The 57539-nt window shown below is 46.5% G+C and carries 59 protein-coding genes (1 of these 59 running past the window's edge); 25 read left to right on the forward strand and 34 right to left on the reverse strand.

From position 1 onward, the window contains the following. The first annotated feature begins 309 nt into the window (after positions 1 to 309). A complete protein-coding gene (locus tag L1N97_RS14905; protein WP_236130358.1) occupies positions 310 to 801 on the forward strand; it encodes an RNA recognition motif domain-containing protein in 492 nt (163 codons plus the stop codon). Positions 802 to 927: 126 nt separating this feature from the next. After that, entirely contained in the window at positions 928 to 2022 is a 1095-nt protein-coding gene (trmA, locus tag L1N97_RS14910) for a tRNA (uridine(54)-C5)-methyltransferase TrmA (protein ID WP_236130359.1), read from the forward strand. Here trmA and fabR read toward each other — a convergent pair. After that, positions 2019 to 2627, reverse strand: a complete 609-nt coding sequence (fabR, locus tag L1N97_RS14915; RefSeq protein WP_226751284.1) for an HTH-type transcriptional repressor FabR — start codon at positions 2625 to 2627, stop codon at positions 2019 to 2021. The two genes, trmA and fabR, sit on opposite strands and share 4 nt — an antisense overlap. A gap of 99 nt (positions 2628 to 2726) precedes the next feature. Between fabR and L1N97_RS14920 the strand changes: the two genes are divergently transcribed. Further along, on the forward strand, positions 2727 to 3845 hold the full coding sequence (locus tag L1N97_RS14920; RefSeq protein ID WP_229588543.1) for a fatty acid desaturase: 1119 nt from the start codon (positions 2727 to 2729) through the stop codon (positions 3843 to 3845). A 103-nt stretch (positions 3846 to 3948) separates the two neighbouring features. Further along, on the forward strand, positions 3949 to 5370 hold the full coding sequence (sthA, locus tag L1N97_RS14925; protein WP_236130360.1) for a Si-specific NAD(P)(+) transhydrogenase: 1422 nt from the start codon (positions 3949 to 3951) through the stop codon (positions 5368 to 5370). Between the two features lie 47 nt (positions 5371 to 5417). Here the strand turns inward: sthA and hemE are convergent, their stop codons facing one another. Then, on the reverse strand, positions 5418 to 6488 hold the full coding sequence (gene hemE, locus L1N97_RS14930) for a uroporphyrinogen decarboxylase (protein ID WP_229588539.1): 1071 nt from the start codon (positions 6486 to 6488) through the stop codon (positions 5418 to 5420). Positions 6489 to 6746: 258 nt separating this feature from the next. Next, on the reverse strand, positions 6747 to 7544 hold the full coding sequence (gene nudC, locus L1N97_RS14935) for an NAD(+) diphosphatase (protein ID WP_229588537.1): 798 nt from the start codon (positions 7542 to 7544) through the stop codon (positions 6747 to 6749). 151 nt (positions 7545 to 7695) lie between these two features. On the opposite strand from nudC, the gene rsd reads away from it, so the two are divergent. Next, positions 7696 to 8181 (forward strand): sigma D regulator, encoded by a 486-nt coding sequence (gene rsd, locus L1N97_RS14940; protein ID WP_229588535.1) that lies wholly within the window; start codon positions 7696 to 7698, stop codon positions 8179 to 8181. 50 nt (positions 8182 to 8231) lie between these two features. On the opposite strand, the gene L1N97_RS14945 is transcribed toward rsd, so the two are convergent. Then, complete coding sequence (locus tag L1N97_RS14945) at positions 8232 to 8963, reverse strand: FKBP-type peptidyl-prolyl cis-trans isomerase (RefSeq protein WP_329605562.1); 732 nt, start codon at positions 8961 to 8963, stop codon at positions 8232 to 8234. A gap of 104 nt (positions 8964 to 9067) precedes the next feature. Here L1N97_RS14945 and L1N97_RS14950 point away from each other — a divergent pair, with 104 nt between their 5' ends. Continuing rightward, entirely contained in the window at positions 9068 to 10039 is a 972-nt protein-coding gene (locus L1N97_RS14950) for a WD40 repeat domain-containing protein (protein WP_236130361.1), read from the forward strand. Further along, complete coding sequence (locus L1N97_RS14955) at positions 10032 to 10259, forward strand: SlyX family protein (protein ID WP_236130362.1); 228 nt, start codon at positions 10032 to 10034, stop codon at positions 10257 to 10259. The genes L1N97_RS14950 and L1N97_RS14955 overlap by 8 nt, the downstream gene beginning before the upstream one ends. A gap of 16 nt (positions 10260 to 10275) precedes the next feature. Here L1N97_RS14955 and L1N97_RS14960 read toward each other — a convergent pair whose 3' ends face one another. Next, entirely contained in the window at positions 10276 to 10482 is a 207-nt protein-coding gene (locus tag L1N97_RS14960) for a YheV family putative zinc ribbon protein (protein WP_229585990.1), read from the reverse strand. Between the two features lie 113 nt (positions 10483 to 10595). Here L1N97_RS14960 and L1N97_RS14965 point away from each other — a divergent pair, with 113 nt between their 5' ends. The 3 genes from L1N97_RS14965 to L1N97_RS14975 all read left to right on the forward strand — a co-directional run bounded on the left by L1N97_RS14965 (position 10596) and on the right by L1N97_RS14975 (position 13224). Next, a complete protein-coding gene (locus L1N97_RS14965) occupies positions 10596 to 12512 on the forward strand; it encodes an ATP-binding cassette domain-containing protein (protein ID WP_236130363.1) in 1917 nt (638 codons plus the stop codon). Continuing rightward, a complete protein-coding gene (locus L1N97_RS14970) occupies positions 12502 to 13017 on the forward strand; it encodes a DUF2390 domain-containing protein (protein WP_236130364.1) in 516 nt (171 codons plus the stop codon). Before L1N97_RS14965 ends, L1N97_RS14970 begins: the two co-directional genes overlap by 11 nt. Before the next feature lie 75 nt (positions 13018 to 13092). After that, positions 13093 to 13224 (forward strand): DUF3149 domain-containing protein, encoded by a 132-nt coding sequence (locus L1N97_RS14975; protein WP_229585993.1) that lies wholly within the window; start codon positions 13093 to 13095, stop codon positions 13222 to 13224. A 12-nt stretch (positions 13225 to 13236) separates the two neighbouring features. Here L1N97_RS14975 and fdxA read toward each other — a convergent pair whose 3' ends face one another. Continuing rightward, positions 13237 to 13560, reverse strand: a complete 324-nt coding sequence (gene fdxA, locus L1N97_RS14980) for a ferredoxin FdxA (protein WP_229585994.1) — start codon at positions 13558 to 13560, stop codon at positions 13237 to 13239. 179 nt (positions 13561 to 13739) lie between these two features. Between fdxA and L1N97_RS14985 the strand changes: the two genes are divergently transcribed. From L1N97_RS14985 to L1N97_RS15000, 4 genes are all read left to right on the forward strand, one after another. Then, complete coding sequence (locus tag L1N97_RS14985; RefSeq protein ID WP_236130365.1) at positions 13740 to 15359, forward strand: NAD(P)/FAD-dependent oxidoreductase; 1620 nt, start codon at positions 13740 to 13742, stop codon at positions 15357 to 15359. Positions 15360 to 15538: 179 nt separating this feature from the next. Continuing rightward, positions 15539 to 15814 carry a hypothetical protein gene (locus tag L1N97_RS14990; protein WP_236130366.1) on the forward strand — a complete coding sequence of 92 codons (276 nt, stop codon included), beginning with the start codon at positions 15539 to 15541 and terminating at the stop codon, positions 15812 to 15814. Positions 15815 to 15882: 68 nt separating this feature from the next. Continuing rightward, on the forward strand, positions 15883 to 16443 hold the full coding sequence (locus L1N97_RS14995; protein WP_229585997.1) for a CBS domain-containing protein: 561 nt from the start codon (positions 15883 to 15885) through the stop codon (positions 16441 to 16443). Positions 16444 to 16534: 91 nt separating this feature from the next. Further along, positions 16535 to 17332: a CLCA_X family protein gene (locus L1N97_RS15000; protein ID WP_236130367.1), complete on the forward strand. Its 798-nt coding sequence runs from the start codon at positions 16535 to 16537 to the stop codon at positions 17330 to 17332. Here the strand turns inward: L1N97_RS15000 and L1N97_RS15005 are convergent. The 3 genes from L1N97_RS15005 to L1N97_RS15015 form a co-directional block, all read right to left on the reverse strand. Beyond that, positions 17329 to 18639: a diguanylate cyclase domain-containing protein gene (locus L1N97_RS15005; RefSeq protein ID WP_229585999.1), complete on the reverse strand. Its 1311-nt coding sequence runs from the start codon at positions 18637 to 18639 to the stop codon at positions 17329 to 17331. The two genes, L1N97_RS15000 and L1N97_RS15005, sit on opposite strands and share 4 nt — an antisense overlap. A gap of 119 nt (positions 18640 to 18758) precedes the next feature. Then, complete coding sequence (locus L1N97_RS15010; protein WP_236130368.1) at positions 18759 to 20309, reverse strand: GMC family oxidoreductase; 1551 nt, start codon at positions 20307 to 20309, stop codon at positions 18759 to 18761. Beyond that, complete coding sequence (locus L1N97_RS15015; protein ID WP_229586001.1) at positions 20309 to 20806, reverse strand: hypothetical protein; 498 nt, start codon at positions 20804 to 20806, stop codon at positions 20309 to 20311. The genes L1N97_RS15010 and L1N97_RS15015 overlap by 1 nt, the downstream gene beginning before the upstream one ends. Positions 20807 to 20859: 53 nt before the next feature. Here L1N97_RS15015 and L1N97_RS15020 point away from each other — a divergent pair, with 53 nt between their 5' ends. From L1N97_RS15020 to L1N97_RS15030, 3 genes are read left to right on the forward strand one after another with little or no spacing between them, the layout of a single operon-like run. Beyond that, positions 20860 to 21864, forward strand: coding sequence for a hydrolase (locus L1N97_RS15020; protein WP_229586002.1), 1005 nt, complete (start codon positions 20860 to 20862; stop codon positions 21862 to 21864). Next, entirely contained in the window at positions 21861 to 22103 is a 243-nt protein-coding gene (locus tag L1N97_RS15025; protein ID WP_229586003.1) for a YheU family protein, read from the forward strand. The genes L1N97_RS15020 and L1N97_RS15025 overlap by 4 nt, the downstream gene beginning before the upstream one ends. 39 nt (positions 22104 to 22142) lie before the next feature. After that, entirely contained in the window at positions 22143 to 22346 is a 204-nt protein-coding gene (locus L1N97_RS15030) for a DUF4177 domain-containing protein (RefSeq protein ID WP_229586004.1), read from the forward strand. 173 nt (positions 22347 to 22519) lie between these two features. Here L1N97_RS15030 and pckA read toward each other — a convergent pair whose 3' ends face one another. The 3 genes from pckA to nudE all read right to left on the reverse strand — a co-directional run bounded on the left by pckA (position 22520) and on the right by nudE (position 25730). Continuing rightward, on the reverse strand, positions 22520 to 24118 hold the full coding sequence (gene pckA, locus L1N97_RS15035; RefSeq protein WP_229586005.1) for a phosphoenolpyruvate carboxykinase (ATP): 1599 nt from the start codon (positions 24116 to 24118) through the stop codon (positions 22520 to 22522). A 222-nt stretch (positions 24119 to 24340) separates the two neighbouring features. Further along, complete coding sequence (gene cysQ, locus L1N97_RS15040) at positions 24341 to 25165, reverse strand: 3'(2'),5'-bisphosphate nucleotidase CysQ (RefSeq protein ID WP_229586006.1); 825 nt, start codon at positions 25163 to 25165, stop codon at positions 24341 to 24343. After that, positions 25119 to 25730 carry an ADP compounds hydrolase NudE gene (gene nudE, locus L1N97_RS15045; protein WP_229586007.1) on the reverse strand — a complete coding sequence of 204 codons (612 nt, stop codon included), beginning with the start codon at positions 25728 to 25730 and terminating at the stop codon, positions 25119 to 25121. The genes cysQ and nudE overlap by 47 nt, the downstream gene beginning before the upstream one ends. A 62-nt stretch (positions 25731 to 25792) precedes the next feature. Here nudE and yrfG point away from each other — a divergent pair, with 62 nt between their 5' ends. Continuing rightward, entirely contained in the window at positions 25793 to 26479 is a 687-nt protein-coding gene (gene yrfG / locus L1N97_RS15050; RefSeq protein WP_229586008.1) for a GMP/IMP nucleotidase, read from the forward strand. Here the strand turns inward: yrfG and L1N97_RS15055 are convergent. The 12 genes from L1N97_RS15055 to gspC form a co-directional block, all read right to left on the reverse strand. Next, complete coding sequence (locus L1N97_RS15055) at positions 26461 to 27210, reverse strand: type II secretion system protein N (protein WP_236130369.1); 750 nt, start codon at positions 27208 to 27210, stop codon at positions 26461 to 26463. The two genes, yrfG and L1N97_RS15055, sit on opposite strands and share 19 nt — an antisense overlap. Before the next feature lies 1 nt (position 27211). Beyond that, positions 27212 to 27682, reverse strand: coding sequence for a type II secretion system protein GspM (gspM, locus tag L1N97_RS15060; protein ID WP_229586010.1), 471 nt, complete (start codon positions 27680 to 27682; stop codon positions 27212 to 27214). Next, entirely contained in the window at positions 27679 to 28872 is a 1194-nt protein-coding gene (gene gspL, locus L1N97_RS15065; RefSeq protein ID WP_236130370.1) for a type II secretion system protein GspL, read from the reverse strand. The genes gspM and gspL overlap by 4 nt, the downstream gene beginning before the upstream one ends. Then, entirely contained in the window at positions 28869 to 29861 is a 993-nt protein-coding gene (gene gspK, locus L1N97_RS15070) for a type II secretion system minor pseudopilin GspK (RefSeq protein WP_229586012.1), read from the reverse strand. Before gspK ends, gspL begins: the two co-directional genes overlap by 4 nt. Then, positions 29858 to 30472 carry a type II secretion system minor pseudopilin GspJ gene (gene gspJ, locus L1N97_RS15075; protein WP_229586013.1) on the reverse strand — a complete coding sequence of 205 codons (615 nt, stop codon included), beginning with the start codon at positions 30470 to 30472 and terminating at the stop codon, positions 29858 to 29860. Before gspJ ends, gspK begins: the two co-directional genes overlap by 4 nt. Further along, positions 30465 to 30833, reverse strand: coding sequence for a type II secretion system minor pseudopilin GspI (gspI, locus tag L1N97_RS15080; RefSeq protein ID WP_229586014.1), 369 nt, complete (start codon positions 30831 to 30833; stop codon positions 30465 to 30467). The genes gspJ and gspI overlap by 8 nt, the downstream gene beginning before the upstream one ends. Continuing rightward, positions 30833 to 31396 (reverse strand): type II secretion system minor pseudopilin GspH, encoded by a 564-nt coding sequence (gene gspH, locus L1N97_RS15085; protein ID WP_229586015.1) that lies wholly within the window; start codon positions 31394 to 31396, stop codon positions 30833 to 30835. Before gspH ends, gspI begins: the two co-directional genes overlap by 1 nt. Further along, on the reverse strand, positions 31396 to 31833 hold the full coding sequence (gene gspG, locus L1N97_RS15090) for a type II secretion system major pseudopilin GspG (RefSeq protein ID WP_229586016.1): 438 nt from the start codon (positions 31831 to 31833) through the stop codon (positions 31396 to 31398). The genes gspH and gspG overlap by 1 nt, the downstream gene beginning before the upstream one ends. Next, entirely contained in the window at positions 31834 to 33057 is a 1224-nt protein-coding gene (gene gspF / locus L1N97_RS15095) for a type II secretion system inner membrane protein GspF (RefSeq protein ID WP_229586017.1), read from the reverse strand. Further along, positions 33057 to 34568: a type II secretion system ATPase GspE gene (gene gspE / locus L1N97_RS15100; RefSeq protein WP_329605563.1), complete on the reverse strand. Its 1512-nt coding sequence runs from the start codon at positions 34566 to 34568 to the stop codon at positions 33057 to 33059. Before gspE ends, gspF begins: the two co-directional genes overlap by 1 nt. Then, positions 34565 to 36610, reverse strand: a complete 2046-nt coding sequence (gspD, locus tag L1N97_RS15105) for a type II secretion system secretin GspD (RefSeq protein WP_329605564.1) — start codon at positions 36608 to 36610, stop codon at positions 34565 to 34567. Before gspD ends, gspE begins: the two co-directional genes overlap by 4 nt. A 76-nt stretch (positions 36611 to 36686) precedes the next feature. Further along, a complete protein-coding gene (gene gspC, locus L1N97_RS15110) occupies positions 36687 to 37616 on the reverse strand; it encodes a type II secretion system protein GspC (protein ID WP_268964799.1) in 930 nt (309 codons plus the stop codon). 264 nt (positions 37617 to 37880) lie between these two features. Here gspC and hslR point away from each other — a divergent pair, with 264 nt between their 5' ends. Then, positions 37881 to 38294 carry a ribosome-associated heat shock protein Hsp15 gene (gene hslR / locus L1N97_RS15115; protein WP_226751321.1) on the forward strand — a complete coding sequence of 138 codons (414 nt, stop codon included), beginning with the start codon at positions 37881 to 37883 and terminating at the stop codon, positions 38292 to 38294. A gap of 11 nt (positions 38295 to 38305) precedes the next feature. Further along, complete coding sequence (gene hslO, locus L1N97_RS15120; protein WP_236130373.1) at positions 38306 to 39151, forward strand: Hsp33 family molecular chaperone HslO; 846 nt, start codon at positions 38306 to 38308, stop codon at positions 39149 to 39151. A 70-nt stretch (positions 39152 to 39221) separates the two neighbouring features. Here the strand turns inward: hslO and L1N97_RS15125 are convergent, their stop codons facing one another. The 3 genes from L1N97_RS15125 to ompR all read right to left on the reverse strand — a co-directional run bounded on the left by L1N97_RS15125 (position 39222) and on the right by ompR (position 45306). Then, positions 39222 to 42977, reverse strand: coding sequence for a S8 family serine peptidase (locus L1N97_RS15125; protein WP_236130424.1), 3756 nt, complete (start codon positions 42975 to 42977; stop codon positions 39222 to 39224). 296 nt (positions 42978 to 43273) lie between these two features. Continuing rightward, on the reverse strand, positions 43274 to 44584 hold the full coding sequence (gene envZ, locus L1N97_RS15130) for a two-component system sensor histidine kinase EnvZ (protein WP_236130374.1): 1311 nt from the start codon (positions 44582 to 44584) through the stop codon (positions 43274 to 43276). Continuing rightward, entirely contained in the window at positions 44584 to 45306 is a 723-nt protein-coding gene (ompR, locus tag L1N97_RS15135) for an osmolarity response regulator transcription factor OmpR (protein ID WP_226751324.1), read from the reverse strand. Before ompR ends, envZ begins: the two co-directional genes overlap by 1 nt. A 272-nt stretch (positions 45307 to 45578) precedes the next feature. On the opposite strand from ompR, the gene greB reads away from it, so the two are divergent. Then, positions 45579 to 46076 (forward strand): transcription elongation factor GreB, encoded by a 498-nt coding sequence (greB, locus tag L1N97_RS15140; protein WP_229586022.1) that lies wholly within the window; start codon positions 45579 to 45581, stop codon positions 46074 to 46076. A 101-nt stretch (positions 46077 to 46177) separates the two neighbouring features. Next, on the forward strand, positions 46178 to 48481 hold the full coding sequence (locus tag L1N97_RS15145; protein ID WP_236130375.1) for a Tex family protein: 2304 nt from the start codon (positions 46178 to 46180) through the stop codon (positions 48479 to 48481). A gap of 14 nt (positions 48482 to 48495) precedes the next feature. On the opposite strand, the gene L1N97_RS15150 is transcribed toward L1N97_RS15145, so the two are convergent. The 3 genes from L1N97_RS15150 to bioH form a co-directional block, all read right to left on the reverse strand. Further along, positions 48496 to 49413 (reverse strand): putative metalloprotease CJM1_0395 family protein, encoded by a 918-nt coding sequence (locus L1N97_RS15150; protein ID WP_229586024.1) that lies wholly within the window; start codon positions 49411 to 49413, stop codon positions 48496 to 48498. Between the two features lie 5 nt (positions 49414 to 49418). Continuing rightward, positions 49419 to 49715 carry an excinuclease ATPase subunit gene (locus L1N97_RS15155; protein WP_229586025.1) on the reverse strand — a complete coding sequence of 99 codons (297 nt, stop codon included), beginning with the start codon at positions 49713 to 49715 and terminating at the stop codon, positions 49419 to 49421. Between the two features lie 64 nt (positions 49716 to 49779). Continuing rightward, the gene (gene bioH, locus L1N97_RS15160) at positions 49780 to 50535 is read right to left on the reverse strand and encodes a pimeloyl-ACP methyl ester esterase BioH (RefSeq protein WP_236130376.1); all 756 of its coding nucleotides are present in this window, start codon (positions 50533 to 50535) and stop codon (positions 49780 to 49782) included. A gap of 116 nt (positions 50536 to 50651) precedes the next feature. Here bioH and L1N97_RS15165 point away from each other — a divergent pair, with 116 nt between their 5' ends. After that, entirely contained in the window at positions 50652 to 51329 is a 678-nt protein-coding gene (locus L1N97_RS15165; RefSeq protein WP_236130377.1) for a ComF family protein, read from the forward strand. Here L1N97_RS15165 and L1N97_RS15170 read toward each other — a convergent pair. Next, positions 51284 to 53839, reverse strand: coding sequence for a M14 family zinc carboxypeptidase (locus tag L1N97_RS15170; RefSeq protein WP_236130378.1), 2556 nt, complete (start codon positions 53837 to 53839; stop codon positions 51284 to 51286). The genes L1N97_RS15165 and L1N97_RS15170 overlap by 46 nt on opposite strands. A 358-nt stretch (positions 53840 to 54197) precedes the next feature. On the opposite strand from L1N97_RS15170, the gene nfuA reads away from it, so the two are divergent. Both nfuA and L1N97_RS15180 read left to right on the forward strand, forming a co-directional pair. Continuing rightward, positions 54198 to 54776 (forward strand): Fe-S biogenesis protein NfuA, encoded by a 579-nt coding sequence (nfuA, locus tag L1N97_RS15175; RefSeq protein ID WP_236130379.1) that lies wholly within the window; start codon positions 54198 to 54200, stop codon positions 54774 to 54776. Positions 54777 to 54903: 127 nt separating this feature from the next. Further along, complete coding sequence (locus L1N97_RS15180) at positions 54904 to 55857, forward strand: polysaccharide deacetylase family protein (RefSeq protein WP_236130380.1); 954 nt, start codon at positions 54904 to 54906, stop codon at positions 55855 to 55857. Positions 55858 to 55868: 11 nt separating this feature from the next. Here L1N97_RS15180 and L1N97_RS15185 read toward each other — a convergent pair whose 3' ends face one another. The 3 genes in view from L1N97_RS15185 to L1N97_RS15195 are tightly spaced (at most 1 nt apart) and all read right to left on the reverse strand, a layout consistent with a single transcriptional unit that may run on beyond the window. Further along, positions 55869 to 56504, reverse strand: coding sequence for an SCO family protein (locus L1N97_RS15185; protein ID WP_229586031.1), 636 nt, complete (start codon positions 56502 to 56504; stop codon positions 55869 to 55871). Beyond that, positions 56494 to 57405: a heme o synthase gene (gene cyoE / locus L1N97_RS15190; protein ID WP_236130381.1), complete on the reverse strand. Its 912-nt coding sequence runs from the start codon at positions 57403 to 57405 to the stop codon at positions 56494 to 56496. The genes L1N97_RS15185 and cyoE overlap by 11 nt, the downstream gene beginning before the upstream one ends. A gap of 1 nt (position 57406) precedes the next feature. Continuing rightward, positions 57407 to 57539, reverse strand: the 3' end of a protein-coding gene (locus tag L1N97_RS15195; RefSeq protein WP_236130382.1) for a COX15/CtaA family protein. It continues 860 nt past the right edge of the window; 133 of the gene's 993 nt are visible here — the last part of the coding sequence; the start codon falls outside the window, past its right edge — the gene reads right to left on this strand; the stop codon is at positions 57407 to 57409.

Genomic DNA, 57539 nt, shown 5'->3' on the forward strand with positions numbered 1-57539 from the left:
TCAAGCGTCTTTTTTAAAGATTTTTGCAACTTCGCTTTATCTCCTCAGGTTTCGCTGAACTCTCGTTCGCCGCATCCCCCGTGGCATGGCGCGCATTATAGGACCTTTTAAATATCCTGCAAGTGCTTTTTTGTAAAAAAATAACTCGTTTAATGCTAAGAGCTCAATAAAAGCTCATTTTGATTATTTTTGTACCAAATAGTAAGGCATTAGATGCATTATTTCTGTTGGCTGTTCATAAAATAATCGTTAAGATGTCTATGCTTTTATTACAAGAATCCTTTTTTCATTTATCTGCAGGAATTTACTATGTCACCCACTTTAAGAAACACCTTACCTTATACTCTGGCCCTCGCTGTTATCGCCTTTGTCCTTTTCTATTTAGCTTCATCTATGTCTACTGCTTTGACTTTTGTTGCTGGCGTACTCGCATGCGGTATCTTAGTACCTATCTTAGTTGATGTTAAAAAACCCACTGCACAATCTCAGGCAGTTAACCATCCCGTTTCGGCCGAAGGCTTTCAAGGCGATACCGCCACTTTATATGTAGGTAACTTACCGTACCGTGCTAATGAAGATGCAGTTAAGGAACTGTTTGGCCGTTTTGGTACCGTTATCAATGTGCGTTTGATGAAAGATCGTCAAACTGGTCGCCGTCGTGGTTTTGGCTTTGTTGAAGTTGCGGCTACCGATGCGAACAACATGATTGGCAAATTAAACGACTTCGAATTTCAAGAACGCACATTAAAAGTTCGTGAAGCTCGTGATCGTCAGGATGATGAAAACCAAGCTGCTGAATAATCTTTTAAAAGTTGACCTGGCTCTGTACTAATAATGTGGTGCCGTGCCAGGTTTGCTTGTTGCGCATTGGCTCTGCTAGCAAAAACACGTAAAATGCCTGTTTAAATGCTAGTAATAGAGAGTCTCATGTCGATAGGTCAAGTATTCCCCGCTTTATATGAAACACAATTAACTGAAAAGGCAGAACGCCTTACTCAGTTATTGCAACTCGATGACACTGCCCCTTTACAGTTATTTCGATCTGCTGCCAGTCATTTTCGGCAACGCGCAGAGTTTCGTATTTGGCACAATGGCGATGACATCTATCATGCGATGTTTGATCCAGAAACGCGCCAGCCCGTCAGAATTGATTACTTCCCTGTTGCCTGCACGCTAATAGCTGACTTTATGCCAGTACTATTAAAGCAGATCCAATTTAACCATGAATTACGATATAAACTTTATCAGGCCGATTATTTAGCGACGTCTACGGGTGAATTACTCGTGAGCCTGATTTATAAAAGAAAGCTAGATGAAACATGGCAATTAGCTGCGGAACAATTAGTCGCTAGCTTGTCGACTGATTATAAGATCAAAGTCATTGGCCGTTCGCGTAAACAAAAAGTGGTACTCAGCGAAGATTACGTTACCGAGACTTTTAATGTCGACCAGCAACCTTTGCATTATCAACAAATCGAGGGGAGCTTTACGCAACCTAATGCCGGTGTTAACCAACAGATGTTGCAATGGGCTGCGAGTGTTGCTGCAGAACTGAACGGTGATTTACTCGAACTGTATTGTGGTAATGGCAATTTTTCTCTAGCTCTTGCTCGACATTTTAATCAAGTGGTTGCTACCGAGTTGGCTCGAAGTTCTATTAAGTCAGCCGAATTTAATATTGCGCTGAATAAGATCGACAATCTACAAGTGCTGCAAATGTCGGCCGAAGATGTTGCAGCTGCCTTAGCTGAAGGGACAACCCTAAAACAGTTAGATTTGAAAAATTTAGCGTTGAATACGGTATTAGTTGATCCACCACGCGCGGGCTTAGATCCTGCCACCTTAGCGTTAGTCAGTCGTTTTGACGATATCCTATATATCTCATGTAACCCTGAGACACTGGCCGATAATCTCGCCTTTTTACAAAAGACCCATCAATTACAAAAAGTAGCGATGTTTGATCAGTTCCCTTATACCCATCATATTGAAACCGGAGTGTGGTTAAAACGGTTGCCACGCTAGTCCGTTGGTTTTCGACCATAACTGGCTGCGCCATGCGCCAGCCAGCGTAATTGCAAAATGGTGCGTCGTGTTAACTGCCGACATTGTTCGGTTGGTGCATCTAAGGCATCTGCGCCAGTATGGAACACTAATGTCACCATGGCATCGGCCTGTAACTGTGCTTGCTCAACCGTACATTCGGTTTGCTTACGAAGATAATGCGCTAACTCAGCGGAAAAGTGTTGGATCTCTCGTGCTACCGCTGCCCGAAATGCCGCCGAGGTACCAGAACGCTCACGCAGTAATAAACGAAATACGTTACTGTTTTCAGTCACAAACTCCATAAAGGTTTCAACTGAAGTACTAATAACACTGCCATTATTCTCAATGCGAAGTCGTGCTTGGCGCATGAGTTGCCTGAGCATTAAACCCGCTTCATCAACCAGAGTTAGCCCTAATTCATCCATATCTGAGAAATGCCGATAAAAAGATGTGGGTGCAATTCCGGCTTCACGCGCCACCTCACGTAAGCTTAAACTCGCGAAACTTTTTTCCGCACTTAACTGTGAAAACGCCGCATTAATGATAGCTTGGCGGGTTCGTTCTTTTTGTTCTGCTCTGCTCACGATACATCCCAATCTTGGTGTAATCGAACCGATTTACCTTGACCTGCCCGCAGCTGCTCGGTAAATTAGCGAACAGTTGTAAGCTCAAAGTGTGGTCCCATGAAAAAAAATCCAATTATCTGGACTAATGTACTGTTATTTAGTTCTAGTTTCTTAGTTGCCGCTATCGCGGCCCCCTATTATGCCTTGACTGTTGGCTTTACGGCAGTAGAAATTATCGCCATGATCTTATGTATGGGTTATTGTGGTATCGCTATCACCGCCGGCTATCACCGTTTATGGTCGCATAAAACCTATGATGCGCATCCTGTTTTGCAATGGATTTTTGCTATCGGTGGCGCATTTGCTCTGCAAAACAGTGTGATCCATTGGGCGTCAGATCATCGAGATCATCACCGGCATGTTGATGATAATGACAAAGATCCCTATTCGGCAGGCAAAGGCTTTTGGTACAGCCATATTGGTTGGATGCTACGCGATTATCAAGGCGACACTTATAACAACTATAATAATGTCCGTGATCTGCAGAAAAACCCGATCTTAGCTTTTCAACATAAGCACTATTTAGCATTGGCCTTACTCACCAATATTGGGGTGCCTGTATTACTTGGCCTTATTTTTGGCAATATGTGGGGCATGTTATTAAGTGTGGGTGTGTTACGTTTAGTATTAAGCCATCATTTTACTTTCTTTATTAACTCGCTAGCGCACATCTGGGGCAAGCAAACTTATACCGATCAAAACAGCGCGCGTGATAATGGCATTCTTGCTTTTTTAACTTACGGTGAGGGTTATCATAACTATCACCACATTTTTGAATACGATTATCGCAACGGTATTCGTTGGTGGCAGTTTGACCCAACTAAATGGTTGATCAAAAGCTGTTCCTGGTTAAAGTTAACTTGGAATTTACGCACCGTGCCCGAAGATCGTATCGCTCAAGCTGTTGCGAAAATGCAATTAAAACGTGCACAACAAAAAGCCATGTTACTGCCCAACTCAGAACAGCTATTGCAATTACTCGAACAGGAATACCAACTGTTAATGGTTAAGTTGCAAGCTTACTATCAGCTGAAAAAAGACTTACTGCAACAACGTCGTGCTGCTTTGGTTAACCAATACAATGCTTCAGAGTTTGCCCAGCGTTATCAAGAATTAAAAGAGCACTTGCAGCAGCAGCAAAATCATTGGCAACGCTTAACGGCGGCATTTCAATAAGGGATCCACCCGCTCACATTTAAAAAAGAGGCTTTGCCTCTTTTTTTGTCTCTGATACCTGTTATGCTAATTTATACAGTAGAACGGTGTGAGAATTTAGCTAGTGACAGCAAAAGCGGCAAATAAAAAACCTAAATATGACTATGATGCCATTGTAATTGGCACAGGGCCTGGCGGCGAAGGTGCTGCCATGTATTTAGCCAAAAGTGGTAAATCGGTGGCTGCCATCGAGCGTTACTCTTCAGTAGGGGGCGGTTGTACCCACTGGGGCACTATCCCCTCTAAAGCATTGCGCCATTCGGTTAGCCGACTGATTGAGTTTAATGAAAACCCACTGTTCCAAATGGAAGAGCAGGTAAAAAACCTGACATTTTCGCAAATTCTGAAACATGCCGCTGGCGTGATCCGGAAACAAGTAAGACTGCGTGCGGGCTTTTATGATCGCAACATGGTCAAAATGCATCAAGGCGAAGCGCACTTTATTGATAACCACCATATTCAAGTCACTCAAACTGACGGTAGTCACTATGTGATTAGCGCAGAAACGATTGTTATTGCTTGTGGTTCACGCCCTTATCGACCACCGCATGTTGATTTTAGTCATCCGCGTATTTATGACAGCGACACTATCTTATCGTTACAGCATGATCCACGGCATATCATTATCTTTGGTGCTGGTGTGATCGGTTGTGAATATGCCTCCATTTTCCGCGGCCTTGGCGTGCGTGTCGATTTGGTGAATACCCGTGACCGTTTGTTATCTTTTATGGATGCCGAAATATCTGATTCTCTCAGTTACCATTTCTGGAATTCAGGCATGACCATCCGCCACGGTGAAGAGTTTTCTCATATCGAAGGCACTGATGATGGCGTTATCTTGCATTTACAGTCGGGCAAAAAGATGAAAGCCGACTGTTTCCTATTTGCTAACGGCCGTACTGGGAATACCGATACGCTGTCACTAAAAAATGTGGGGTTAGAAGCAGATAGCCGTGGCTTACTAAAAGTCACTAAACAATATCAAACCAGTATCGACAATATTTATGCCGTCGGCGATGTAATTGGTTACCCAAGTTTAGCCAGTGCTGCCTACGATCAAGGTCGTTTAGCCGGTGAAGCTATTGTAAAAGGTAACTTAGATGGGCATTTGATTGCGGATATCCCTGCAGGTATTTACACCATCCCTGAGATGTCTTCAGTTGGTAAAACCGAGCAAGAGTTAACGGCGGCGAAAATTCCGTACGAGGTGGGCAGAGCTCAATTCAAACACTTGGCACGGGCGCAAATTGCTAATACCAATGTCGGTAGCCTGAAACTGTTATTTCATCGTGATACGTTGGAAATCTTAGGGATCCATTGTTTTGGCGAGCGGGCAGCAGAAATTGTGCACATCGGCCAGGCTATTATGATGCAAAAAAATGGCGGTAATAACCTCAATTACTTTGTGCATACGACCTTTAACTATCCGACCATGGCAGAAGCCTATCGGGTAGCCGCACTCAACGGTTTAAACCGGTTGTTCTAAACGAAAAAAAGCAGCACCAGTGCTGCTTTTTTTACTTACGCTAATAGCTACTCTGTTTGCAGATGGTAAGTACGGCTTAAATCTTGTACGGCTTCGATAAAAATACCGGCATGTTCAGGATTCACATCTGGGGTAATTCCATGACCTAGATTAAATACATGTCCGGTGCCTTGGCCATAACTATCTAGAATGGTTTGCACTTCTTGCCGGATCCGCTCTGGGCTACCTAACAGCACGGAAGGATCCATATTACCCTGTAGCGCAACCTTATCACCGACTCGCGCACGAGCCTGACCAATATCGGTGGTCCAATCTAAACCTAAACCATCACAACCGGTCGCTGCCATGGTCTCAAGCCATTGACCACCGTTTTTGGTGAACAAGGTGACCGGCACTTTACGACCGTCAGCTTCTCTTGTTAGGCCATTGACGATCGTTTGCATATAGCTTAATGAAAACTCTTTGTAATCGCGTGGTGTTAATATTCCACCCCAGGTATCAAAAATCATCAGTGCTTGCGCACCTGCAGCAATTTGCGCATTCAGGTATAAAATGACACTTTGCGCCAGCTTATCCAATAACATGTGCAGGATCTCTGGCTCGCTGTACATCATCTTTTTAATGATGCTAAACGTCTTGCTACCACTACCCTCAACCATGTAGGTTGCCAAAGTCCATGGGCTACCTGAAAAACCAATCAAGGGCACACTGCCGTTCAGTTCGCGACGAATAGTACGAACGGCATCCATCACATAACGCAGCTCTTGCTCAGGATCAGGAATAGGTAAATGCACCACGTCCATAAAGTCACGGATCGGTTTACTAAAACGAGGGCCTTCACCCACACCAAACGTTAATCCTAAACCCATCGCATCTGGGATCGTTAAAATATCACTGAACAAAATAGCCGCATCTAAGGGATAACGGCGTAATGGCTGCATTGTCACTTCACAAGCCAATTCTGGGTTTTTGCACAGCGACATAAAGTCACCTGCTACGCTACGCGTGGCGCGATATTCAGGTAAATAACGGCCGGCTTGGCGCATCATCCAAATAGGCGTTTGGTCGACAGGTTGACGCATTAGCGCTCTGAGGTAACGATCATTTTTTAATTGCATAACTTTTCCGCTGTGCTAATAGTTGCGATATTTTAACAGCTAAGCGCCCGAAGCTCTATGCTCTGGTCGGAATTGCTGCGTTAAGGCCGTACTAAAATTCACGATATATTCAGCTAAGGTTCATTATTTTGTCATATAGGCTTGTATCGCTGCTCGCTATCTGCTATAAAATCTCTGCGCTAGTCAAGAAACAACAAATACGAAGCTCGATTATACGAGACCATGCTTTCCCCATTAAAGCCACATTTTGTGGCTTTTTTATTTTCTGCCATAGCGCTGCTGTGCTAAAGCAATGAGTTGCCCTGATAAGGTTTCAATACCTGGCGTTTGTGGCAACTTATCCAACTCACACCAATACGCCTCTTCAATTTCATGCGGTTGACAAACAATCTCCCCGCCAGCGTACTGGGCTAAAAAACCTGTCATCAAAGAATGCGGAAATGGCCAGGGCTGACTCCCCACATACTGCAAATCCGTAATATCAACGCCCACTTCTTCTTTTACTTCACGTATAGCGGCTTGCTCTAAGGTTTCGGCTGACTCAACAAAACCAGCTAGCACCGAAAAGAAACCCGCTTTATGCCGACTGGAGCGCGCCAGCAAGATTTTGCCTTCATTGACGATCGCCACTAATACACAAGGTGCAATCCGAGGATAACAACGATGACCGCACTTATGGCATAAGCTGGCTAATTCCCAATTGACCAAATGCATGGCGCTACCACATTGCCCGCAAAAGCGATGTGTTTGTAAAAACAGTGCGACTTGCGTGGCTCTGGCCGCTAATTGAAATAACGCCTCACCTTGCGTTAAAAAAACGCGGGCTGAATGCCACTGCGTTTCATCGGTTGCCTGATCATCAAACACCATTAAATAACAAGGATGTTGCTGATATTCGCCGATCCAACAAATCTGTGTGCCTTGGCTTGCTATCGGTAAGTCACTTTGACCACCAAAAGGCAATGTGCCCTCAGCTGATAAAAATACCCGGCCTTGGTTCACAATAAACCAATACGCTTGCTCTTTTGCTGATAATACAACACTGTGTTTGATCATTAGTGGGTTATTCCGCGCGCTACTATGCTATGTTGCAGCTATCATACTGGTAGTTACTGAGCAGACCAATAAAAAAACGGTTGATCTTTGCTATGGAATTCTTTTAATTTGGCAGTAATGCAGAAACGTAACTGCATCTAAGGAGAAGCTAATGTACACCCGCGTACAGCAAGCACAACAAAAGTGGGGCGGTAGCCTAACAGCCATCGATAATTGGCTAGAAGAAAGACAGCAAATTATTGTTTGCTATTGCCGCTTGGCTGGTTTGCCACCTTTTGAAAAAGATCGTCATACCATGCCTTCACAAGAAAAAATTAGAGAGTTTTGTCAACTATTGATGGACTACTTATCGGCGGGTCACTTTGAGGTTTACGAACGAATTGTTACACAATGTGCCGTTAATGGTACCGACAGCCGTAGACTAGCAGATAGCTTATATCCAAAGATTGCTGTTTCTACTGACTTATCGTTAGAGTTTAACGATAAATATGCCGAGCATTTAAGCACACGTAACAGTGGCAGTTTTGATATCGAATTGTCGGCTTTAGGCCAAGCTTTAGAAGAGCGCTTTGAGCTAGAAGATAAACTGATTGAAACGCTTTATATTAGACACGCGGATAATACCACCGCAGTTTGAATACCATAAAAAAAGCGGCTTAAAGCCGCTTTTTTCTGCTATTGGGCTACTTACTTTGCTTTAACGATATCCAATAATTCTACTTCGAATACCAAGACGCTATGTGGTGCAATAGTGCCCATATCACGTTCGCCGTAAGCTAATTCTGACGGAATAGTGAAACGGAACTTAGAGCCTACATTCATTAACTGCACGCCTTCAGTCCAACCTGGAATAACGCGATTCAATGGGAACTCAATTGGCTCGCCACGCTCTACTGAACTGTCAAAAACTGTACCGTCGGTTAAAGTACCGGTGTAGTGTACTTTGACGGTGTCAGTTGCAACAGGCTTAGCGCCATCAGCAGCTTGTATCACTTCATACTGTAAACCTGATTCAGTTACCATCACGCCTTCTTTCTTGGCATTTTCAGCTAAAAAGGCGTCACCTGCAGCTTTCGCTGATGCGGCTGAAGCTTCAGCAATTTTCGCCTGCTCTGCACGGTACGTTTCATCTAACGCGGTTAATAGCGCTTGGATATCTTCTTCCGATACTTCAGATTTACCGGCCATACCATCTTGCACACCACGTAAAATTAACGCAGAGTCTAATGGAATAGCAATTTTGCTGTATTCATCTACGGTGCTTTGTAAATAACGGCCCGCAGATACGCCTAAGCTATAAGCTTGTTTCGCTTGTTCTGTTTCCATTACTGGAGCCACTTCAGCTTTTTCTTCTTTGTTACAAGCGCTCAGCGTTAACAACGCTACAGCAACCAGAGTCAGTTTAGTTTTAACGCGCATTCTTTTCTCCAAAGTTTAGCAGTGCAATTGCTAAAATATGATTTAATAAGGGACTATTCGCCCCGCTATACTAACGCTTTGTTTGGATGAGGTTAACACCTAAGATGAAATATCCTGTGCTTTTCCTTAGTTTATTACTCAGTGCCTGCAGCAAGGTAGAAACGACCCCTGTGGAGCAATGGCCTCATGTTGCCAACGTAAGCTATGCCGCAGCCCTGTCTTCAGATGGCAAATATGCGGTGGTCTCATCCGTACAAGACGGCATTGCGTTTTGGGATCTGCAGCAAAACGCTTTAAAGTATCAATGGCGACATGAAGAAGCCAGTGACAATTTAGTGCTTAATTTGGCACTAAGTGAAGATAACAGCCACGTATTAACGGCAGATCAACACACTTTTGCGCTTTGGCGCACGGCAGATGGTCAAAATGTTGGGTATTGGCAAACCGACCAACACAGCATTCGCGATATTGCTATTTCGAACAATGGCGCCCATCTTCTGATTGGCAAAAGCGATAATACCGTGCAACACATTACGTTGAGCAGTGGCCGTCGCTTAGATTTTATCGGTCATACCGAACGCATCAATAGCGTGGCCATGTCACCAAACGGTCGCTATGCCTTAACGGGTAGCAATGATTACAATGCCTACCTGTGGGACACTCAGACCGCGCAAATTCGATATAGTTTCACGCATCCCAGTCGAGTAACTAAAGTCGCCCTAGATCCACAAGGGCGTTTCGCCTTCACTGCCGATAGCCAACATTTAGCGCAAATTTGGGATATACAAACAGGACAACTTGTCAGCCAATTGCAAATGCTCACAAGGCAGCAAGTATTCAGTGCCGTTCGATTTAGCGCTGATGGGCGTTTTTTATTAACCGGCGCGCCAACACGTAACCTCGTGTTATGGGAGGTCAAAACCGGTCGCGAGATCCAACGCTGGCGGGTTTCTCCACGCGTTGGCAGCCGACCTGAAAGTGCCGTAGTGCATGCAGTCGCTTTTCTTGATGCACAGCGTATAATTAGCGAAAGCTCCAGTGGCTTAGCCGAAGTATGGAAAATAACCAATGAGTAATGAACCCATAGATATTCAGTTACATCTGATTGAACTGGAAAGCAAAATTGCTTTTCAAGAAGATACGGTTAACTGCTTACACGAAGAATTATTAGCGCATCAAAAACGTATTGATCAATTGCAACGCCAAATTTTAACTCTGGCAGAAAAACTACAGCAATTACCGCAAGACAGTGAAATCTTACGTCCTGAAGAAGAGCCGCCACCGCCGCATTATTAATCGCCTGGTAAGCGGCTTATTCTGGTTTAAACACACCAATGACCATCTCGTTGCTGCGGGTTGATTTTGCGACCTGCTGCTCGGGTTGGGTCATTTGATGACCACAAGCCACGCATTCCACCTTCTCAACATTATTTTCGATAAATAAACTCATGGTGTCTTGCGCTTTACATTGTGGGCAACTTGCGCCAGCGATGAAGCGTTTCTTTTTGCGCTGCGTCATTTAGATCCTCATGGGTTATAGGCAGAGTAAAAGGCAAATTTCAAGAACTGCCCTTGGCTTATCTGGGATATAGCGTAAAATTGCCCACCTAGTTCACTGTTACAAGGAAAAACATGATCCAGTTACAGCAGGTCGAATTACGCCGCGGTATTAATGCGTTATTCAGTGGGGCCGATCTTACCGTATTTCCAGGACAAAAGGTGGGAATTGTCGGTGCAAATGGCTGCGGTAAATCAAGCCTGTTTGCGTTATTGCTCGGAAAACTGCACGCCGACAGTGGTAACGTTAACCTGCCCGCTGGCTGGGTTATCGCCACCGTAGCGCAAGAAACCCCTGCTCTGGATTGTTCCGCCCTAGACTATGTGCTGCAAGGTGATGAGCAACTTTTCCCGCTATTAATCAAAGCGCGTAGTCAGTGTAGTGAAAGCGATTTAGCGGCAGTACATCAACAAATTGAAGCGCTTGATGGTTATCGAGCAGAAGCGAAAGCCGGTATTCTGTTAGCGGGTTTAGGCTTTAGCGGCGATGCCCAACAACACCCCGTAAAGTCTTTTTCGGGTGGTTGGCGTATGCGGATGAACTTAGCGCGCGCGCTGATGAAACCTGCGGATCTGCTTTTGCTGGATGAACCGACCAACCACCTTGATTTAGATGCCGTGCTTTGGTTAGAAAAGTACCTCACTAATTATCCGGGTACCTTATTACTGATCAGCCACGACCGCGATTTTCTTGATGCTGTCACCGATAACATTGTGCATATTGAGCGACAAACCGTTACCTTGTACAAAGGCAATTACAGCCAGTTTGAGCGCCAGCGAGCCGAACAATTATCGCAGCATCAATCGAATTTTGAAAAGCAGCAACGCCAAGTTGCTCACTTACAACAATTTATTGACCGTTTTAAAGCTCAAGCCACTAAAGCACGCCAAGCACAAAGCCGCATTAAAGCGCTAGAACGCATGACCATATTGGCGCCCGCCCATATTGACTCACCGTTTAACTTTAGTTTTCGCGATCCTAAGGCCTTACCTAATCCGTTACTGAAAATGGAAAACGTGCAAGCCGGCTACAGTGACAAGGTTATTTTAAGTAATATTAATTTTCAGCTATTACCTGGCAGTCGTATTGGTTTACTGGGTCGTAATGGTGCGGGTAAATCTACCCTGATTAAGATGCTTTCTGGCGAGCTAACACCGAAAAGTGGTGAAGTGTGGTATGCCAATGGCGTTAGCTTAGGCTACTTTGCGCAGCATCAACTAGAAACGCTTAGACCACAAGATTCGCCGCTGCAACATCTGGTGCGGTTAGACCCCTTAGTACCCGAACAAAAGCTCCGCGATTTTCTGGGTGGCTTTGGTTTTCATGGCGATAAAGCTTTAGAAGCCTGTGCGCCCTTTTCTGGCGGCGAAAAAGCCCGTTTAGTGTTGGCACTGTTAGTCTATCAACGACCTAACTTATTGTTACTTGATGAACCCACCAACCACTTAGACTTAGAAATGCGCGAAGCCATCGTTATGGCGTTACAAGACTTTGCTGGGGCCATTGTTGTGGTGTCGCATGATCGGCATTTACTGAGCAGCACTACCGATGAGTTTTATTTGGTAGCACATGGCAAAGTGGCGCCATTTGAAGGCGATTTGCAAGACTATTACCAGTGGATGCAACAAGATGCCCGGCAAACCCAAGCCGCCGCACTTGATAATAACGCACCCACCAGCAATAGTGCGGTGCAGCGCAAAGACACAAAACGCTTAGAAGCTGAGCTTCGTAATGTACTGCGGCCATTAAAGCAACAAATCGACAAATTAGAACAACGCCAGCAACAACTTGCCGCCCTACTTGCCGATATAGAACAACAACTGGCCGACCCGGCCATTTATGATGCAGAGCAAAAAGCTCAGCTTACCGCGTTACTTAGCAAACAAAGCAGCGCCAGTGCCGAGCAAGACCAAGTAGAAGAGCAATGGTTTATGGCACAAGAGCAATGGGAGCAACAAACCAGTAGCTTCTGGGCAGCAAATGGCCAATAAGCCCTTAGACGAGCCGTTACTTAGCCTAGACAGTGCCCTGCTCTGGCAATTTAGCCTAGCCGTTTATCCACAGCTAAAAACGCTTTGCTTACGCTGGCAAAATGACTATGACGCCAACATCAATGTGCTGTTGGCGTTAAGTTTAGCCGAGCAGCAACACTGGCAGCTGGCTTCGTTTAGCCTAGCAGCAGCGCTTAAGGCGTTAACCCCATTAAACAGCCAAATTACCCAAGGCTTGCGCCAGCAGCGTAGCCAATTAGCCTGTTTAGGCCTCAGCGCAGCGCAACAGCAACAATTGAAACAAGGCTTGCTGCAAGCTGAATTAGTGGCCGAACAACTGGAGCAGCAACTGTTAGTGACGCAGCTACGCTTTCATACCCAACGTAATGCCGATAACCTCAGTGATTACCTGCAGCAATTGCAGGTACCTTCATCAGCGCAATTAAGTCGTGAATTAATTGATCTACGTCAAGCCAGCGCACAGTTCGTGGCGAGCTTGTCTTAAAGCTTGATCCAGATCACAGCTGGCCTAGATAGCCAAGACTACACTTTGTTTGTCACAAGCAAAGAGGGTTTTCTGATGAACATTTGGCATGAGTTTCTAAACGATCCGGTGGTTTTTATTTCTTTTGCAGGGTTAGCCATTGTTATTGGTTTATGCATTTTTTATGCGGTCTATTTTATTTATAAAATTGAAACTGCTGAAGAATAATTTACCCGTTGCCTAGGTTTCCAAATATTGTAATTTGTCGGCTACACCATTCCAGGCATCCGCATCGGCTGGTGCCGCTTGTACCGTGCGAATATTTGGCCAAACCTCAGCTAACGCTGCATTGAGGGCAATAAAGTCGCGCTGCTCGGTCGGTACTTTATCTTCTTGGAAAATCGCGTTCGCGGGGCATTCTGGCTCACACAAACCACAATCAATACAGATGGTTGGGCTAATAACTAACAAATTCGGCCCTTCAAAAAAAGCATCTACTGGGCACACCGCCACACAGTCTGTAAATTTACATTTGATACAGTTTTCGCCTACCACAAATGCCATGTCACACCCCTCTTACTAAAACAGATGCTGATCATACTGCAGCAGCCACGAAAAACAACTGAGCAACGCAAGACAATCGCAAACGAATACGGACAACCGAGCCGAGATCACGTAAAATAACGCTTTTTAGCCGGCACTTTGCCTTGCTTAGACTTTCAGCGATTATCAGCAGGATTGTTATGTTGCGTTTAACCGAAATTAAAATACCTTTGCACCATCAGGATGAAAACGCCGAGTTACGTACTGCCGTACTCACTAAATTGGGCGTGGCTGATGCTGATGTGCGACACATCACGGTCTTTAAGCGCGGAATTGATGCTCGCAAAAAAATGGCGATCCAACTGACCTATACGCTGGATATTGATGTGGCACAAGAAGCCGCTTTATTGGCGCGCTTTAGCAAAGATCCGCATGTTCGCCCCACACCCGATACTCAATACAAATTTGTGGCAGAGGCTCCGGCTGAACTTAGCACACGCCCTATCGTAGTGGGTTTAGGTCCTTGTGGTTTATTTGCAGGGTTATTATTAGCACAAATGGGCTTTAAACCGATTATTTTGGAACGTGGCAAAGCGGTACGTGAACGCACTAAAGACACCTTTGGTTTTTGGCGCGGTCAAGAGCTTAACCCTGAGTCGAATGTGCAATATGGTGAAGGCGGAGCCGGGACTTTCTCTGATGGTAAACTGTATAGCCAAGTCAAAGATCCGAAACATTACGGGCGTAAAGTGTTAACTGAATTTGTCAGCGCCGGCGCCCCGGAAGAAATTATGTATGTGAGTAAACCGCACATCGGTACCTACAAACTGGTGGGTGTGGTCGAAAAAATGCGTGCGAGCATTATTGCACTAGGTGGCGAGATCCGCTTTAACAGCCGAGTCGAGCAGTTGCATATCACTGATGAGCAACTAGAGGGTGTCACTCTGAATAACGGTGATTACTTAGCGTGTCAGCATTTGATATTGGCTATCGGCCACAGCGCGCGTGACACCTTTCAAATGCTGTATGATGCGGGAGTGTATGTTGAAGCCAAGCCATTTTCGGTTGGCTTTCGCATCGAGCATGAACAATCTATGATCGACTCTTGTCGTTGGGGCCCTAGCGCAGGCCACCCTATCTTAGGCGCGGCTGACTATAAGTTGGTACATCATTGTCAAAACGGACGCACCGTTTACAGTTTCTGTATGTGTCCTGGTGGCACTGTGGTCGCTGCGGCGTCTGAAACAGGCGGAGTTGTGACCAACGGTATGAGCCAATACTCGCGGCATGAACGCAATGCCAACAGTGCTATCGTGGTCGGTATTCATCCCGAGCAAGATTATCCTGGGCATCCATTGGCCGGTATCGATTTGCAGCGTAAGTTAGAACAAGCCGCATTTAAACTGGGCGGTGAGGATTATCGGGCGCCAGCGCAATTAATTGGCGATTTCTTAAAAGGCCAATCGTCTGCCGAACTGGGTGAAGTACAACCGTCTTATACCCCTGGAATAAAACTAACCGATTTAGCGGGCTTACTGCCCGACTATGCCACCGCAGCCATTCGTGAAGCGATCCCCGCTTTTGAGCAGCAAATTCGTGGCTTTGCCAAAGCGGATGGTTTACTCACCGCAGTAGAAACTCGCACCTCCTCGCCCATTTGTATTAAACGCGGCGCCGATTTTCAAAGCGTCAATATCAAAGGTTTGTTTCCAGCAGGTGAAGGCGCAGGCTATGCGGGGGGTATTTTATCCGCAGCGATAGATGGCATCAAAGTAGCAGAAGCTTTAGCACTAGATTTACTCGCTACACATCAGGCATAAGATCGCTGCGCTGAGCACTCGGTTCAGCGCAGCAATATTTCAAACTGACGTAATTTTTTTGCAACAACGCTTGTGCTTTTGCCAGAGAGTAGCCATTATGATATTCAATACGTCATTTAGTCACTGAAGTTTGTATGCCTTTGCTAAATTTGTTCATTGCGCTTTTTTATCTGAGTCTGTTGTTAACAACAGAAGCAGGTCATGCGCATGACCAAAGATTATCGCCATTGGCTGACAGTCAGTTTCAAGCACTAACACAACAAACTCCAACCTATAATTATGCGGTCACCAACGCCGAGCCAGAACCGGATGAGGCGGAAGTTGCCAGCACTATTGCGCAAGTACTCAGCATTATTAATTTGCCAGTTGTCGTTTCTGGTTATGCTGCGCCTTGGTTAGCATTCACGAGCAGCCCAGATACCGCTCGCGCTCCCCCCGCTTTACTCCACATCTGATTTTAATCGTTTATTTCTGTTATTAATTCGGCGCGGCCTCTGCGTGCCTCTATGTGTGAGTATTTATCATGAAAAAATTAGCCTTATTTAATTTAGAAAACGTCGATCATTTAATGCAACCAGCCGACTTCGCCCAAGCGACGCTGCAATCACCTGCCACCAGTGTATTTACGGACTTTAAACACAGCGAGCCGACCATCATTGCCGGTGATACCACTGCTGCTGATGCATTGCTGATGATGCAACAAGAACGCAGCCCGCTAAAACTGGTGGTGGATGATCGTAATGAACTGACTGGCTTGATCCATATTGAGCAGTTATCTGAACAAGCCATTATGCGTCAGGTGATTTTAGGTGCGGATCGGCGTGAGTTAAAAATTCGCGATTTAATGCGGCCACGAGATCGCATCAAGGCCTTGGCGTATCAACAGCTGCAAAACTGCACCATTGCCGACATTATCAATACGCTGCAATCTAGCGGGGAACAATATTGCGTGGTGGTTGACCGTGACCAACATCATATTCGTGGTTTGATCCATGCTCAAGATTTAGCACGCCGCTTAAAAATGCCAGTGGCTATCCGCCAACAACCGACCTTTTTAAGTATTTTCGATAGTTTATACGCTTAACCTTTCAGGTATGCGGGCTGCTGTGTTTCTCCGAGCAAGGTGGCCCGCTTTTTTATTGCAACACGGTGCTGGCAGTCGTTAAACTAACGACATGCCAGTATCTCCCCGAATTCAACGCCAATATTATCGTAACGGCCCACCGCATCGCAGTGGCGCTGATGTTAGCTTTGCCGATCTCGTAGCCATATTTGGTTTTAACAGTATCCATATCGGCCGCTGGGTTACCGCGGCAGAGCAACAACTCGCCGCCAACTTATTCTTTGATGCCTTTTGTGATTTACAGCAAATGCTGCAGGTACCTGCAGAAGTCATTTCATTAAAAGGAAGTTTGGCACTGACGTTTGGCATTGGCGGCCAACCCGGTGTGGCCGCTTTTTATCAACCACAAGGCCGTATCTTGGCACTGGCTAAAAATGCCGGTGGTGGCAGTTTAGCCCATGAGTGGTTTCATGCTTTTGATCATTTCGTCGCGGCAAAAAGCTTTAGCGTGGCCGCGCCAACAGGCCGCTTTGCCAGTCGCATGTGGCTAGATAACCTCCCCTTAAAAGTGCATCCATTAACCCTGTTGCTTGAAGAGGCCTTTCAGCTACTGTACCTCAGCCCAGATAAACAAAACCCTAGCGCGTTTTTTCAACATTGCCATCAATTGGATCAGGCTCGGCAACGTGCTTATTTGGCTTTGCCAGAAGAAATGGCCGCTCGTGCTTTTGAAACAGTGCTGCAAAGCCAGCCACTTAAGAACAGTTTTTTGGTGTCTGGTACACAGAAAAGTGCTGCAGCGAAGCTTGGTATTTATCCAGATGCCACTTTAACCGCAGCATTAAGCCATTACTGGCTCAGTTACTTTAAACAACTTGGCGCCAGCTTAATGCTAGCCAGCCATGCTTAATTGGGCTTAGCTTCTAACCAGCGATTGCCACCCTGCCGCTTTGCTTGATACATCGCTTGGTCTGCTGTGGCCATCAGCTGTTCGGTATTGGCGCCGCCGCTAGGATACAAAGCCACCCCAATACTGCTGGTGACATGAATCGCATGCTGTTTAAACAAGATAGGTTTCGCTAAAGCAAGCCGTATTTGCTCAGCAATAGCGAACACCACGTTGTACTCATCTAACTTTGATAACAAGATAACAAATTCATCGCCACCAAAACGCGCCACCGTATCGCTATGCCGAATACAGCGTTGAATGCGTTTTGCCACTTCCTGCAACACGCTATCACCCGCCGCATGACCTAATTGATCATTGATGGGTTTGAAATTGTCTAAGTCGAGATAAAACAAGGCTAAACAGCCATTATGTCGAGGCAATGCCGCTAAAGCTTGTTGGCAGCGATCTTTAAACAGTTCTCGTTTGGGGAGCTGGGTTAGCTCATCGTATAAAGCACTGTAATGTAAACGCGACAATAATTCTTTTCGCTCGATGGCGATAGCAATATGCTGACCAATAAACTCAATCAGTTCACTATCGGCAAAACCGGTGGCCCCAGGCTCTGTTGGCAGTTGTACCGCTAACACACCCAATGTTTTAGCCGACGCTTTTAACGGCACCCCTAACCAACCCTGCTGATCGGGTACTAATTGCTGATGCGGTGCAGTGGGTTGTTGCAGCACGCCACAACAAAATTGTTCAGCACCTGCCTGCTCTGCTGCGTTTGTTTGCTCTAAATTTATGTAGGGTAGGTACAATTCAGCGGCGTTGGCACCTCGGGCAATAACAATACTGCGTAAAGGCATCAGACTGGCAATAATGTGTTGCAACTGTTGATAGAGGGCAAACAGATCATCGGCCGTAAAAGCGGCTTCTGAAATAGCATACATTGCTGCTTGCCGTGCTTCAGTCTGCTTTAATTGGGTGATATCACGCGCTACAGCCACTCGCTGTTGTTTGTCATTAGACCAACGCGCCGACCATAACAGATAGACCACTTGACCATCTTTACGAATATAACGGTTTTCAAAGTCGATAACGACTTGGCCTTGGTTAATAGCTTGCGCTGCGTCTAGGGTTTTTTGCCGATCATCAGGATGAATAAAGTTGAACATTGACTGCCCAAGCATTTCCTCTGGCTTATAACCAAAAATACGCTCGGCGCCCTGACTTAAAAACTCAAAACATCCATGTTGATCAACAGCGCAAACCGCATCGAGTAATAAATCAATGTAGTGACTTAACGCAGTGTACAGAGGAGAAGTCATAACAGCTCATATAACAATCTATAATCGGTAATTAGCCTAACACAATTCGGTTTAATCTTAAGATTAAAGTCGATGCCAAACCTAAATATAGTTAAGCCCTATCCCCTTAAAAATTCAAGCTAGGTTAACTGCTGAATTAACTGCTGACAATTACGCCAAACCAACGCGTAAATAGTCAGCTGCGGATTAACCCCCAAACTGCTTGGTAAGATAGAGCCATCAAATATCGACAGGTTTTCCAGTTGAAAATGTCGGCCAAAACTATCAACTACCCCATCCTGCTCTTTTGCGCTCATATTACATCCTCCCATCACATGGGCGGACACCACGGTTTGTTTCAGTGGTTTTAACGCTAAATTGTGAATAGCTTGCCGCGCCTCTGACCAGCTACGATAAGCTTGCGCGTCATGGTGGATCGGCAAAACTTGTTTGGCACCGGCGGCGAATTGTAACTCGGCCATCGATAACAACGCCTTGCGCATCCCTTGCCATAGGTAATCACTGATCGGGTAATCCAGCAATGGCTGCTCAAATTGATCTAATTGGACATGCCCCCCTTGGCTATCTGGGTGAAAGCCGTCGCGTAACAACGCAATGGTGACTTGAAGATGGTCAAATTGCTGCATTAATAGCGCATGCTGCTCGGCGAAGCCCGTTAACTTCGTCGCCATTAAAACCGGATGTACGGGGGGCACTTCCAGTTTATAACCGATGTGTTCTTTATCTTGTGGCCAAACAAACTGATCAGAATAAATAGATTGCGGCGCGCCTTGATGACCGGCAATACGCTCGTCAAATATGGCACCCGAAATGACACTCGGATGTAAATAAGTATGCTTACCTAACCGTTTGGAAGGATCGGGTACCTTCGAGCGAAGTAACAACGCCGGAGAACCTATGGCCCCCGCTGCAACAATATAATGCTTGGCACTGATCGTGACGTTAATGCCTTTTTGCGGCTGAAAATAAGCATTAACCGGCAATGCACTGAGACTGTGAATTTTGTTTCCTTGCCAGTTTAATTGCCGTACCGACAAACGAGAGAGTAATGTTGCCCCTTGCGCCAGCGCTGCAGGAATAGTGCTCACCAACATCGATTGTTTGGCGTTTATCGGGCAACCAAAACCACAATAGCCAAGATTCGCGCAACCATTCACATTACGACTAATGACACCAGAGTGCCAACCTAATGACGTGCAACCTCGCTGCAACTGCTGGTTGTTCGCATTTGGTGCCAGCGACCAAGGCTGCATATTTAAACGCTGTTCCGCTAAAGCAAAAAAAGGGATCAGACTTTGCTCCGCTTGAAACGCTAAACCAAATTGCTGTTGCCAGTAATCCAGGGTAGCCGCTGGCGTACGAAATGACGATGTCCAATTGACTGTGGTTGATCCCCCCACCGTACGACCTTGTAAAATACTGATCGCTTGGTCACGCGTTTTACGGGCCGCACCTTCTTGATAAAGCTGCGGATAAGCCCAGCGCTCTTCCATGACAAAATCTTCACGCTGATACCATGCGCCTTCCTCCACTAACAACACCTGAAAACCGGCTGCGGTAAGTTGCTCGGCGGCAATGCCGCCCCCTGCACCGGAGCCGATAATCACTACATCTGCACTATAATGCTGATCGTGCGTTAAAGTACTGGCATCAATATGTTTCACTGTCATTAGCGAAATCTCGGGGCTTGATATGGCAGCGCGACCCAATGCTCGGGTTGACCATAGTAAGCGCCGTACAACAGCTCTCTTAGCCCATGATAAGCTTGCTGTAACAATTGCAAGTAACTATCACGCCAAGCCGCTAACAGGCTCAAACGTTGTGGCAAAGATAAACTCGTTAAACGGCTAAGATGCCCGGTTAAACCCAGTTGAGTTAGGCGCTGGGCAAGCAGATTAAACAACTGATGTAATTCTTGTTGCTGGCGTAACGGCAAGAAAGGGATGAAATCGGCAATGGCCGTTTTAGTGCGTATCAGCTCCGCTTCTGCTAAAGTCGCAGCTGTGGGTAAGGCTCCCAATAATAAAGCCGGTAATAACGCTGATAGCACAAGATCTCGGTTAGCGTGGTTTGGGGTAAAGCTGTGCTGCCAACCCCAAACGCCAATCCCTAGGCTTGATGCAGCAGCAACAGCGATACCGGATAAAATAAATTGTCTTCGTTGCATAGTGCTGCACCTAAATATCATTAATGATTCATTGTTTACTAGGATACCGCCTTTTGCAAGCTCAGATCAGACCAGTTTATACCAGCAGCTTTAAAGCACCGTGGTGGCTAAAGCATGCTCACCTGCAAACCATTTTCGCAAAGTACTTAAGCCCAAAAGCTCGGCTCAGTAGCCAAGCAGAATTATTTACCCTTAGCGATGGCGATGAACTGCAATTAAATTGGACAGAATTACCCAAGGCGACGGATACGCGGCCTTTAGTGGTGCTCTTACACGGTTTAGCGGGCAATATCGATAGCCATTATATTCAAGGCTTACTCACAGAACTAAAACAGCGCAATTGGCCTGCCGTGTTAATGCATTTTCGTGGCTGCCATGGCCAACCAAATAAATTACCACGCGCTTATCATAGTGGTGATACCGGTGACTTTGCCGAAGTCATCACGCAAATACAGCAACGCTTTCCGCTAATGCCGATCAGCGCTGTCGGCTTTTCGCTCGGCGCCAATGTGTTAGTCAAATATTGTGGTGAGCAAGGCGGGGCGAATCTACTTAAAGCTGCGGTGGCCGTTTGCCCGCCCTTAGCGTTATCTGCCAGTGCCAAACGCATCAATAGCGGCAGCAGCAAGGTGTACCAACGCTATTTATTAAGCCGTTTAAAAGCCAGTACCGAACAGAAACTGGCGTCACATGCTAACTTTCCCTTACCGCTAACCCTTGAGCAAATTCGCAGTTTTAGCAGTATTGAACAGTTTGATCAGCATTATACTGCACCAATACATGGTTTTCGTGATGCACAAGATTATTATCAAAAAGCCAGTGGCAAAGCGTTTTTGCGGCATATTCAAATTCCCACCTTGGTGATCCATGCCCATGACGATCCATTTTTAAGTGATGCCGTGATCCCTAAACCAACAGACTTAAGCGCCAGTGTACACTACGAACTGAGCCAACATGGTGGACATGTTGGCTTTGTGACGGGTGGCAGCCCGTTTAAACCGGTATTCTGGCTTAACCAGCGGATCCCCGCCTTCATTAAGCAGCAACTAAACCTATGATTATTTCTTATACCGATATCGACCCCACCACGTTAGATAACTTAATTGAAAGCTTTGTGCTGCGCGAAGGCACCGATTACGGTGAGCAAGAAGTGTCCTTAGCTGCCAAGGTACAAGCTATCCGGCGGCAACTAAAAGCAGGCGAGGTTTTGATTGTCTATTCTGAGTTAGACGAAACAGTCAACCTGATGTCTAAACAGCATTTTATGCAACAACAAGCCGCTGAAGGCTCAATGTAGAACCTAGCCGATACCGCAATAAAGGAGCGATAAACGATTATGTGGGAATATAAAATTATTGATTCTGCCAACGCTGGAAAAACTGGCTTTCTTAGAGGGCGAACGGTAGAGCAAGCTGAAGCTTACTTAAATGCATTAGGGGAAGAAGGTTGGGAGATTATCGATATCGACTTTCAAATGGACCCCACGATGCCTGGCGGCCCAACGCATTTTCACGGTATTGCCAAGCGTGCGAAGTCATAATCGTCTTCTGCCATTCCCACTGGCAACAACGGAGACATAGCGCCAACTTTGCATCAATGTCATTAACGAGACAAAGAAAGCCGCGAGGACTTGCGCAATACAAACCAGAACCTGCGGCTTAAAAAGCAAAAAGCCAACCTTACGAGGTTGGCTTTTTTAATAACGCGCAGTAATTACAGCTGAGGGCCAGCAGCAACTAAGGCTTTACCTTCGGCATTGTCAGTAAACTTTTCAAAGTTCTTAACAAAACGGCTGGCCAGATCTTGAGCTTTCACTTCCCAATCAGCCGCATTGGCATACGTCATACGCGGATCCAAAATACCATCTTCAACATCGTGCAGATGTTTTGGCATGGCTAAATTAAAGTAAGGCAATTGCACAAACTCTGCGTTCTCGATACTGCCATCTAGAATAGCGTCGATAATAGCTCGCGTCGCTTTAATCGAAATGCGCTTGCCAGAACCATTCCAACCGGTATTCACTAAATAAGCTTCAGCGCCTGCTGCTGCCATCCGCTTACCTAATACTTCCGCATATTGCGTTGGGTGCAGGCTTAAAAAAGCCGCACCAAAACAGCTAGAGAAGGTTGGCGTTGGCTCAGTAATGCCACGCTCGGTGCCTGCCAGTTTCGCCGTAAAACCAGACAAGAAGTGGTACTTCGCTTGTTCTTTGGTTAATTTTGATACCGGTGGTAACACGCCAAAGGCATCCGCCGTTAAGAAAATGACTTTTTTCGCATGACCCGCTTTGGATACAGGTGTCACGATATTATCGATATGATAAATCGGATAAGAGACACGCGTGTTTTCGGTTTTAGAACCATCGTTGTAATCAATCTTACCGTCAGCTGCGACCGTGACGTTCTCTAACAAGGCATCACGACGGATTGCATTGAAGATATCAGGTTCATTCTCTTTCGATAGGTTGATCGTTTTGGCGTAACAGCCGCCTTCAAAGTTAAATACACCAGCGTCATCCCAACCGTGTTCATCGTCACCAATTAATTGACGTTTTGGATCAGTTGATAACGTTGTTTTACCCGTGCCTGATAACCCGAAGAAGACAGCAACATCGCCTGCCGCACCTACGTTGGCCGAACAGTGCATCGAAGCGATACCTTGCAGCGGTAAAAAGTAGTTCATCATAGAGAACATACCTTTTTTCATTTCGCCGCCGTACCATGTGCCACCAATTAACTGAATACGCTCAGTTAGGTTAAAAGCCACAAAGTTTTCTGAATTTAAGCCATGCTTCTGCCAATCAGGATTAGTACATTTCGCGCCATTCATCACAATAAAATCAGGCTTGTAGGTCGCTAACTCAGCGTCTGTTGGGCGAATAAACATGTTTTTAACGAAATGCGCTTGCCACGCCACTTCAGTGATAAAACGAACGGCTAAGCGAGTATCGGCATTCGCACCACAGTAGGTATCAACAACAAATAAACGCTTACCTGATAATTGCTTGGTGACCAGCGCTTTTAAGTCGGTCCATACTTCAGTGCTAATAGGCTTGTTGTCATTTTTACCTTGATCAGACCACCAAACCGTATCGCGTGTAGTGTCATCTCGAACGATGTATTTATCTTTAGGAGAACGACCGGTAAAAATACCTGTATCAACCGATACGGCGCCTGACTCTGTGAGTTTACCTTTTTCATACCCAGTTAAATCACTACGTGTTTCTTCCGCGAATAGTAAATCATATGAAGGGTTGTAAATGACTTCCGCGACATCCGTGATGCCGTATTGGCCCAGATCCAGATCGGACATGTTGTTGACTCCTAGGGTACTGTAGGTAAAGGTGCGTCTCTAGCGGACTATTTAAATTTTGTTGCGTTTTGAACAAACGGCTGAAATTTGTTCAAAAAACACCTAATAAGCATAGCGTTTTTCAAACATAAAAGATAGCGATTATTGACAAGCAATCGGGCTGTAAGCCAATAACAGCAAGGGCTGCAGCCTGTTGCTAACTTACAGAATTTGGTAATTTAATTACAGGATCCGCGTAGTGCTCTTTGCGCGAATTAAGTCTGACCAAGGAGCCGCAGCTTGACCTATCACCATAAAATCTGGATTGGCTAGGGTTTCACGCTGATTGTAACTCAGCGGGGCAAATTGACTGTCGAGGATTTTACCACCGGCTTCTTCAACGATGACATGCACCGCGCCCGTATCCCATTCACCGGTTGGGCCTAGCCGTAAATAACAATCGGCTTTACCCTCAGCAACCAAACAGCTTTTTAAAGAGCAGCTACCCAGCGGGATATACTCGACCTGTTGTGTCACACTGAGCAAATCCATGATCGGTTGTCGTGGTTGGCGCCGACTTACCGCAATACGCAGCTGTTCACCGGCTTGATGTTGATGTACAGCGATGCGTTTAATTAAGTTTGCTTGCTGCTTAAAAGCACCATTGCCGCGCGTTGCATAATAAATAACGTCTTCTTTTGGCCAGTAAATCACCCCTAGCGCTGGCCAGCCGTGTTCTACTAAAGCGATGCTCACGGCAAAATCGCCACTACGAGCCACAAATTCTTGCGTACCGTCCATAGGATCAATTAACCAATAACGTGGCCAATCTGAACGCTGCGCTAAAGGAACCAGATGTGTTTCTTCTGAGATGATCGGGATATCGGGCGTTAAGGCCGATAGTTGTGCAATGATATGGGCATTAGCCGCCAAATCAGCGGTGGTGACCGGACTGCTGTCACTTTTTTGTTGTTCGGTAAAATTACCAGTTTGGTACATTTCCCACAAAATAGCGCCCGCTTCACGGGCTGTCGTTTTTACAGGTTCCAGCAGTTTGCTTAAAAACATCCGGATTCGCTTCCAAATACTGTTGTGCCAGCAACAAGGCAGCTACGCTGCGTGCTTCGGTAAAATCGGCCTGTTGCAGCAATAAATCCGTTTGCTGACGTGACCAGCTCACTAGCTCCAGTGGCTCTGGCTCATCGCCAGCCAGACGCTCCACGTATAAATCGAAGGCTAATACTATATGCATTGTAGCATTAAAATAGCCTGGGGCTAAAGCCAGAGATTTTAATTGCACGAAGCGCTTCGCGCCAAAACCAATCTCTTCTTTGAGTTCACGATTAGCCGCTGTCACCACGTCCTCACCAGGATCAATCAAGCCTTTGGGGAAGCCAAGTTGATAATCATGGGTGCCTGCCGAGTATTCACGTACCAGATAAAAGTTATCGGGATCAGGGCAAGCAATAATCATTACTGCACCACGATTACTGCCGCGCATTCTTTCGTAAGTGCGCTCTACCCCATTGCTAAACCGTAACTCTAATTGCTCAATTTTAAACAATCGACTTTGAGCGACAATTTCCTGCGCAAGAATTTCTGGTTTTTGTTTGTCGCTGTTACGCTGCGTCATACTGGGCTCTCTGGTAAACTTAACATCAAACACTACTATAAAACGATTAATAGGAAAAACCTATGCTGCAATGGTCAGAAATCGACACCGTCTTGCTCGATATGGATGGCACCCTGCTCGATTTGCACTTTGATAATTACTTTTGGCAACAGCATTTACCCCTGCGCTGGGCTGAAATTAGCGGTATCAGCCCTCAGCAAGCGGCGGCTGAATTGGCAGAAGAATACCAACGTTTGCAAGGTAAACTAGAATGGTATTGCCTCGATTACTGGGGCAAAAGACTGCAATTACCGATCACCGAATTAAAGCGTGAAATTATCCATAAAATCCAAATGCGCGCAGATGTGCCGGCTTTTCTCACTGCCCTAAAAGCCACCGGGCGACATATTGTGCTGGTGACTAATGCGCATCCTGACAGCTTGTCTTTAAAGCTCGAACGCACTGATCTTGCTAACTATATTGAAGAGTTAATCTCGACGCATGAGTTTAGCGTAACGAAAGAAAGCCAACTGCTCTGGCAAAAACTGCAACATCGGTTAGGTTTTGATGTTAATCGAACCTTATTCGTTGATGACAGCTTAGCCATTTTACAAGCCGCAGAACAGTTTGGTATTAAGCATCTATTGGCGGTGGCTAACCCAGACAGTCAAAAACCGCATAATAGCTTCAGTGACTATGCTGCGGTTACCGATTACCACCAACTGCTACCGGCTATTTATGAGAGCCGCCATCAAAAGTTTAATGAATAACGGCCATTCGCATCCGGCTGCCCGACAAAGCGCATCGCTTGGTGCACCTCTTCGGGTAAGTCGGCCGCCGGTTTTAGGCTGCCCTGTACCGTCAAACGACCATTTGGCTTGATACTCGCGCGAATATCTAAGGACAGCACGTTATTGGCATCGGTTACCAGCACCGGCAGATCCTGCTCACAACTGAGATCTGCATGCAATTGCTGTAAATCTAGCCATTGCCCTGTTGGCGGTTGTAGCTTGGCATCAAGCCATGACGCCTGGCCCTGCAATTGCTGACACGCACCTTGTTTTAAATTAAGTTGGTCTATTTGCAACAGCAAATTCCCCGTAGCTTGCACGGGTAGCGGTAATTGCAACATCGGCACCACGGTTGCCACAGGCATTTTTAATAAGGATTGCTGCAGTTGCATCCCGCTAAAACCTGCAATTAAAGTGCCTTGCATGTAAGGCTGCTGCTCTTGCTGCACACTGCCGGCTTGAAACCTAACTTTGGCTCGCAGCGTCAATAATGACCATGGCGCGAGTTGCCATTCTAATGTCGGTAACACGAGGTTTTGATAAGCGATACCTTGTACTTCGCCGCGCCATAATGTGCCAGTAACCGTGCCTAACTGCACAGTAGCCGGTAATGGCGCTAAGCGTAGCCACCAACTGGCTGGCGTAAGAACGAACATAAAAACACTATAAGCCAGCAAACAAACTAAAACATACTTCCAATATTTTTTCATACTACTCAATAACCATTCTGCGCACGCGAACGATACCCGGTTTATCAGTGGCGCCAATGTCTAAACTGACTAAACGCACCGCATTTTGATACTGTAATTGGTGTAACCACGGTAATAATTGTGCGTAAGCAATATCATCTAGCACCAATTGCAACTGATCATTTTGCGGTTGCATCCGACTGACCCGAATATTAAAGCTACGTGCACTATTACTAATAATCTGCGCTAAACTGCCACCTACGCGTTCTGGGCTGGTATCACCCAGCTGTAATAGCGGCTTAGCTTGTTGTAAAGCGATCAACTGTTGTTGCATTTGTTGTAAAGCAACCACATTTTGCTGCTTAGCCTGATGTAACGGTTGCCAGATTAACCAATAAAAAACCCCAAGTATCACTAAAGGCACTGCAATTAATACTAAGCGTTGTTCACGTGACGCTAAGCCATACCACCATTGAAAAAAGCGTTGCTTCATACTGCACCTCGCATCACAACAGAGCCTTGTACCCGATTACCATCGTTACTCAGTGCGCCTTGTTCGACTTGATAGCCGGCCTGCTCTAGTTGTGATTTTAATTGCTCAAAGCTCTGAAAACCGGCAGCGCTGGCACCAAAACGTAATTCTTGCCGAGAGGCATCGTAGCGAAGCGAATCTAATTTCAGATCAGGAAGCTTTTCTAACCGCTGCTGTAGAACCGCTAATAAATTTAAGAAATGCGGCTCTTGCTTACCAGCACCTACGGTTTGCAGTTTTTGCCGTACTTGCCTAGACAAATTGACAATGCGATCATTCGGGAAAGTATCGAGATACAAGGCACGCAGTTGCTGCTCTGTCGCCGCTAACTGTTGTTTTTGTTGATATACTTCCGTGCCAAGCTGCACAAAATACAGTAAACAACATAGGCCGCCGATCATCGCCGTTAATTTCCATTGTTGCCAATAACGATTCTGTGCACGCTTTGGTGCATATGAACCTTGCAACAGATTAAAATCGGTTTCGTTTAGGCCTTTCGCGAGCAAGGCTAAAGGTAGCTCAGGCGCTGCTGTATCATGCAAATGCTGCACATGTGCTGGCCATGGGCTATAACTGAGCACTTGCGGCAATTGTGCTAAAGCCAAATAATCTGGCCACCAACCGCTTTCAATTGAGGTTGCCTGCCACTCATCTTGCCGCAGTAACCATTGTTGCTGTAACTCAATACAACAAGGTAAGCGGGTAGCGGGCAGCAATAAAGCATCAGGCACCAAGCGCACTACCTTAAAGCCAGCCTGTTGTAACCATCCTAACCATTGCTCTAATCGTTGTCGCTGACAAATGGCCACTTGTTGCCAATATTGTTCGGCTAGCTGTTCTACCTTACCCAGCGCAATATAAAGTTTATCAATATCTTCGGCTTGCTCTTCTTCAAGCATGTAAGGCAAAGCTTGGAGCAATTGCTTGTTCGGTTTTGCTGGCAACGCTACTTTTTTCAGTAACACATCGGCCGCAGGTACCAGAGCCACTACGGCACGATCCGCACCCAGCCTTGCGGCGAGTTGCGGTAATTCACTGACAGCGGCAATTTCGCCACTCGCGATCACTTCTTGCGTTAACGGCGCCCAGACCAACCAACTGATGCTTTGCTCAGGCTGACTACCCAGCCTGATAATTATGTGTTCATTCATCCCTGGCCTCCAAAACGCCGAGCCAATACCTTGATTGCATTATTTTCTTCTCGTTTGAATACCACTGTCAGCCGAAAGCCGGTTTCTAAGTAGGCAGTGGTTGCTAGCAGTGTAAAGTGATCAGACTTAACGGTCAGTACTTTTTTCACGTCATCTGGCACAGTTAAACCGGCCAAGGCGCTGCTTTGCAAAAAGCTGTCCACATCAGTATAACCCTCTTCTGGTCGCGATAAGATGGCTTCTTGGGCTTGTGCTTCGGTTAACTCCGGTAGCAATGCCATTAATAAGGCCGCGCGATCTTCGGTTAAGGTATTCACGTTTAACAACCATTCAGCTTGCTCTGGCACAACACAAACATAAGGCAGCAGTAATTGATAATCTGCCGGTGTTAAATCAAGCATCAATCGCAACTCGGTTACCGATACAAACAAACTATTCGCGGTGTAATAGGGAAAAGCTAAACTGGCATAATCATCTTGCTCAGCACCGCCAGCGGTATTGAGCAAACTATCAGCATCTAACCAATCACTCACCCGAGCCGTTAAATATTCTGCAGGCATACTCAGCTCCGGCACGACTTGTTCTAACAAACGTTGAAAACTACGCTGAGCTAACGTTTGCTGCAATTGGCCTGGCTGAGTTCGGTCCGGCTGCTGTTGCAAAGCATTTAAATTAAAACAACTATGTAAGTCTTGTATTTCACCGGCAATTTGACCATCTTCGACCATAAAACTGGCGCCCTGCGCAGCCCAATCTTGGCCTAAATGCACCGTCTCCGCACCCGCTAAGGAGCGACGTAACAACACGCGAGCAAAGGCTTCTGCCCCCATGCCATACCAAAAAGCTTGTTGTTGTTGTTGTAAATTTTGCTGACGTTGCAATTGCAATTGCAAACGGCTACTCATGCCAACGGCCAGCACAGTGATGATGGCCACAATCATAATAACGGTGACTAAAGCAACGCCCTGTTGCGATTGGCGTATGCTCATAATCCCCCCTTGCGCCAAAGCGCATTGGGTAACACAAAGATCCGTTCTAACTCACCTAAATCGCGTTGCTTAATGCGTACTTTGATCGCTTCTGGCAAATATTGGTGCTGCCAGCGCTCTTCCCACTCGCCAGCGCTGTAATACGTCAGTTGAAATTGCTCAACCTCAGCTAATAAATTTTGTTGTTGTGGCTCGGTATTATTTACGGCATCGACATAGACATTAAACAAGCGTTGTAACTGGCCATCTTGTAAACGATAAGCCACCGCTTGCACTTCACTGCGCGGCAATAACATGCCCGGATTACGCCAACCTTGCTGCGTAAAACTGACCCCATGATCTTCACTTTCAAGCAAATACTGCTCACCCCACAACCGCTCTTGCCGCGGTGCATCACCTTCAATGCGCACATAACGAGGGCTGATTTGCATAAAGTCGCGCTCTAGCAACAGCATCGCGCGTTGTAATTGTTGCAAACGGGCGATAGATAACTTAGAGGCAGCATCGCTTTGCGTCACGGTGCTCAAAACGGCTACGGAAGATAAACCCACGATGGCAAACAGCGCCATCACCAACAGCATTTCTAAAAACGTGAATCCACGGTTATTCATCAAGCCGCCCAACATAGGTTTTAAGCTGATATATCACCACGTCGGGCTGCTGCTCTAAACGTACACTGACCGTCAACTCGCGCAAGTCTTGATCCGGCACTGTGGTGGCACGCATTTGCCAACGCCAGGTGCGGTTTGCCATCTCGACTTCGCCTTGTTCTAAGTCACGCGGAGGCCAAGTTCGCGAAAATTGTGCTTGTTGTAATTGATTGTTCGCGACATAACTGGCAATGGTTAACTCTTCTAATTGCAGTAAGGCGCGCATGTGATTTGTACTGGCTTGCATAATCGCCACACCCGCGGTGGCAAAAATCACTAACGCGACTAAGAGTTCTAATAAGGTAAAACCACGCTGGCGCATTAACGATTACCTAATTCAAAACGTGTTAACGGGATACTAAAATCGGTGCCGACCGTTTGCTCTAAGGTTTCACCATTTTCACGCCATCGAAACTGTAATCGAAACGGGCTGATTTCACCGGACGACAACATAAAGACCTTAGGAAGCGGTGGCTCAGCCGCCGTTTCAGCTAATTCTGTTAACTCGGGCGTGTCAAACTCTAACTGACTCAACAAATTTTGCTCAGCGCCCGGCAACCCCTCTAGCTCTAACTGCAATAACAGGCCGCTAGGTAATTGATAGGCTGCCGCAGCCGTTGGGGTTTCAACCCACTGCCAACCATCATCGCTGTATAACACAAAAGCGTAGCTATTTTCTGTGACCACTAGGCCCCATTCTTGTTGCTGCAATTCAGCCGTTTCAGCAAAGTGCTGAAACACTTGTTGAAAGCGATTTACTTCTTTGTCTAAACGGTCTTGCACTGAGTCATTACCAAAACTCAGTACTACCGTTGACACCAGGATGCCGATTAACAGTATCACCAGCATCACTTCCAATAAAGTAAAGCCCGCAGCACGCCGCATTAATTATTGCCTGAATTGCTACCGTCTAAATTCCAATTACCAATATCGTCATCTGTACCCGCGACCCGATCCGGCCCTTTACTAAACACATCTAAGCGACCCATTTGGCCAGGGCTGATCAAAATGTATTCTTCACCCCAAGGATCTTTGGGTAAACGACGAATAAAGCCATCTTCAGGGTAAGAACGTGGCACCGGTTGCGAAGTCGGTGCTGTGACCAAGGCTTCTAACCCTTGCTCCGTGGTGGGATAGAAGCTATTGCGCAAGCGGTACATATCTAACGCATTTTCTAATTGTTGAATGTCCACCACGACTTTTTGACGAGCGGCTTCTTCTTGATTGCCCATTAAATTTGGCACGACAAAGCTGGCTAGCAATCCTAGGATGACGATAACCACCATCACTTCCAGCAAGGTAAAACCGGCACTCTTTTTCATTTAGTATTTTCCTACCATATTATTAAGCTCTAAAATCGGCAATAGAATTGCCAAGACGATCAGAAACACCACTACCGCTAGGACAATAACCACTAAAGGTTTAAAAATCTCTAACGAAACTGTCATGGTCATTTCAAATTCACGGTCTAAGGTATCGGCGGCACGTCCTAGCATCGAATCAAGTTGACCGCTTTTTTCACCGCTGGCAATCATATGCAGCATCATCGGTGGAAACAGTTTAGTTTGCTCTAAAGCTGCTTTTAACGAGGTCCCCTCCCGCACTCTCGCCGCGGCTTCTGCCACGCTTTGTTTCATATAACTGTTGGCTAACACATCAGCGCTAATGCGCATAGCATCTAATAACGGCACACCACTGGCATTTAAAATACTTAGCGTTCGTGCAAACCGCGCAGTGTTTACACTGTTGACGATGCGGCCAATCACTTTAACTCTGAGAATACGCCGATCATAGCGCAACCGAAATGCAGGCCGCTGTAATAATCGTTGCCAACCCACCAGCAACAATAACAGCCCGACGACAAGAATAACGCCGTAGCTTTGCGTAAACTCACTGGCATTGATCATAAATCGGGTGAGTGCGGGCAATTGTTGCCCCATGTATTCGAATTGCTCAGTAATTTTTGGTACAACTGCCGCCAATAAAATACCGATGACCAGTAACGACACCACGACCATAACGATCGGGTAGACCGAGGCCATAATGATCTGATTACGCATATGCTGCCGCTGCTCGGTATAATCGGCTAAGCGATTAAGTACCTGATCCAAATGCCCAGATTTTTCGCCTGCCGCCACCATTGAGCGATACAGATGGTCAAACACATGTGGAAATTCGGCTAAGCCCTCGGCGAGGCTATAACCCTCGACAACTTTAGAGCGCACCGACATCATCATATTTTTTAAACGCGGTTTGTCACACTGTTCGGCTACAGCCAATAAAGCACTTTCAATCGGTAACGCGGCAGCAATTAGGGTGGCAATTTGCCGGGTGATCAGCGCCAGCTCGGCCGCTGATATTTTGCGTTTTAACCAACTTTTGCCACTGGCCAGCATTTTTTCTTGCTGCGAGGCCACTTCGACCACCAAAGGCGTTAATTTACGCTCACGCAATAACTGTCGCGCTTGGCGGGCATTATCGGCTTCTAATACCCCCTTGGCTTTTTTACCAAAGGCATCTAAGGCTTGATATTCAAAGGCCGCCATTACAGATCCTCACGGGTAACCCGTAATACTTCTTCTAGCGTTGTAATACCGGCTAACACCTTACTAAAACCATCGCTGCGGATACTGGGGCTGAATTGACGTGCGTATTTTTCAATATGTTGCTCGCCCTTACCGTTATGCACCATCTCACGCATTTGATCATCGACCACAATCAGCTCATGGATGCCGGTACGGCCTTTGTAACCACTAAAGTTACAGTGCTCACACCCAGTAGCCCGATAAATCAACAAGTCTGTTGTTTTATTGGCCGAGAGTAAATGACGTTCTTCTTTATCAGGTACATGCGCGGCTTTGCAGTGCGGACACAAGGTTCGCACTAATCGTTGCGCCAACACGCCGAGTAAACTCGAAGACAGTAAAAAGGCTTCAATCCCCATATCTTCTAAGCGGGTAATGGCACCGGCGGCCGTATTCGTGTGCAAAGTAGATAAGACTAAGTGACCGGTTAAGCTGGCTTGTACGGCAATTTGTGCTGTTTCAAGATCGCGAATTTCACCGACCATCACCACATCGGGGTCTTGGCGCAAAATCGCACGCAAGCCGCGAGCAAAGGTCATATTCACTTTGCTATTAACCTGCGTTTGGCCAATACCTTCTAATTCATATTCAATCGGATCTTCGACCGTTAAAATATTCCGATCTTTGGTGTTTATTTCGGTTAAACCGGCATACAAGGTGGTGCTTTTACCCGAGCCGGTAGGGCCCGTGACCAAAATAATGCCATGTGGTTTTAAAATGAGTTGCGAGAATAGCTGCTCTACCGCAGGGGTCATCCCCAAATCGGCTAAATTCAGATGCGAATTATTTTTATCAAGTAACCGCAGAACCACACGCTCGCCATGACTCGATGGCATGGTGGATACCCGCACATCCACTGCGCGACCGGCAATACGTAAACTAATACGACCATCTTGTGGCAAACGCTTTTCAGCGATGTCTAACTTGGCCATGACTTTAATTCGCGATACCAATAAGCTGGATAAACGCCGATGTGGTCGCAGCACTTCCCGCAATAACCCATCAACCCGAAAGCGAATAATTAAGGCTTTTTCGAAGGTTTCAACATGAATATCTGACGCGCCTAGCTTGATGGCCTCACCGAGCATAGCGTTAATTAATTTAATGATCGGCGCGTCATCTTCATTTTCCAGCAAATCTTCCGCTTCAGGGATCTCATCAGCAAGCGAGGCCAAATCGACCTCGTTGCCAATATCTTCCATCAACTGCTGCGCTTCCGAAGAATCGCGTTGATAAGAGGCTTCGAGCAACACCTCAAAGGCTGCAGCATCCAGCTTCTGCACTGTAAAAGGCTCTGCCAACAAACGACGCACCTCAAGCAAAGCTTGTGGCGTCGTAGTCGGCTGCACATACAGCACCCAATTTTGCGATTGTTGCTGCAATAACACACCATAGCGTTTAGCAAATCCGAACGGTAAGCGGATTTTGCTGCTGACCGGTGTTATTTCCAGGTCGGCGACATCGCTCATCATTGTTCTTTCTTCCCATCAACAGCTGGCCGGTTTTGCTGCTCAATATATTCGTTAAAACTGGGCGGTAATTTCAACGACTCATCCCATTCAGGCAACACGGCTTGTTTAGTCAGCGGCATTAAACGAATACCTTCTTCTTCCCGTTTTAATTGCTCAGCACGAATAAAGTTGTATTTTTGCTTACTGATGCCACTAATAGCGCTACCGTCACGAACAATGGTCGCTTTAATAAATACCATCAGGTTACGTTTACGCTTACTGACACTGGTTGATTTAAATAAATGCCCCAGAATAGGTATGTCACCTAACAGCGGAACTTTTGATTCACTTTCTTGCACGTCTTCGTCAATTAACCCACCCAGTACAATAGTGGCGCCGTCATCGGCCATCACGGTGGTTTTAATCTCACGCTTGTTAATCGTGATATCAACCGCGGTGGTGCCGCCAATACTGGATACTTCTTGCTCAATCACTAACTGTACCGCATCGCCTTCGTTAATTTGTGGGGTAACTTTTAGCTTGATACCCACTTCTTGGCGCTGTACTTGTTGAAAAGGGTTAGTGTTACTCGACCCTACCGTTGAACCGGTAATGACTGGTACTTCTTGACCGACTAAGAAAATCGCTTCTTGGTTGTCCATGGTGGTGATATGTGGCGTCGCCAGAACATTAGAGTTGGTGCTGGTACGCACAGCCTGCAAAATGGCGGCCCAATTACCATTATAAAACCCTAACAAGGCGCCATTTAAGCTCTGCAAAGCAGTGGCTAGCTGGGTATAATCGCGATTACTATCGGCGGTAGTGGTCGTTATCAATTCGCCGGTGGTGGGATCACGAGATTGTGTGGTAGTACCGCGAGTAATTTGTGACGCTTGTGCCGCGCCCGCTGCAATATTCACGATTGGAATCGTATTAGTGCCGGTAAAGTTGGTGCCACCGCCATTTTCATTTAACCATTGCACACCAAAATCGGTGCCCGTGCCATCAAACACTTCGACAATAATCGCTTCAACTAGCACCTGCGCACGGCGAATGTCTAACTGCCTTACGACATCTTCGAGGGAGCGCATCATATCGGGTTGTGCTGTTATCACTAAAGAATTGCTATCTGGATGCGCTTCAATACTGATTTCACGACCGCCACTGCGTCGTGCGGCTTGCGGTGTCGCTTGCTGTGCACCTTGCGCTTCAGCGACAATAGAATCACTGACGCCTTTTAACACTGGCACAAGATCTTCAGCTTTGGCGTATTTCAGATACAACACTCGGGTATTGCCGCTGGTTTGTAATTCCGCATCCAAGCGTTTGGCCAACGCAATCACGCGCTCACGGGCTTGCGCTTCGCCGCTGACAATAACGCTATTGGTACGTTCATCTGCGACAATTTTCGGCACAAGGAAATCAGGTTGTTCACCACGATTCTGTGAACGATAGATATTTTCTAAAATACGAACGATTTCGGCAGCAGAGGCATAATTCAGTTTCAGGATTTCTAATTCCTGATCGCCCGCTTTATCCACGCGTTGAATAATATCAACCAAGCGCGCCACGAGGGCAGCAGGGCCCGTCATCATAATAACATTAGAAGGGTCATAGTTTACCACGTGGCCACCACCACCCTGGTTAACAAACTGCCGTAACAAGGGGGCTAATTCGCGAACCGAGACGTTACGCACCGGAACCACCCGCGTCACCATTTCATCGCCAAAGCCCGGATCATCATCCCCCACTACCGGTATATTGGATGTCTTCGCATCTTTGTTGCGCACGACTTTCATAATGCCGCTGTCCATTTCGACAACGGCAAAGCCGTATACTTCCAGCACATTGAGGAAGAATTGATAATACTGCTCTTCGGTCAGCATATCGTAACTACGCACATTGATCCGACCCCGTACTTGCGGGTCTACAATAATGGTTTTTTTCAGATTCATACCGACGATATTAATAAACTCATTAATGTCGGTACCTTTAAAGTTTGGCGAGTACTTAATGTCACTATCTGCGGCCACTGAAAAGCTGAGCAACGCAGCTAACATCATGCTTGCAAGAGTGCGCCCTTTGTTCCGGAGGAAAAAGCCTGATTTCATGAGAGATTAACCAATTTTTATCATTATATTATTGTGACAGACTAAACAGAATATCTCTGATTTCGCCATCTCGTTCAACCTTTACCGATGCTTCTGTGGCATCGCGCATATCATTTATTACTCGCAACGCTTGTTGCATGTCATTTAGCGCCACACCATTGATCTCAATGGCCAGGTCGCCTTCTAAAAAACCGAGTTGTTGAAAGACAGCAATATCTTTGCCTGGCATCAAACGATAACCCGCAAGCTGTCCATCTCGCTGTACCGGTGTCACCCGCACATAATCGAAAAACTTCATCGGCTCAGCCATAATCTCATCACGGCGAGCCTGCACTTCAGGTGTATTAAACCCTGTCGCAATGGGTTGCGCTAACACTATGGGCTCTTCTACGGCATAGGCATCGGCATTATCTTCCCGGCCTAAGCCGGCATTTGCTTGCGCGATACGCGTAAATTCGACACCATCCAGCATTAAGGTTTCATAGCGACCATTAATTTCCAGCAATACGCGATCGTCTAACACCTGATGCAATTTAGCACGGGTACCCTCAAGATTATCACCAACAGCGTAAGTTACCTCTGTGCCGCGTTGCTCAATAATGGCACTACCGGCTTCAGGCTTAGCGGGCACAGCCACTAAGCCCGTTAATTTGGCATTTAATTGTGTTTTTGGCGCTTCAGTAACCACCGCCACTGGCGCGGCTGTTTCGGGTGCCGCTTCACCAAATAGCGCATAGCGCGTTAAATTGTTTAAATCTTGCGGTACTTCATGATTAACGTTGCCGTTACTAGCACTGCTCGACACCGTTAAGGCCGGTGCGGTAGGCGATGGCAGTAACTGCCAACTCAATTTTGCGAGCAGCCAGGCTAATATCAACAGCAGCAACAGATTTAAGGCGCTGCGAAGCGGCCGTAACGGCAGCCTTTGTAGCTGCGTAGGCAACTGAAGAAGGGACATTGAGAAACTCAAATTTATACTCTCATCCTGATATTAAGCTAAAGGCATCTTACTGAGTTGCAACGGCATCAACAAGCTTTGCCGTGCTTATTTACAAACTTATAACCATAAAAATGACTCTGATTGTAAGCCAAAAAGAACTTTTCCACTATAATAGCCAAACCGACCATCAGGGTGGCCATGGTTTTTAGTCAACGCAACTCGTGATAACCTTTGTCTATACGTGAAAGAATTTACCATGGTCGAACAATTTACAGGTAAAAGATGACAACTCAACATCACACTGATAAAAAAGCACCGCAGAATATTCGCTTAGACAAGTGGTTATGGGGCTGCCGCTTTTATAAAACACGTGCGTTAGCTAAAGACATGATCGACGGTGGAAAGGTTCATTACAATGGCCAACGTTGTAAATCAAGTCGTCAAGTTGAGATTGGAGCAACCATTCGTTTAGCGCAAGGCGTAGATGAAAAAATTGTGATCGTGACCGGCTTAACAGAAAAGCGTTTAGCTGCACCTTTGGCACAACAACTTTATGAAGAAACCGCTGAAAGTACGCAGCGGCGCGCAGAGCGCGCGGAATTACGTAAAACCAACTCTTTATTTGCACCGCATCCGGATACCAAACCCGATAAAAAAGAGCGGCGGCAATTATTATTATTAAAATCCCAGCAGTGAGAGAAACCAGCATGGCTTCGGATGCATTGATACGTTTTTTATTTCAACAAAAACATGTTCGCGGTGAATTAGCTTATGCGAGTGACAGCCTAGAACACATGTTAGAACATCACCAATATCCATTACCCGTTAAGCAATTACTGGCAGAACTGGTTATGGCGACCAGCTTACTCACCGCTACCTTAAAGTTTGAAGGCGAAATTGCTGTTCAGCTGCAAGGTGATGGCCCAGTTAAATTCGCCGCGGTAAATGGCAATCACCTTCAACAGTTTCGTGGTGTAGTGCGAATGCAAGCCGAGTTACAAGGCGAGAGCTTTAACGAACTGATTGGGCATGGCTATTTAATAGTCACCATCACCCCCACTCAAGGCGAGCGTTATCAGGGCATTATTCCGCTGACAGGGAATAGTTTAAGCGAAACGCTGGAAGCATATTTTCATCAATCAGAGCAATTGCCTACCCGCCTCTATTTATTCACCGATATTGGCGAGAAAAGCCGAGCCGCTGGGCTTATGTTACAAGTTTTACCGGTTGATCCCGATAAAGCGCGAGAGGATTTTCAAGATTTAGTCACCCTTTCCGATACTATTACCGCGACGGAGCTGTTAGACCTGCCGCCTAATGACATGCTTTATCGCTTGTACCATCAAGAACAGGTTGAAGTGTTTCCTAGCCAAGCAATTAGCTTTGTCTGTGGTTGCTCGAAGCAAAAGTGTGAAACCGCTTTATTTAGCTTGGGCCGTGCCGTAGTGGCAGAACAGCAAGCCCTAGGCGGGCTGGATATGTCATGCGAATACTGTAATAAGTCTTATCATTTTAGCGTAGATGATCTGCAAGCTATCCACGATAAACTTTAAACTTTGGTTTAAGCTATAAAAAAAACCTCCGACAATGTCGGAGGTTTTTTAGTTTAAAGCGAAAGTTTAATTACGCTTTTTTAGCAAAGCGGCGACGAATAAACAGCACCGGCACTAATAACAGACCAAACAGTCCGAAAGCACCTGAGCTCTTATGCGTTACAGTAACACTGGCGTTAGCCGTTGCCTGTAAGCCTGCAGTGTCACGAGCGGTGATCGTAATGCTATGAGTTTTTGCATCATCACGGCTCGGTGAACGCGTCAGAATTAACTGGCCATTTTGTACGGCAAACAATGAATTGTTCGTCGTTACTGAGCTGATCGTCGCACCCGACTCTTTTGCTTGTGCAGTAACAGAACCGACAACAGTTCCTGCAGCAGTACCCGATGCTAAGGTTGCCATAGTCACCGAGGCTGTTAAGGTCGGCATGGCATCTGCAACGTTAACCACATTAACTGTTACACTCGCTGGGCTAGAGACACTCCCTGCCGTATCCATTGCTGCCACTTCAAATTGTACTGACGTCAAGCCCGCTTCGTAATCCAGTAAAGCCGCATTGGCAACAACGATGTCACCGTTGCTTTCTACTTTGATAACCGAAGAAGAACTGCCCAGAACAACAAACTCGGCGATGGCAGAGCGGAAATCACTTTCTGCATCAATGGTACCAATCACCGTACCTGTCGCCGTATTTTCATTCACGGAGAAAGTTTGGTTTGCGGTAACTGTTGGCGCTGCCATTGGGGCTGAGTAATCGGCTACGGCAATAGCTTCTGCTGCGGCAGAAATCATCACAAAACTACGATTATCCCCTGCTGGACGCATCACGTAAGCAGACTCACCGGGTTGCAGCTTAGTAACAACGGTATCGTCATCTGCGGCAGTAGTCTCAGCAGCTGCTGGCGTTGGCGTGACTTCGGCACTGCTTGATAATGTCACCGCTGGTGATGGTGCAATGGTCATTGTGGTGGTCAGTGAATCGGCAATGTTCGTTGCTGTCAGTGAGTAAGAGTCACTACTTGTTCTAACACGTGCATTAACGGTACGACCTAAATCCATGGCAGATAAACCGACAGATTCAAAACAGGCTTCAAGCGTCACTTGCTTACCACCAGCATAGTGGATCACATCACCAAACGGACCAGATAAAGTACCAAAGCGTGTATTGAACGATACAAACACACCTGGTGAAGCGGCATAAGCTGCGCCAAACCGAGTAATGAGTAAGGTGTTCATGGTAAAGTCGTACACACCGTCGTTATTCACATCCAAATCAACTGAATAGTTGCCTTGTAATAAGTGGTTAACTCCACCTTCTAAGTGAATAGTTGGGTATACCGCATAACCTGAACCACAGAAAGCCGCCTCGTCAATATCAAGCGTTACCGCACGAATATCATGCTTAGGATCCAAGGCTGCATTGACTGGCGACGCAGCCACTAAGGTTGAAGCAAAAGGCTCAACTTCTACAACACCGGTATTGGTCACTTTGGTCACGGCTTTGCCACTGACTAATTCACCTTCTAAGCGCAGTTTCGCTGCCGCTTTCGGGATAATGTGATAAACCAGATGCAAGTCGTTCGCTGTGCTGGTTGCAGTATCGTTGAAAACAATCGCCCCATCATATTCAGACACATCGAGCTGAGAAGCGGCCATCAATGGGCTGTAATACACGCCATTGCTTAATGTAAATGCCGGCAATTTAGCCGGGTCAATAGTCAAAGTCACATCAAAGTTAACCGTTTGGCCTGCTGGTACTGTAATACTGGCTGGCATGCTCCAATTTAATGCACCGGTTGCCGCTTTATCAGCGTAACGCGCTTGGGCACTTAATTGGTAAGTTTTTGCAGCAGAACTGAAGTTCTTAACCGTTACTGTTTTTGTCATGGAGCTGACGCTATCAAGCGTTTGCAGACCAAAAGACAATGCCGCTTGTTTAGTATCAAAAGCCGTATCATGTACCCATGCAGCAACAGGCGAACTGACTGCTTTTTCCACATCCACTAAGCCGGCACCGATCAGGCTTATTGGCGCTAATTTTGCGTCTGGATTAATGGCTTTTGGTGTTAAGTACACGTCCATATTGGCCGTGTTCATTAACGTCGCTTTAATTTCAGAAGCATTACGCTCTGGCAATAACTCACGCACTAAAGCCACACCACCAGCAGTAATCGGTGCGGAGAATGAGGTACCATTTGCTCTTGAAGTACCTGTGCCCGTACCGGTTCGTGCCATTTGAATTTGCACACCTGGCGCGGTAATTTCAGGCTTTAATAAACCATCCATTGATGGACCACGTGATGTGAAATCGGCTGTCGCACCCGCGCCGGATTTAGCAGCAGATTTAATGTCATAGCTCACTACTTCGCCAGCATCTAATTTGGCTTTGATGGTATCGCCAATTTCTTTGGTAATCATGACGGTTGGCACTGTCACCGAATCATCAGTACCACCAGCAACAATCGGCGCTTCACCCGGGTTGCTATTGGCAATAATAACAAAGGCGGCACCGCGATCTTGTGCTACCTTGGCTTTTACCACGAAGCCACAGGTACCACGCGATAACAATACCGCTTTACCCGTTAAATCCACATCTTCAGCCAAAGGATCACAGGCAAGGTAACTTCCTGGAATAACCACTAATGGCGTGGTGCTAGAGTTAAAACTAAAATCAAAAGACTTGTTAAAACCCGCGGCAACTACTGCCACATCATCACCGTCGATCTTAGCACTTTCAAAAACACCCACAGACGTAACTGGGTTAGTCATTGCACCTACTGAGAGCGCATTAGGTGTGGTGCTAGGGCCGCCAACACGAAACGGGATATTGCCATCGTTACCGGCAGAAATCACCACGTTCACACCCAAATTCACGGCACGGTGAATTAAGAATTGGGTACCTGAAGTTCTCTGGGTTGAACCAAACTGACCACCCAAAGACATGTTGATAATATCAACACGGTCTTCTAAGTTACCATCACCATTGGGATCCATCGCTGCTTCTAAAGCGCGAAGTTGTGCCACACCCGTACAGTTGACCGGTGCAGGCGCACACACTTTATAACCATAAAAAGATGTTTCAGGGGCAATACCATTAACAGCGCTGGCGACCCAAGTACCATGGCCTTCGGCTGCAGGGTCAATTGGGTTTGGATCATTATTAATAAAATCGTAGCCACCTATCACACTCCCTTGTGGCCAAGCTGGAGCCGTGCTTTGTGCTGAGGCGGCAATAGCTGCGCTGTAAGCCTCTGCTGTGCCTGGGCCACCTAATAGGCTATGAGTATAATCGATACCGGTATCTAAAATTGCCACGCGAGTATTGGCGCCCGTGGCTAAACCGGCATCAACAATTTGTTTCGCTTTGATGTAGGGCGCGCTATCGGCAACATGCAATTCGCTGTCATAAATAGGCATAATATCAACCACGGCAGGATTCGCACGCAGTGCAACTAAAGCTTCTGGGCTAGCCTGCACAACGAGACCGGCTGCTAAGTTTTTAGTCGTTGCTAAAACTTGTGCATCTGCATCTAATACTGACAATTGCGCCGTGATGTCTTGTTGTAAAGTTTCAACTTGAGCGGTAATTTGCTGCGCAAGCTGCACATTATATTGCTGACCGCTTAAAGCTTCGGTAGTGGCCGGGGCATTTAATAATACGTACCATGCGCTGGGCGTTTGGACTTGCTCATCAATGGAAGCTGATACGGCACCATAAACTTCATGCACGCTTTGGCCGTTGGCCGCTTTTAATTGCTGAATGCCGGCCTGCGCAGAGCCTGAGATCGCTATGCTGATGGCCGATGCCAGTAGGGCTTTTTTCATGTTCACCAAGGTGTTGCTCCTTAAAACTATTGTTTTTATATCATTATGCTGGCGTTTATTTATCGTTAAACGCTCTTATTAACCAGCGTTAACACCTTTCACTTGGTTGGTGATGGGCATCATCGCGAGAATGTTGTTTTTATGGATAAAGCCAAGTACGTTTTAACGGCTTCGTTACTGTTTTTACCACAGCTTCATACAAATGTAATGGTGTTAGAGACAAAATAAGTGTAAAGAGATGTGTATATTTAAACTTTGCGTCAAGCATGGTTGACGAATGTTGCAAAATACACAAGTTAATGCGGTTTTTGTAAAGGAATAAGTACGGTTACGACTAAGCCGCCCTGCGCATGGTTGCTTAAGCGAACTTCACCTGAGTGCGTATCAATAATTTTTTTAATAATGGCCAAGCCTAAGCCAGAGCCGCCACTGCCCCGCGCTTCATCGCCTTGCACAAATGGCGTAAACATGGCTTGCATTTTATGCTCTGGAATACCAGGGCCGTGATCCCGGATTTCAAAATAAACCAATTTCTTTTGACGCTGATAGCCACTACTAATTTCAATTGCGCCGTCACTGTAGCGCAGTGCATTTTCCAATAAATTATTTAATACGCGTTTTATCGCAATGCGGCGCAGCCACAATAAGGGTAAATGGGGATCTAAGCGGGTGATCAACTGTCGTTGCTGCACATATTCCGCTTGTACGGTTTCCATCAGCAATTCATTTAACGCGACCTGCTGTAGCTCTTCTTGTTTATGATGGCGCAAGTAATCAATAAACTGATCGATAATGGCATTCATATCATCAATATCGTTAATAATGCCCTCTCTGATCCAGCTATCTGGCTCACTCATCATCTCAGAAGCTAAACGGATCCGTGTAAGCGGTGTGCGTAAATCATGTGACACCCCAGCCATCAATAGCGCACGGTCTTGTTCAAGCTGCTGGATCCCTTTTGCCATATAGTTGAACGCTTTGGTTACTGCAGTAATCTCCCTTGCACCGGTTTTTTCTGACAATGGTGGTGGAAATTCACCTCTACCAACTTGAATAGCTGCGTGCTGTAACCCCTGTAAAGGCCGATTTAAATGACGTGCCAGCAACCAGCCCCCGATCACACTGAGCACACCTATCATCAATAAATAAAAGGTTAATAACGGAAAGCTGGTTTCTTCTAAACCGGTGAGTGGTACGCGGATCCAATACTCGGGAGCGGTGCTTGAACGCACCCAAAACACAAAGTTTTCTGTTTGCGAAATACGAACTTCGGTATCAGTTTGTAACTCTTTCGACATCTGTTGTGAGAAATAACGATAATCACTGGCATTCGCTAAGCCTTGCTCTTGTGCTTCGGCTTCCGAGAACAGTTGAGCGCCGGTGATGCTTTCGACATGCTGACGTAATATCGCATTGGCTTCTGCCGACACCTCCGTTTTTGGGATCAGTAAGTTAACTTGGCGAGCGATCAGATAGCTTATTTGTTGCGTGCTGGGTTTAATGACATAAAACGCCACCGAGAAATACGACACTAATTGATTAATCAGCAGCAAAAAACCAATTAAGAAAACCGTTTGGCCAAAGGCGCTTTTCGGTAAAAACGGCATTAATTCAACCGACCATCGGGTACAAACACATAGCCTAAACCCCATACGGTTTGAATATAGCGAGGGTTAGTTGCATCATCTTCTAACATACGACGTAAGCGCGATACCTGCACATCGATACTGCGCTCCATCGCTGAATAATCACGACCACGTGCTTGATTCATCAGTTTGTCTCGTGAGAGCGGCTCACGAGGATGATTCACCAACACTTTGAGCACCGCATATTCGCCGCTGGTTAACGGTAAAACAGTATCACCTTTAAACATTTCACGGGTAGCAAGGTTAAAACGAAAAGGGCCGAAAGTGACAATGGTTTCTTCTTGGCTTGGCGCACCAGGCACGTCTTTGTTTTTACGGCGCAGCACCGCACGAATACGAGCCAGTAATTCACGCGGGTTGAAAGGCTTCGGTAAATAATCATCTGCGCCCATTTCTAAGCCGATAATCCGATCAACCTCATCCCCTTTGGCCGTTAGCATAATAATGGCAATATCGTTTTCTTGTTGGCGCAATTTACGGCAGATAGATAAACCATCTTCACCAGGTAACATCAGATCGAGCACCAGCAGGTGAAAATGCTCACGCTCCATTAAGCGCTGCATTTGCTCAAAATTTGCCACACTGCGTACCTGATAACCTTGCTCGACCAGATAACGCTCTAATAATGAGCGTAAACGTAAGTCATCATCCACTACTAGGATTTTTGTTGTCTCTGTGACCACTGCCTTGTCCTTTGTGCTGCATTTTCCTCACTATAAACGAAATCACTGGCTTTGCATCAAGCCTTAAGCACAAACAATGTTACAAAACTTTTCAAACCAACACGCCATCACTAAGACAAGGCAGCACCGTTATTCCACAAGAGCTGATGATGTAGCGCGGTAGGCCCCTAAAAGGCTTTACGCCAACAGCGGCTTTGATTGATAATCAACCCTAGCAACTGGCAAAATCGCCCAACACCCTATGTCTTTTTTAACAAGGCTTGTGACTTCTCGTGAAAAGAACCAGCAGTAAAACAACACTGATCACGCGCGCCGGATATCAGCAATTAAAAAACGAACATGATGAACTGTGGTTTAAAAAAAGGCCCGAAGTCACCCGTATTGTCAGCTGGGCTGCCAGCCTTGGAGATCGCTCAGAAAATGCGGATTATCAGTACAATAAACGTTTATTGCGACAGATCGATAGCCGTATCCGTTTCTTACGTAAGCGCTTAGATACGCTGAGTATTGTCGATTATTCGCCACAGCAAGAAGGTCGTGTTTTCTTCGGCGCATCGGTTGTGATTGAAGATGATGATGGTCAAACATTAACCTTTCGGATTGTCGGCCCAGATGAAATTTATGGCCGCAACGATTACATTTCTATCGATGCTCCGATGGCCCGCGCCTTACTCAAAAAACAAGTTGATGATATGGCCACAGTGCAAACACCGACTGGACTGAAAGACTGGTATATCGTTGCTATCCATTACCCCGATGCAGCACGGTAAAATGTCACACTCTTATTTTCTCGTTAAGGCCTTAGCCTATACTCATTTAACTCACCAACGTCTGCCTCGTGGTTACTGCACAATGCAGACAGGAAGCTATTATGTCTACCATTGTTAAACAAATTGCCGCCGAAATTGCCGCTCGTCCAGAGCAAGTTGCCGCAGCCATCGCTTTATTAGATGAAGGAGCGACAGTGCCCTTTATTGCCCGTTACCGCAAAGAAGTGACAGGCGCCTTAGACGACACTCAACTTCGCACCTTAGATCAGCGTTTAACCTATTTGCGCGAGTTAGAAGAGCGTCGGCAAGTGATCTTAAAAACCATTGCTGAGCAAGGCAAATTAACTACTGCGCTAGAGCAGGCATTATTAGCCGCCGATAATAAAACCCGTTTAGAAGATTTATACCTGCCTTATAAAACCAAGCGCCGTACCAAAGGCCAATTAGCTATTGAAGCGGGGATCTTGCCGCTAGCGGAGGCATTATTAGCCAATGCGATGCTGCAACCTGAGCAAGCCGCCGCAGCGTATATCAATGCTGATGCCGGCTATACCGATGTAAAAGCAGTGCTAGATGGGGCAAAATATATCTTAATGGAGCAATTTGCTGAAGATGCGGATTTGTTAGCTCGACTACGTGAATACCTTACTGCCAATGCGCAATTACAAAGCACAGTAGTTAACGGTAAAGAAGCGGAAGGCGCTAAATTTAGTGATTATTTTTCACATACCGAACCGCTGAAACATGTTCCTTCACATCGCGCCTTAGCGATGTTTCGTGGACGAAACGAAGGTATCTTACAATTACAATTGATCCCCGATGCTAACGCTGAGCAACCGCATGCTATCTGTGAGCAAATGGTGGCGAATCACTTTAAATTGCGCCAGCTTGATCGCCCTGCCGATGCGTTTTTACGCACCGTGGTGCAATGGACTTGGAAAGTGAAACTGCAACTTCACCTAGAAAATGACTTACTGAGCGAATTGCGTGAGCGCTCTGACGCCGAAGCCATCAAGGTGTTTGCGCGCAATCTAAAAGATCTGCTAATGGCCGCGCCTGCCGGTATGCGCCCTACACTCGCGCTCGATCCTGGCCTACGTACCGGCGTTAAAGTGACCGCCATTGATGAAACGGGCAAGGTGCTCAATCACACAACTATCTATCCTCATGCACCAACTAATCAATGGGACATATCATTACAAGCGCTGATTGCCTTATCTAAACAGTATCAAATTGAATTAATTGCCGTGGGTAATGGTACCGCCTCACGAGAAACCGATAAACTGGCCGCTGAAGTGATAAAAGCCTTACCACAACAACGTATCAGCAAAGTCATGGTGTCGGAAGCCGGCGCTTCGGTTTATTCAGCATCTGAATTAGCGGCCTTAGAATTTCCCGATCTCGATGTCTCAATTCGTGGCGCAGTCTCTATCGGCCGTCGCTTACAAGATCCGCTGGCCGAACTGGTCAAAATTGAACCCAAAGCCATCGGTGTTGGCCAATATCAACATGATGTCAATCAGAGTTTATTAACCAAATCGCTCGATGCCGTAGTCGAAGATTGCGTAAACGCTGTTGGTGTTGATCTGAATACCGCTTCTGCCGCCTTGTTAGCCAGAGTGGCGGGCCTGAATAAAACTTTGGCACAAAATATTGTGCAATACCGCGATGAGCATGGCCGCTTCAACACACGCAAACAACTATTGAAAGTGCCACGCCTTGGCCCTAAAGCCTATGAGCAAGCGGCTGGCTTTTTACGCATCAACAATGGCGCAAACCCTTTAGATGCCTCTGGTGTGCATCCAGAAGCCTATCCTTTAGTAGAAAAAATCTTAGCGGCACACCAAAAAAGCGTGGATCAAATTATTGGCAATAGCAGCTTTTTACAGCAGCTTGATCCGGCTCGCTTTGTCGATGAACATTTTGGTTTATTGACCATCGCCGATTTAATCAAAGAATTAGATAAACCAGGGCGCGACCCGCGGCCAGAATTTCAAATGGCGCATTTTAAAGAGGGCGTGGAAACCTTAGCGGATTTAAAAGTCGGCATGCGTTTAGAAGGCGTCGTAACCAACGTCACCAACTTTGGTGCCTTTGTTGATGTCGGTGTGCATCAAGATGGTTTAGTGCATATCTCTGCTTTAGCCGATAAATTTGTCAGTGACCCGCATCAGGTTGTTAAAGCTGGGGATATTGTGCAGGTTAAGGTGTTAGAAGTGGATGCGGCGCGCAAACGTATTGCTCTTACCATGAAATTAAACGAGCCTACACAGCAGGCGACAACGGCAGCGAGTGGTCAAAAACCCGTAACCACTAAAACAGCTAAGGCAAAACCGCAAACCGACAGCGCAAACGCGGCTATGGGACAGGCCTTTGCGGCCGCATTAGCGAAAACCAAAAAGTAGCGATGGGCTGAAACTTAGGCTTGTTGGCGCAGTGGCCGCTGTTGTGGCTCTGTCGCCAGCTGGTAGAAGTTTTGAATCACTTTAGTACGTGTCTGCATCGTGGGGCTAATTTCTAAGCGCTCACGCTGCGGTAATACAATACCGGCAACCGGTGCCGACTCTACTTGCTGAGGGGTGTCTGTTGCCGTCGCAGCATTCAACGAAGCCGTTGTTTCACTATTAGCTGTTGAACTAGCCGCAGCTTCAGTCAGCTTTTCGGCATTTTGTGCAATTAATTCTGCCTGGGCCTGTTGCGCACGCTGACTCGCTGCCGCCGCAATACTGCGATCTGCCCCCGAAGGTTCAGCAGGCGCTAATGCCGCCGCTTTAACCTGCTGCATTTTGCGAATAGTCTCTTGCGGATCACCCGGCACAGGACTGAGATCAATTTGTACTTCACCACCGACAGCATAACGACGACCATCAGGGCCTTGTTGGTAGTCATAACTGGGGCTACCCGCATAACGACCGCCAATGGTGGCATGCGCTTGCTCGTGTGCCCGCACTTCTTGATCGCGCGCTTGTAACTCACGCACTTCATTTTGCTCGGCTTGGGCTTGTTGCTCAGCCTGTTCAGCGGCTTGCCGCTCGGAAGATTTTTGCTCTGAAGCCTGTTGTTCAGAAGATTGCTGATCGGAAGACTGTTGCTGCCGCCCTTCTACCGCTTGTTGGGTTTCGGTTTCTTTACCATTACTGTCGTACAAAGTGACATTGCTGTTCGCATTGCCATTACGGGTGCGATCATCTGAATTTAATGCGCGTTCAGCACTGCCCTTTTCAGTGTCACGAACAGGCTCCACCAACTCTCGACGCTGCATATCACGCCGCGCCTGTTCCGTTGCCGGATTCGCGGTGTTGATACTGACGTTAGGATAGGTGGATGTGATTTGCATAGGGTTTACACTCGAATATCGATGATACTACCGAGCATTTCATCCGCCGTACGCAAAGAACGAACGTTCGCTTGTGCCGCGACTTGTTGCTGCTCCATTTTAACTATGGATTGCGTTGTGTCTTGCACCGGTTCAGGTGTAGTGGCAGCGGTTGCTTCACGATTGTTTTGTGCGGCAACATCTTGCTCTTGAATACGATTTTGCTGAGTTTGCCGATTGATATTGACGGTTTCTTCAGTAATCCCGGCACTCGCGCGCTGCAAACCTTGCATGCCTGCAGCATAAGCAGATTGTATTTGCATAGTGTGACTCCCGTAATGAGATCTATATTGATTAATTATTAACCATAAAGCCAGAAAAAGAAAGCTATTCCTTTGCCAACAACCCATTCTGTAGCCAACTGACAAACTCGTTAGGATGAGAAATAAAGGGCGCATGCGAGGCTTTGTTTAATACCGTGCAGTGTGCTTTTGGCAAAAGTGCTTGTAGTTCAGGCACTACCGCAACTGGCACCAATGAATCAAGCCGACCAAAGCAACCATACACCGGCTGGCTTAAGGTGCTAAACGTTTGCCTTAAATCTTGCTCTGTTAATAAACGTAAAGCCCCGTGTACGGCCTCATCTGCAGGCAAAGGTGCGGCGGCAATCGCCTGTTTAAGCTGTTGAATATCAGCGCGGGCATGTTCTGATCCCATCGCCTGGATCGCCAGAAAACGCTGAATAGTCAGCGCAATATTCTGGGTCAGTGCTTGAGCAAATTGCTCGAGTACTGCCGCTTGCATACCAGGCCAGTTGGCGTTCGCCAGAAAACACGGTGAGGCGGCAACTAACCCTAATCGCGCAACCTTATTGGGATAACGTGCGGCAATGGCAATAGCCAATAGCCCCCCCAACGACCAACCGCATAGGTAACTTTGTGCAGGGATCATCGCCGCCAGTTGCGTTACAACGTCGTCAAAAGCATAGCCACTTGGAAAACGCTGATTCATGCCAAAACCCGGTAAATCTGGCGTCACGACCTGATAATCTTCTGCTAGGGCGGCTTTAACTTGCTGCCAGACACCGCTGTTCAATCCCCAACCGTGCAATAGCACCAAGGTTGGCTTAGCATTTTTACTCATTTCTGCCATGCTTATCCCATTTACACTGACTACTGATGACTATGCGGCTACTCGATACACTGCGTTGGCTATGGCAAAAACTTCTGCCGTCTCCCTGTTTGTGGTGCACCCTGCCAGTGCTCAACCATCAGCAATTGCTTTGCCCTGATTGCCAAGCTGCTTTACCGCAATTACCTTTTGCCCTCTGCCATTATAACCTGCTCTGGCTTCCGGCAGTCAGCAATGGTTTAACAGATTGCCAATTTGATCGCTTACTCAGTTTAGCTTGGTATCAATTACCTTATCAGCATTGGATCCGCCGTTGGAAATTTCATGCCGATGCGTATTCGGCTGCATTATTACAGCAGCAGTTTGTGCAACTACTGAAACACTATCAAGCTGCAGGCCAACCCTTGCCCGATGCGATTGTGTATGTGCCAATGACGCGTAAAAAAGAGCGGAAACGTGGCTTTAATCAAGCCAAAATACTGGCTGAGCTTGCCGCCAGCAACTTGCAGTTGCCATTGTTGGATATTTTACAACGCAGCAAAGACGGCGCACATCAAGTGGGGTTAAATCGACAACAGCGCCAGCAGAATTTAAAAGGAGTATTTCAAATAACCTGTGCCGGCAAATTGCCGGCACATGTAGTGTTAATTGATGATGTTGTGACAACCGGCGCAACTGCCAATCAGCTGACGCGCCTGCTAAAACAGCATGGTGCTAGCCAGGTTAGCGTTTGGACGCTGGCGGTAACCCCCGCGTTTAACTACTCGTCATCCTCTTCATCTTCCGCGTTAGCGCTAAAACCATGACCTAAGTACAATGCGTTGACGAGTAAACGGCTTGAACCTTGGAAATAGCCACGGAACACCGGGTTATCCGTCATACCAATCACCCGACCACGACCTAAGTTATGCGCAACGAGAGCCGCACCTTCGGCTATGCGGGGTACGTATTCTGCTGCGGTGTAGCCGGCTAAATGGGGTTCAGCACTGTACTTAGCAACATTAACAAAGGGTGCTTTGCTTGGCTGTAACAACACATTAGAGTTTTTAAACAGCGGCATATCTTTACGATTGAGACCGAAGGTTAACGGATGTGATAAATCCAATTCAGCATTAAAAATAGCCCCGGCAATGCGACGTTTGCCGGCTAGAGCCTCTTTATCGGCATAGGTTAATTCATTAGCAGGGATCAGCTCGGCCATATCATCTGCAGACCACACCGCAGCTTGGAGCAGTTTGGCTTGCGCTAGCATAGTGGCGCCACCTTTATGCCCCCACAAGATACCGCCTTGCATGGTCCATTGCCGTAAACGATTAATGTCTGCCTCAGACCAGCTACGATAGTTACCATCTGGCACAATAATATGGGTATAGCGGCTTAAATTAACTCGTGATAAGCGATCAGGCTCAATCATACTGGGTGAAACACCCGCTAAACGTTCGAGGTTAAACCACACTTCACCGGCTTCTGTGGAATTGACACCGGGCCCCGCCACCACTAACACTTGCGGTAAAGTAACGGGCGTAAAATTACTACTACCCAGATCACTACCACGACTGTTTAGCCCTGTGGTTAAGGTATGAATGGGTAAATTAAAGCGCTCTTGTATTTTTTGTAAGCGGAAAAACCAATCTGCATGTGGCTGTAAACCCGCAGGGATAACCATGGCACCCGCTTTAAAACCGCGATTACCCTTGGTGGTAGTCCCCGTAAAATCACCCAGCGCTGCACGCACCACTAAACCTTCAGCCAGCATCGCATGCAACATTACTGGGGCTTGCTGATCCTGCCAATTTAATACGTAGGCATAACCTTCTGCTTCTGGCGTTTGTTGCGGCGCCCGAGGCTGCCATTGCCAAGGTTGATCAGCTAAGGCACGGCCAGGCTCGCGGTTGACCTGAACAAAATCAATGTTATAAGCATAAGGCAGGGTCCAAGCCGACACATCATAAAACGTATTGTCATTAAAGGACTTATCGGTACTAAAAGCCGCTTTTAATAACCGATACTGCGCCTGTTGTAATGGCACATAATAACTTTGACCGGCTTTAAACTGTTGTTGCTCATATTGCCAATCTTGCTCTAACGGATATACCGTGATCTGATGCTGTGCTAATAAACGCAATAAATCCGTTAAGCGACTTTGATCTTGCGATTCCGTTAAGATATAGCCTTTAGCGCGATCACTGCGTGCTTGCTGCGCGGCAGACTCGAAAAACGCTTGTTGATAGGTTAATAGCTGTTGGCGATTGGTTACGGCACCACGAATGGTTGATAACGAGGCATCAAACTGGTTTTTAATCGCATCAGCAAAAGCTAAGACACCATTAATCGACTCTTGGGCATGGCCACGGCTACTGGCTTGTTCAAATAAGATGCCGACACTGCCATTGATATCCGGATAGGTTGAGCCTTTACCGATATAAAAATCATCGAAGCTTTCTTGCGTGTAATACAGTGCGCCTCGTTGATTAAAGGCTTGCGCATGAAAACCCGCCATCATTTTAGTCAGCTCAAAGTTGCGCTCAGGTGTTAATGGGTAATTACGTGACGGAATGCCAGGCTGGAAGAAAAACGTGCTGTTGGTACCCATTTCATGATAATCGCCAACGATATTCGGCTGCCATTTGTGAAATTGTACTAAACGCGCCTGACTTTCCGGATGTTGCAGTAATAACCAATCCCGATTTAAATCAAACCAATAATGATTCGGTCGGCCGTTCGGCCAAGGTTCAATATGCTCACGATGTTGTGGATCTGTCACCGCAACTTTGCCTCGATGCATATTCACCCAACTTGCAAAGCGGTCATTACCATCAGGGTTTAAACTGGGCTGAATTAAAATGATTGCCTGCTTTAACCACTGCTGTACTTCTGGATTAGTGCTCGCCGTTAAATAATGCGCTAAAACCAAGGCTGCGTTGGCGCCACTCGCTTCATTACCATGGATACTATAACCCAACCAAATGACCACTGGGCTATCTGCAGTTATGCGAGCATTACCTTGCACCTGAGCTACATGCTGCAAGCGGATTTGTTCTAAATTAGCTAAATTTTCAGGAGAAGAAACAACCAATTGTAGCAACGGCCGCTGCTCATGAGTTTTCCCGATAACTTCCAGTTGTGCTCTATCCGATTGAGCTGCGACCACTTCAAAATAACGTTGAATTTGATCATGCCGCACATGCCAGTCACCCACTTTGAAACCCAACACCGCTTCAGGTGCGGACACGTCGTTAATGACTTTTTCATTAAAGTAGTTGGCCTGAACCTGCCAAACTGCAAAAAACAAAATAATTGTAGCCAGTTTTTTCATTATATTCCCTCTAGAGTATTAGGGCTTGTTGACGTTTGCTGGTTGTTTTTGCAGCTGAGTGGCTGGTATTTATACAAGGCAGAGCTTGTGCCGTGTAGTTATTCTACATAAACAAGCGACCCGTTTTTATGGAGCAAACGGGAACAGCTCTGCTGGCCGCAGGCGAAATATAGGATATATTTCGTATAACGTAGTAGAAATGCCAGCCACACGCTGCCCGAACAAAACCTAAACAACAAACGTCAACAAGCCCTGGCCAAGTTAGCCAGAAAGCAGCACAAAACTCAAGCAGGGCTAGCATCGCCGCAATAGGAAGAGTATCATAAGGCATAACCTAGTAATTTAGTCAGGTACTACTATGATTGCAATTTCAGAACAGGCTCAAACCCACTTTGCCAAGCTGTTAGAAAAACAACCTGCTGGCACCAACATTCGGGTGTTTGTGGTCAACCCTGGCACGGCTCAGGCGGAATGTGGCGTGTCTTATTGTCCACCCGATGCGGTTGAAGAAACCGATATCACGCTGAACTTTACCGGCTTTGATGCGGTGGTTGATGAAGAAAGTAAACCTTACTTAGTGGACGCAGAAATCGATTTTGTGACCGATCAGATGGGTTCACAGCTGACATTAAAAGCGCCGAATGCCAAAGTACGTAAGGTGAGTGACAACGCCCCTTTAATGGAACGCGTGCAATATGTCATCGATAGTGAAATTAATCCGCAATTAGCCAACCATGGTGGCCGTGTTAGCGTGATGGAATTAACGCCCTCTGGCGTGGCAATCCTGCAATTTGGCGGTGGCTGTAATGGCTGTTCACAAGTCGACTTAACGTTAAAAGAAGGCATTGAAAAAGAGCTATTAGCACGTTTCGATGGCGAACTGTCTGGCGTAAAAGATATTACAGAGCACCAGCGCGGCGAGCACTCCTATTACTAAGTGCGCTAGCAGCATTTTTTTACCAACTATGCTATAACAGCCTCGATATCCTTATTGGGGCTTTTTTATGCGTGCGCTGATACTTCTGTTACTTTCGTTAATACTTTCTCCGGCTCAAGCGGCCGTAATGTTGATTTATCATCATGTTGCTAGCGACACGCCGCGTGTGAGCAGTGTTACCCCGGATGAACTTCGCGCCCATCTCAGTTATTTTCGTGATAACAACTTTCAAGTTATTGGCCTTGATGTGTTAATTCAACAATTAACCTCGGGGCAACCCATTGCCGATAATGCCGTGGTGATTACCTTTGATGATAGTTATGAAAACAATTTCACCACGGCCCACCCTATTTTGCAGGAATTCGGCTACCCCTATACTCTTTTTATCAGCCCAGGCGCGATTGATCAGCGTATCGGGCCGGTGCTAACTTGGCCGCAAGTCAAACAAATGTCAGATGATGGCGTGTTAATCGCTAACCACGCCATGTGGCATGAGCATATGGCAACGCGCAATAAAGATGAAACAGAAGCGGCTTGGTTAGAGCGGATGAAGCAAAGTATTCTGCAAGCAGAGCAGCGCATCAAAGAAGAAACGGGCCAACAACATAAATGGTTAGCCTACCCTTATGGCGAATTTAATAATGCACTAGAAGATTTAGTGCAGCAATTAGGCTTTATCGGTATTGGTCAGCAATCGGGGGCTATTGGCCCTTTAACAAAATTAACGCGGATCCCGCGTTATCCTGCAGCGGGTCAGTATGCGGATCTCAAAGATCTCAGTCAAAAATTGCGTACTCTGGCCTTTCCTATTACAGATTATGTGATGGCCGATCAGCAAGTCAGTGCTAACCCCCCTACACTGCGCTTATCCCTGCAAATAGAGGATTTTCGTCGGCAACAACTGCGCTGCTATGCAGGCAGTGAAGTGCTTGAGCCGGTCTGGTTAAATGCAACAACATTTGAAGTCACCGCCAGTAAACCTTTAAATCGCGGACGCAGTCGTTATAACTGCACTGCGCCATCGCTCAGTAAAAAAGGTTACTTTTATTGGTATTCGCAACCTTGGTTAAACGCAGGCTAAGGTCAATAACGTTATTTAAGTAGCGCTAACACCAACGGGAAATCGGCAAGTAGCTGTTCGGGATCAATCACCGGCGGCTGCCCAACCACCATCTCGGGTTTAAACATGGCCACCACTTGTCCTAGTGGATTCAACAGCACCACCGAAGCACTATGATCAACCAGATAATTGCCTTCGGCATTACTGCTCATGGCGTACATCAAACCAATATTGCGAACAAACGGAAACAGCTGATCGTGCCCTGCCGTAACACCTAACAGTGCCGGTTGCTGAAAATAATTGACGTACTCGTTAATTTGCTTTGGCGTATCACGCTGCGGATCAACCGAAATAAACCAGATCTTCAATGGCTCTTTGAGCATTTTCGCTAATTCAGGCTGCACACCCGCAAGCTTCGCTAAGGTCAGCGGGCAAATGTCTGGGCAAAAGGTGTAGCCAACAAAAGCGAGCGTCCATTGCCCATACAGATCTTGTCGACCAACGGTCTGACCATGTTGATCGGTTAAGCTAAACTCGGCTAAATTTCGCGCCTGTGGATACACTAATGCCTGCTTCGGCGCTGCCGGTTGCTGTAACATTAAAAATGTTAGCACACCGGCGACCAATGCCCCTACGGTCAATAATAAATAACTGATACTACGAAACATAAAGCGCTAATACCTTAAAATAATGATCGACCACTAACACCAAAAATAACAACATTAAATGCACAATGGAAAACTTAAAGGTGGCCATCGCGGTGCTGGCCTCTGCAAAGAATTTCAGTTTCCACGCGTACTGCAAAAACCGTAAATTCAGTAACGTACTGGCCACTAAGTAAATAGCGCCGGTCATGCCGACAATATAAGGTAAGAGACACACAATGCATAGTATTAGGGTATATAACAGAATGGCGCTTTTTGTATATTCAATGCCATGTGTTACGGGCAACATGGGCATATTCACTTTGGCATAATCATCGCGACGGTGGATAGCCAGCGCCCAAAAATGCGGCGGTGTCCAAGCAAAGATGATCATCACTAAGAGCAGAGCATGGCCATGAATATCACCGGTAATAGCAGTCCAACCTAGTAAGGGGGGCATGGCGCCCGCTAAACCACCAATCACGATGTTTTGCGGAGTGGCCCGTTTTAAAAACATGGTATAAACCACTGCATACCCAAACAAACTGAGTAAGGTTAACCATGCTGTCAGCGGGTTTACTGCAAAATACAGCAGAACAAAGCCCGCTAAGGCTAAACTGCAAGCAAAAATCACCGCTTGTTTGCTGCTAACACGACCACGAGCCACTGGCCGACTGTGGGTACGAGCCATTTGTGCATCAATGCGCTGATCAACTACATGGTTTAACGCTGCGGCGGCAGCCGACAATAAACCGATCCCCACCGTCGCTGAAAACAACAAACCAAAAGAAATCCATTGATCTGTCGCCAACACCATGCCGACCCAAGCGGTTAACACCAACAAAGCGACAACCTTAGGTTTAGTAAGCTCTAAATAGTCGCGCCACAGCCGGCTGTGCATCCCTGATAATAATAACGTTGCCATATTACCTCTCCCTGCCTTGTTGCTGATTAATTTGATAGACCGATACCACAACGAACATCAGCAAACTGGCACCAACAAAGTTGTGGGCAACTGCATTTGCTAAAGGTAGGTGTAGCACAATATTGAGCACGCCC

It is taken from the genome of Rheinheimera sp. UJ63, assembly GCF_021568285.1.
GTDB lineage: Bacteria > Pseudomonadota > Gammaproteobacteria > Enterobacterales > Alteromonadaceae > Alishewanella > Alishewanella maricola.

Excerpts from the sequence above, each read along its gene's own strand:
- L1N97_RS14960 (WP_229585990.1), bottom strand. The coding sequence starts at position 10,482 with ATGACGCAGCGCAAAAAGAAACGCTTCATCGCTGGCGCAAGTTGCCCA.
- gspI (WP_229586014.1), bottom strand. The coding sequence starts at position 30,833 with ATGCGCCAGCGTGGTTTTACCTTATTAGAACTCTTAGTCGCGTTAGTG.
- fdxA (WP_229585994.1), bottom strand. The coding sequence starts at position 13,560 with ATGGCATTTGTGGTAGGCGAAAACTGTATCAAATGTAAATTTACAGAC.
- yrfG (WP_229586008.1), top strand. The coding sequence starts at position 25,793 with ATGCTGCAATGGTCAGAAATCGACACCGTCTTGCTCGATATGGATGGC.
- gspH (WP_229586015.1), bottom strand. The coding sequence starts at position 31,396 with ATGCGGCGTGCTGCGGGCTTTACTTTATTGGAAGTGATGCTGGTGATA.
- L1N97_RS14945 (WP_329605562.1), bottom strand. The coding sequence starts at position 8,963 with ATGCGCGTTAAAACTAAACTGACTCTGGTTGCTGTAGCGTTGTTAACG.
- bioH (WP_236130376.1), bottom strand. The coding sequence starts at position 50,535 with ATGAGTAAAAATGCTAAGCCAACCTTGGTGCTATTGCACGGTTGGGGA.
- gspM (WP_229586010.1), bottom strand. The coding sequence starts at position 27,682 with ATGAAGCAACGCTTTTTTCAATGGTGGTATGGCTTAGCGTCACGTGAA.
- cyoE (WP_236130381.1), bottom strand. The coding sequence starts at position 57,405 with ATGGCAACGTTATTATTATCAGGGATGCACAGCCGGCTGTGGCGCGAC.
- gspC (WP_268964799.1), bottom strand. The coding sequence starts at position 37,616 with ATGTCCCTTCTTCAGTTGCCTACGCAGCTACAAAGGCTGCCGTTACGG.
- L1N97_RS14975 (WP_229585993.1), top strand. The coding sequence starts at position 13,093 with ATGAACATTTGGCATGAGTTTCTAAACGATCCGGTGGTTTTTATTTCT.
- hslR (WP_226751321.1), top strand. The coding sequence starts at position 37,881 with ATGACAACTCAACATCACACTGATAAAAAAGCACCGCAGAATATTCGC.
- L1N97_RS15005 (WP_229585999.1), bottom strand. The coding sequence starts at position 18,639 with ATGACTTCTCCTCTGTACACTGCGTTAAGTCACTACATTGATTTATTA.
- pckA (WP_229586005.1), bottom strand. The coding sequence starts at position 24,118 with ATGTCCGATCTGGATCTGGGCCAATACGGCATCACGGATGTCGCGGAA.
- envZ (WP_236130374.1), bottom strand. The coding sequence starts at position 44,584 with ATGCCGTTTTTACCGAAAAGCGCCTTTGGCCAAACGGTTTTCTTAATT.
- L1N97_RS15010 (WP_236130368.1), bottom strand. The coding sequence starts at position 20,309 with ATGACAGTGAAACATATTGATGCCAGTACTTTAACGCACGATCAGCAT.
- nudC (WP_229588537.1), bottom strand. The coding sequence starts at position 7,544 with ATGATCAAACACAGTGTTGTATTATCAGCAAAAGAGCAAGCGTATTGG.
- L1N97_RS14950 (WP_236130361.1), top strand. The coding sequence starts at position 9,068 with ATGAAATATCCTGTGCTTTTCCTTAGTTTATTACTCAGTGCCTGCAGC.
- gspJ (WP_229586013.1), bottom strand. The coding sequence starts at position 30,472 with ATGAATAACCGTGGATTCACGTTTTTAGAAATGCTGTTGGTGATGGCG.
- L1N97_RS14905 (WP_236130358.1), top strand. The coding sequence starts at position 310 with ATGTCACCCACTTTAAGAAACACCTTACCTTATACTCTGGCCCTCGCT.
- gspL (WP_236130370.1), bottom strand. The coding sequence starts at position 28,872 with ATGAATGAACACATAATTATCAGGCTGGGTAGTCAGCCTGAGCAAAGC.
- L1N97_RS14995 (WP_229585997.1), top strand. The coding sequence starts at position 15,883 with ATGAAAAAATTAGCCTTATTTAATTTAGAAAACGTCGATCATTTAATG.
- L1N97_RS14955 (WP_236130362.1), top strand. The coding sequence starts at position 10,032 with ATGAGTAATGAACCCATAGATATTCAGTTACATCTGATTGAACTGGAA.
- hslO (WP_236130373.1), top strand. The coding sequence starts at position 38,306 with ATGGCTTCGGATGCATTGATACGTTTTTTATTTCAACAAAAACATGTT.
- trmA (WP_236130359.1), top strand. The coding sequence starts at position 928 with ATGTCGATAGGTCAAGTATTCCCCGCTTTATATGAAACACAATTAACT.
- L1N97_RS15155 (WP_229586025.1), bottom strand. The coding sequence starts at position 49,715 with ATGCAAATACAATCTGCTTATGCTGCAGGCATGCAAGGTTTGCAGCGC.
- L1N97_RS15145 (WP_236130375.1), top strand. The coding sequence starts at position 46,178 with ATGTCTACCATTGTTAAACAAATTGCCGCCGAAATTGCCGCTCGTCCA.
- gspF (WP_229586017.1), bottom strand. The coding sequence starts at position 33,057 with ATGGCGGCCTTTGAATATCAAGCCTTAGATGCCTTTGGTAAAAAAGCC.
- L1N97_RS15170 (WP_236130378.1), bottom strand. The coding sequence starts at position 53,839 with ATGAAAAAACTGGCTACAATTATTTTGTTTTTTGCAGTTTGGCAGGTT.
- L1N97_RS15185 (WP_229586031.1), bottom strand. The coding sequence starts at position 56,504 with ATGTTTCGTAGTATCAGTTATTTATTATTGACCGTAGGGGCATTGGTC.
- gspG (WP_229586016.1), bottom strand. The coding sequence starts at position 31,833 with ATGAAAAAGAGTGCCGGTTTTACCTTGCTGGAAGTGATGGTGGTTATC.
- gspD (WP_329605564.1), bottom strand. The coding sequence starts at position 36,610 with ATGATGTTAGCTGCGTTGCTCAGCTTTTCAGTGGCCGCAGATAGTGAC.
- L1N97_RS14965 (WP_236130363.1), top strand. The coding sequence starts at position 10,596 with ATGATCCAGTTACAGCAGGTCGAATTACGCCGCGGTATTAATGCGTTA.
- L1N97_RS15055 (WP_236130369.1), bottom strand. The coding sequence starts at position 27,210 with ATGAAAAAATATTGGAAGTATGTTTTAGTTTGTTTGCTGGCTTATAGT.
- rsd (WP_229588535.1), top strand. The coding sequence starts at position 7,696 with ATGTACACCCGCGTACAGCAAGCACAACAAAAGTGGGGCGGTAGCCTA.
- L1N97_RS15015 (WP_229586001.1), bottom strand. The coding sequence starts at position 20,806 with ATGCAACGAAGACAATTTATTTTATCCGGTATCGCTGTTGCTGCTGCA.
- L1N97_RS15025 (WP_229586003.1), top strand. The coding sequence starts at position 21,861 with ATGATTATTTCTTATACCGATATCGACCCCACCACGTTAGATAACTTA.
- L1N97_RS14970 (WP_236130364.1), top strand. The coding sequence starts at position 12,502 with ATGGCCAATAAGCCCTTAGACGAGCCGTTACTTAGCCTAGACAGTGCC.
- L1N97_RS15180 (WP_236130380.1), top strand. The coding sequence starts at position 54,904 with ATGTTGATTTATCATCATGTTGCTAGCGACACGCCGCGTGTGAGCAGT.
- nfuA (WP_236130379.1), top strand. The coding sequence starts at position 54,198 with ATGATTGCAATTTCAGAACAGGCTCAAACCCACTTTGCCAAGCTGTTA.
- cysQ (WP_229586006.1), bottom strand. The coding sequence starts at position 25,165 with ATGTTTTTAAGCAAACTGCTGGAACCTGTAAAAACGACAGCCCGTGAA.
- nudE (WP_229586007.1), bottom strand. The coding sequence starts at position 25,730 with ATGACGCAGCGTAACAGCGACAAACAAAAACCAGAAATTCTTGCGCAG.
- L1N97_RS15150 (WP_229586024.1), bottom strand. The coding sequence starts at position 49,413 with ATGCAAATCACATCCACCTATCCTAACGTCAGTATCAACACCGCGAAT.
- L1N97_RS15030 (WP_229586004.1), top strand. The coding sequence starts at position 22,143 with ATGTGGGAATATAAAATTATTGATTCTGCCAACGCTGGAAAAACTGGC.
- gspK (WP_229586012.1), bottom strand. The coding sequence starts at position 29,861 with ATGAGCATACGCCAATCGCAACAGGGCGTTGCTTTAGTCACCGTTATT.
- L1N97_RS15000 (WP_236130367.1), top strand. The coding sequence starts at position 16,535 with ATGCCAGTATCTCCCCGAATTCAACGCCAATATTATCGTAACGGCCCA.
- L1N97_RS14985 (WP_236130365.1), top strand. The coding sequence starts at position 13,740 with ATGTTGCGTTTAACCGAAATTAAAATACCTTTGCACCATCAGGATGAA.
- hemE (WP_229588539.1), bottom strand. The coding sequence starts at position 6,488 with ATGCAATTAAAAAATGATCGTTACCTCAGAGCGCTAATGCGTCAACCT.
- L1N97_RS14920 (WP_229588543.1), top strand. The coding sequence starts at position 2,727 with ATGAAAAAAAATCCAATTATCTGGACTAATGTACTGTTATTTAGTTCT.
- gspE (WP_329605563.1), bottom strand. The coding sequence starts at position 34,568 with ATGATGAGCGATGTCGCCGACCTGGAAATAACACCGGTCAGCAGCAAA.
- L1N97_RS15125 (WP_236130424.1), bottom strand. The coding sequence starts at position 42,977 with ATGAAAAAAGCCCTACTGGCATCGGCCATCAGCATAGCGATCTCAGGC.